Consider the following 57,671-nt stretch of genomic DNA (forward strand, 5'->3'; position numbering starts at 1 on the left):
TTTATCTCTTCTTTTGTTGCAACACTAGCAATCTTTACCTTTAGCTCTTTCACTTCATTGTTAAGCTTATTTAGCTCCTCTTTTTTTGCAGCACTAGCAATTAGCTTTTCAATCTCATTGTACTGACTACTAAGCCTCTTATTTAGCTCTTTGATTTGAGGCTCTAAGCTTTGTATTATATTTTCTTGCTCTTTAGCTAATCCATTTTTTTCATTAGGTTCTGCTTTTTGTGCATCAAGCTTTTTATTCTGGCTGATCATTTTACATGAAAGTACAAGCACCAGAACAGAAAGTATAGACAAACTCAAAGCAACAGGAAGAGCTACATTAAAGGCTGCAACTGAAGACAAGAACTCAACATAAGGGGCAACGGCAAGTGTCCCAGACGCAAGCAATACCAAAGTAGCAAGAGCACCAGCTATAAGATACGGTGCATTGGCTTTATTATATAAATCCCCCATTATTATTCCCTCATACTAATAATGATTACAATAGCATGGATATTAAAGGAAGTAAAGCTATAAAAATCAATATAAATCTATATTCACTATGTATTTCTCGTCTTCAGTTTCAAGCTCAGACTGCATCCACTCTATCGTTTCCGCATTGCAAACTGCCTGCAAATCATCCTGTGCGGATTGATCCAACTTATCCTCTCGTAGATCTGCTTTTATCATCAACTTTTTTATCAGATGCTTAACTGATACATTATTATCTGCCTTTATCTTTCTGATAATGTTTAATATCTGAATAACATTATCTCCCATTTCCTCTGAATATTTATCGTAGATAAGTTCTTCTTTGCTTGGCCAATTACTTTGATTGTGTACAGAATTATAACTATACAACTGGTGGTATATCTCTTCTGTAATGTATGGCAAGAAAGGTGCAAATAACCGCAAAATAACATTTAACACATACGCCAAGCTTTGTTTTGCACTTAAGGTTGCTTCACTGCTTCCGTACGCACGTTTTTTTACTAACTCCAAGTAACTATCACAAAAATCCTTCCAAAAAAATTCCTCTATTGCGCCCAAAGCTTCGCAGTATTCAAACTGTAATAGGTTATTTGTTGCTCTTTCTATAACTTTGTATAACTTAGACAATATCCACTTATCCATTGTCTCGTGAGCAGAATTTATGCTCATCACTTGATGCTTTTCCATGAACATGGAAACGAACTTGCTAGCGTTCCAAAGTTTTGTAACGAGGCGCTTGCCAATTTTGAATGTATTTTCAGAGTAGACTGTATCAACTCCAAGCCTTGAGTTCGCTGCCCAATAGCGCACTACATCAGCTCCATAAGTTTCAAGTATTACATGAGGAGTGATGATGTTACCCTTTGATTTACCCATCTTTTTCTTATCATCTGCTAAACACCAACCGCTGATCATAATGTTTTTCCAAGGTAAAGAATTTGCATGATAATGTGCCTTTAAAATAGTATAAAAAGCCCAAGTTCTTATTATCTCATGGCTCTGGCTGCGCAGATCTGCAGGAAATATCGTATCATAGCGATGATTTGGTAAGCTAAACTCACTGTTTACTGCCAGTGCACTTAGTTGAGGAGTAATTGAACTTGTGGCCCAAGTATCCATTACATCTTGATCTGGGATAATCTCTTCTTTGCTATACCCTTTTGGTAAATCTTTCGATGGATCTATAGGTAGGGCCTTTATTTCAGCTAGGATGATTTTGCCCTCTTCTCCTTTACGCTTGGAATACCACGCTGGAAATGGCACACCAAAATAGCGCTGCCTTGAGATGCACCAGTCCCAATTTAGCCCTTCTATCCACACTTCCATGCGTTTACGCATATTGCTTGGGTGCCAATTGCATTCTTTTACTTTATCTAATACTTGAGCTTTTTGCTCTAAGGTCTTGATAAACCATTGATAAGTAGGCAATATCTCAAGTGGTGCACCAGATCTTTCTGCACACTTAACAGAATGAGAAATGTTAGTGCTTTCTACCAAAAGTCCTTTTTCAGTTAGGATTTCGATTATCCGCTTTCTTGCTGCTGTAACTTTCAATCCATTTATTTCATTTAGTATATCGTCTGTCATCCGAGTAGCTGACACTGGGATCCATTCTTCTTTCTGATCACACCCACCTTCCTTTGTCATCTGAGTAGCCCTTTCTCCTGTCATCCCAGTAGCCCCTATGGTGTCATCCCAGTGCCCAGACACTGGGATCCATATTTCTTCCTTCTGACCATGTACTGAATGAAGGCTCATCCTCCCATCCTGATCGATGATAATTTTCATCGGTAGATTATGCTTTTGCTGCCAATATATGTCGAGTTCATCACCAAACGTACAGCACATAACAAGCCCAGTGCCTTTATCTATTTTAACCTTATCATCAGCTATTATTGGAACTTTTGTCTCTGTGATCGGCACCACGGCTGTTTTTCCGATCAGATGGGTGTAGCGCGCATCCTCTGGATGACAAAAAACTGCAACACATGCTGGAAGTAACTCAGGTCGCGTAGTTGCAATGTTGATCTGCTCATTTTCTTCAGTAGAGAAAACTATCGTATTTAAGGATGACTCAAAAACTTTATCTTCTATTTCTGCTTGCGCAATTGCTGTTTTATCAACCGGGTCCCAAAGGATGGGCTGCATTTTTCTATATGCATACCCTTTATTATATAGATCAATAAACGACATCTGTGAAAGCGTCACAGTTTCCTTGCTGATCGTGTGATATTCCAAATCCCAGTCATAACTAATGCCGACCGATTTAAATAGTTCCTTGAATTCTTGCTTTGATTTTTCAATAACCTCATGGCACATCTCTATAAATTTTTCCCTGCCAACTTCTTTTGCGCGGGTTTTATAGGTTTGCTCAACCAATCTTTCAGTGGGAAGCCCATTATCATCAAACCCAATTGGGTAAAACACATCTTTTCCCAGCATGCGCTGAAACCTTGCAATAAAGTCCGTGTGGCAATAGCTAAATATATGGCCAATATGCAATTTACCCGATATTGTCGGTGGAGGTGTGTCTATAGTGAAAGTGTTATCCTTTTCACCATTCCACCTGTAAACTTTACTGCCTTCCCACAATATGTTGCATTTGTCTTCAACTTCTTTAAAGCCGTATTTTTCTTTTAACATAAATATTTCTCAATTTTAAACTTTAAGCTAGCAACGTCATACCGCCGCGGTATCTCTAGATCCCGCTAACAAGCAGCGGAATGACGATGGTCGGTAAACCTAAATTACTTTAGCTATAGCACAATTACGGCAATTTTACGCCAAAATTTTTTGTTTACGAACATAAATTTTCTATGCTATGATAAAAATATTACTTGACCTTAGGTTCTAAGGGTGTTATGTAATGTTAAATTATAATTGAGGTTCGTTATGCTAAGTTTAAAGGGTGGTATAATAAGGGTTGCCGATGGTAAAATGGTGCTTGTTATAAAAAAATATGATTATGAAAAATTTAAAAAGTATAAAGACTTAGATAAAGGTGCTATAATTGATGGCAAGTTTTATGTGATCTGTATGCTAAATGATCAACAACTATGTATTACTGGTTCTTATCCTCAAGCAGAACAAGGAGATAATATAATCATGAATGTAAAATCCGTTGCGCAAAAGGGTGGCAAATATTTGAGTTGCCTAGACCAAATGAAAAGTCTGTTAGGCTTTAAAGATGAGAAAGAGGAGATTGTGGTAAAAGACCTATCTTGCCATCCCATAATACAATTGTTAGAAAGCAAAAATGTTAAAATAACAGAATTGGAAGCTGCAGAAGGGCAGTTAAAGGGGAAAAATGAAGAATTAGAAGCTGCAAAGAAGAAAGCTGAGGAGGAATTGAGAATTAAAACACAAGAATTACAAGATCAATTGGACACAGCTCAGCAGGAAAAACAAGACTTAGAAGCTGAAGTGGAAAAACTAAAGGCAATAGATTCTACAGCGTTGCAGCAGCAGTTAGAAGAGAAAAATGCTAAAATAATAGAATTGGAAGCATTAGATGCTGTGGCGTTACAGCAAAAGTTAACAGAGAAAGAGAATGCAATGACAGCATTAAAAGCTCAACCAGATGCTGCTGTTACGAAGTTAGAGGGTGAAAAAACAACACTAACAAATAAAATAAAAGATTTAGAAGCACAGTTAAACAACCAACCAAATGCTGCTCAGTTAAAAGCCAAAGAGGATGAAATAAATAAACTAAATGATGAAGTTGCGCAGTTAAAGGCAGCACCAAATGATACTGCTGCTCAGTTAAAAGCCAAAAAGGATGAAATAAAAGACTTACAAATATTGACTGAAGCTGAGGAGAAAAATAGAAAACTAGAAGATAAAAGCAAAACAACTGAGCAACCAAAACAAGGCAATGGAGCACGGTACACTGCTACTGTTGGTATGGGTCTTGCTGCTGGACTGATAGCATTTACTGCACTTGAACATACAGTTAAGTTAGAGATGTTAGTAATGATTGGTATAGCAGTAGCATCTGCACTCGTAGCCGGTGGTATTACATATGCAGTATTACCTAGTACTCAAGTAGATGGGGCAAAAGCACAAGAAGTAAATGAGAATGGGAAAAAGAAGTAACAAGGGTTAAGCCGAAATGTACGTGTCAAGTAAAACACTTGACGCGAGCTTCAGTTTTTATATTCCTTCATTAGCATAATATAATTTTGTGCTGATTGTGTAATATGTTTAATTTCTTCATTCGACATTTTTTTGAAGAATTTTGCTGGCCTGCCAGCCCATATTTCCCCACTTTTTATCACTTTTCCGTGTGTTACCAGTGAGCCAGCAGCTACCATAGCTTCAGGCTCCACAACTGCATGGTCCATCACGGTAGAGCCCATACCAATAAACGCCTTATCATGCACCGTGCATGCGTGCAACACACAAAAATGTCCCACTGTTACCATGCTGCCAATAATTGTGTCACCACCTGGGTTTCTATCCACATGAATTACCGTTCCATCTTGAATATTTGTTCCATTACCTATTTTGATTGATCCAACGTCCCCTCTGATTACACAATTAAACCAGATGCTTGCATCTCTTCCTATTTCAACCTTACCTATGATATGCGAACCACCTGCGATGAAAGCACTTTCGTCTATTTTTGGTTCATAATCTTTATATTTTAAAATGTGATACATATTAAGCCCAAAGTCTTATGCATATGTTAATCAAAATAAGGTAAGCAGTAAATACATACTTAGATTTCAAGTTATTTGGGTGACAGATGTTCTTGACTTACGTGCTTTGTACTGCTAAGATTTTTATTTTCAGCCCTATCTATAATGTCAGTAGCGGTATTAAGTATATTTCAAATAATATTGGTTGTTGTGTTAGTAATTTTAGTGCTCTTGCAGCTGCCTGGAAGTAGTTCGTTAAGTGGTTTTAGTAATACACAACAGGGGGGCAATTCGATGATTCCAGTGAAATCTTCTGAAAACCCGCTCAGCAGAATAACGGCTATTGTTGCTGGATTGTTTATTATAAACACATTGCTATTGTCAGGATTATATTCAAAAGACGTACATAAAAAATCGATTGCAGAGAAAATTATATTAGAAAAAAAGCAAGAAAGTGAACCTACTTCTGTTCCATTTGAAAATTAATGAAGGAAGCTAAATTTATCTTTGTTACAGGTGGAGTTGTGTCATCGCTTGGTAAAGGCTTAGTTGCTTCAAGCGTTGGTGCGCTTCTTCAAGCTCACGGTTTTAAGATCCGTATCAGAAAACTTGACCCGTATCTCAACATTGATCCTGGGACAATGAACCCAACTCAGCACGGAGAGGTATTTGTGACCGAGGATGGTGCTGAAACTGATTTGGATCTTGGGCATTATGAGCGTTTTACTGGAATTAAAGCAACAAAAGATGACAATATAACAACTGGTAAGATATATCATGAGTTATTGAAGAAAGAGAGGCATGGTGATTATCTGGGCAAAACTGTGCAAGTCATTCCTCATGTGACAGATTTGATCAAATCGTTCATTTTTAATGGTACGGAAGGTTTAGATTTTGTAATATGTGAAATAGGCGGAACTGTAGGTGACATTGAAAGCCAACCATTTTTGGAGGCTATACGTCAAGTTAACTACACATTAGGAAAACAAAGAGTTATCCTTATTCACTTAACTTTAATACCATATCTTACCGCAGCGCAAGAATTAAAGACAAAACCAACGCAGCATTCAGTTCGAGAGTTAAATTCCGCGGGGTTACAACCAGATATTATATTATGCCGCAGTGAGAAAGAAATTTTCGATAATCAAAGAGAGAAAATAGCTAAGCTTTGCAATGTTTCTTTATCCAATGTGATACCTGCCCCTGATGTGAGTCATATATATGAGTTACCGGTGTTGTATAGCCAATGTGGGCTTGATACGCAAATTTTGGAGCACTTTCATTTAAGTAAGCCAAAACCAAGCTTGACTGAATGGGATCAAATAGTGCATTCCATAAGGCACCCAACACAGGAAGTTACTGTATCTATAGTGGGAAAATACACCGAATTCCCTGATGCATACAAATCACTGGTTGAAGCATTAAATCATGGTGCGATTAGTAATAAAGTCAAAGTAAAGATAAATTGGGTTAACTCAAGAGAGAAGGAAGAAAAACCTATAAATGAAAAACTTATAGGAGAGAAATTACAGAATTCTCATGCAATCCTTGTTCCAGGGGGGTTTGGTGATGACGGAGTAGAGGGTAAAATATTAGCAATAAATTATGCCCGTACAAATAATATCCCATTTTTCGGAATTTGCCTTGGTATGCAGCTTGCAATTATTGAATTTGCTCGTAATGTTGTTAAGCTTGAAGATGCACACTCTGAAGAATTTCGTAACTGTAAACATCCAATCGTTAAGTTAGCTGGCGATCAAGATGACGATCTTGGTGGAACCATGAAACTTGGGGCATACAAATGTAATATAAATGCAAACTCTAAAATGATGGATGCATATAGTAACACTACTATTTCAGAAAGACACAGGCATAGATACATAATCAATTCAGATTATAAAGATGATTTGGAAAAAAATGGGCTGCTATGCAGTGGCATATCAGAAGATGGAACGTGCATAGAGGCAGTGGAGTTAGAGAGTCATCCGTGGTTTATTGGTGTGCAGTTTCATCCAGAATTTCAATCAAAGCCGTTTTCTCCTCATCCTCTTTTCGTGTCGTTCGTTAAAGCAGCAATTGATAAGAAATAAGTGCCTAGTGTTTAAGTATCAATATATGGAGCTTGCCATAGAGCAAGCCAAACTCGCTCAAAAAAATGATGAGGTGCCCATAGGTGCTGTAATAGTGAGTGGAGACAATATCATTTCTTCTGCACACAATATATCCAGCGATCCAACTGCACATGCAGAGATGTTAGCGATCAGACAAGCATTTTCAACTCCCACGCTTTGTGATGCTGATATGTACGTAACATTAGAACCATGTCCGATGTGTGCTCAAGCTATTTCCTTTGCCAGAATTAAACGATTGTACTTTGGAGCTTATAATCCAAAAGGTGGAGGAATTGAAAATGGTGCTAAGATATTTCAATTTTGCAGCCATATACCTGAAGTTTATGGTGGGATATTAGAAATAGAATGCTCTTTTTTGTTAAAGGATTTTTTTGAGAAACTAAGGACCTAATTTAGGTTACGGTATAAATCTAAGAGAAAACTGAGAACTTTCACAAATCAAAATTTTTATCTTGCGGTTTTATTTGCAATATTGCTACCACACTGATCAACAAGCAGAAGACTATATAAAGCCCAGCAGCAAGGTTTGTTTGAGGAAATGTTACAGTCAACCAAATACAAACCATAGGAGTAAATCCTCCATGTAACGCATAAGAGATATTGCGTGATAAGCTCACACCACTAAATCTAACATTGGTAGAAAAGAGTTCAGATGCAACTATTCCTATGGGAACTATACCCCTTTCTATTATAGAGAGAACCATTACGCTCAACGCAATCACAAGATAATTTTTATAGTAATATGCAATAGATAACGCAGGACAACACAGTGCCATTGTAATTGCTATAAATAAGATTGCAGTGCGCTCTTTTCCAACTTTATCAGCCAACATTCCAAACGCTATTGAAGATATCGGCATTAATACACTGGTTATAATCAATACAATTTCGTTGATATATGTTGTTACATAAACATCCACTGATGCTATTTCCTTTGCGAGAGTTCGAAGAAATATGGTAAATCCAACAGCAACATTAACAGGTACAGATATTAAAATAGCAAGTATAAGAGCTCTCTTGTGGCGTTTTATAAGCTCTATTATTGGCAAATCAGGTAAATTTCTTTGTTTTCGATTTTTTTCATATGCTGGAGTTTCTCCCAATGTGTATATGCTATACGCGCTAATTAATCCTAAAATAGCTGAGAAAATAAATGGCAATCTCCAACCCCAGGTACAAAAATCAGTAGTTTTTTTGCAGATAATCACTATCACCGCAGAAAGCAAGACGCCAATGGAGCGACCAAAACCCATCATTCCAAAATACATCCCTAAGTTCTCTTTCCTACTGGATAAATGCTCTATAAGATAAACAGAACTTCCTTGTTCACCACCAAGTGCAATTCCTTGTGTTATATGGATTGCAAGAAGCAATATAGTAGAAATTATACCTACTTGATTGTGACTTGGAATAAATGCAATGAGACTTGATGGTATCGATATTAGCAAGATAGTAATTATTAATGCTATCCTCCTTCCATATCTGTCACCAACGTGACCAAATATGAATGCACCAAGTGGCCTTACAATTGCACCTAGCCCTACAATTCCAAATAATTGCAGTATGTTACTGTAGACATCTTTTGCAAAACAAAACTCTCTGCTGATTATGTTAATCAAATCAATAAAAAGCATGTAGTCATACCATATTGCGATTCTGCAGAGTATGGTTGATATCAACACCCTTGTTTGCACTAAATTCAATTCGTAAATGTTTGCTTATTCTATTCTGGCTGCTTTTTGGGATTTTACAACCTAAACATATGGAGTTGACTTTTTTATTATGGTGTGTGATAATTGCAATGAATATAGCTTATTTAGCAGCACTTATAGCAGCAGCTATAATAAAAATAGCAGCAGTAATACTTTGTGCTATAATGTGTATAAGCATTTTCTTTATATTATTTAAGGGAATTAAAGAACACTTAGATTCAAAAGGATTTCTATCTCTTCTGAAAACAGTAGGTGTAATTTCTATAATACTATCAATTATATCTCTCCCACTTATTATATTAAGCCTTACTACTCCGTCACCTCTGGTAGTAGGTATAGTAGGTGGTATCGTTGGTGCTATTTCCATAATACCATTAATAGTAGCTTACATTTTGCTTGTGGCTATATCGAATATCTTTATTACCAAGTCTTTATAAATTTGAGCTAATGTTACTGTCTTCATTTCTTCTTGGTTGTAATATTGCTGAAAGTTATCTATTTCCATAGGTATAACATATAATCTGATTTTATAAGATATTCTACCGGGATTAAAATATCGTAAATCTTAGGCGTTATAAACAAAATTTACAGGAAAAATAAGATGATACTACTCAAAAAGGCAAACAAGACGGTATTTTTCTGGCATAAGTTAGCGTTCAGCTTTACCTTTCCTTGCAAGACATTTTAGAGCTATTATGTCTTACTTCTTGAAGATACAAGTTAGCGTTTTTAACCCGAATTCTGGATTGGAGATTAAAAAAAACAAGAATATCAATAGCTTATTGTTTTAGCATTTACGATAAAGCAGTAAGCATTTTAAGACTAGTTACTAATTTAGTAAAATTCAAGACTTTCAATAATTTACCTAAAATCTAATCCAGAATTCGGGTTAATAATAAAATCTTGTTTTTTGAAAATGAATTTGGTAAACTTTAAAGATGTATGTGACAATATGGTGATATATTATTTTTAGTATTTAATAAAGTACGTACTTGATAATTTTTCTGGACGCTCTAATCAAGCTAAAATAGGTAAGCTAGATAAAGTTATTCTTAGTTTAAAATTGGTATAAGGTATTAAGATGAAAAAAATTGAAATTTCAGAATTACTAAAAAGAATTTCAATCTGTTTACTATGCGTGGCAACTATTGTCTCTATCGCTTTTTTGTTTGCCTATATGCATACAATGTTGCTTAGTAAAGGGTATGAGTTAGCTGCACATTATGTTAGTGAAGCTATGCCTTCTGTGTTACTTGTCGTTGTCCTTTTTATTGTTTGGTTTGTATATGATCAAGTATTCAGCAAACTAAAGGAAGTAGAGCTGCCTATATCGATAGAATTAGCTAATTCAGATGATAAAAGAATAACATTTGCTGATGCTATAATTGATGACCCCTTAAAACAACGGTTGCAGATGATTTGCTGTGGCAAAATGACAGAAGAAACGCACAAGCTGCTTGGAAATAAAAGTATTAATTCACTAAGAGGTTACATATTATATGGCCCTCCTGGAAATGGTAAAACACTTATCGCTCGTGCAATTGCAGGTGGATCAAATATGAATTTCATAAGCATCTCAGGTCCTGAACTTATTGGAGTATATATTGGTCATGGTGCACATGCTGTACGCGAGCTTTTTAAAATAGCAAAAAAATATTCTCCTTGTATAGTCTTTATAGATGAAATAGATGCAGTTGCACAAAAAAGAAGTACCGCTAATGACTCAGCTTACCATTGTCGAGAGAGTTTAACACAGTTGTTAACTGAAATAGATGGATTTAAGAGCAGAAAAGATATAATAGTAATTGGTGCAACTAACCTTATCGGTGGTATAGATCCAGCACTTATTAGACCTGGACGTTTAGGTCAGAAGGTTTATATCCCTAATCCAAGCATAAGGACGAGAGAAAAGATATTGGCACTTTATATGCGAGGTATAAAAACTGATGAAAAGCTAAGCCTCCAAGGCATTGCAGGCAAGACTGAAGGCTATTCTGGGGCTGAGTTAGAGCAATTAGTGAATGAAGCAAAAATGCGCGCTGGTGAGCAAAGACGGCTTATAGTGAGTGAGCAAGATTTCAGTGACGCGCTTCACGGGTTAAGTCCAGAACAAGAAAGAGATAGAACAAAGTGAGTTTCAAACGCGAAGACACAGATAGCAGAAACTTCTTTTATACGGTAAACATAAAAATTGAAATTATAGAAGTGTAGCTGAGCCAACCTTCGTTATTCTTATTATTACCCACAAATAAAGACATGGTATTGCATTTACTCAAATAATTTAATTTTATTAACCTGAAAGCTTATTGGATTAAAATTATTAAATTAAGAGTTATAATTTTAGCAACTAAAAGCTGTAAATTGCACCATATAAACAGTTATTTCAAGCAAAAGTTATACTGACCTTAGCCAGAAAAAGTGGTGGAAAAGTTAGGAATGTTTTTTACAAAAAAAGACAGTATCAATAAAAAGGATTTTATTCTATTTGAAATATAAAATTATCATGTATTTTTCTGTTATTCCCAAGTGAATTATTATTAACTTAGCAGTATATATTATTAAAAACACAAGCAATACAATCATTTTTAGCAACCAAAACCAGCAAGCGTGAGAAGATTTTTTTTTGGAATGAGTTGGTCATGATGTTTGTAAAACTTAATTTGTACACTTTACTTACCCCCAGTAATTCTGATATAGTTACTTTAGTTAAAGTCTATAAAAGTTTATAAATGGCAACCTTAAGTGTAAGAGAAGCTTTATGCACAGCAATTAGAGAAGAAATGCAAAACGACTCTGATGTGCTTATCATGGGTGAAGAAGTTGCAGAGTATGATGGTGCTTATAAAGTAACGAAAGGATTACTGAAAGAGTTTGGAGAAAACAGAGTAGTTGATACGCCTATTACCGAACATGGATTTGCTGGCCTTGCTGTTGGAGCGGCATTTGCTGGATTAAAGCCAATAGTCGAGTTTATGACTTTTAATTTTTCTATGCAAGCTATTGACCAAATTGTGAATTCCGCAGCAAAAACAAATTATATGTCAGGCGGACAACTTGGATGCCCTATAGTATTTCGTGGACCAAATGGCGCTGCAGCAAGAGTTGCTGCACAACATTCTCAATGCTTTGCAGCTTGGTATTCGCATATACCGGGGTTAAAAGTAATAGCACCCTATTTTGCCTCAGATTGCAGAGGTCTGCTTAAAGCTGCAATTCGTGACCCTAATCCGGTAATATTTCTAGAAAACGAAATAGCTTATGGACATGAGCATGAAGTTTCTGACTCTGAGCTATCAAACAAAGATTATCTACTTGAGATAGGCAAAGCTGCTGTTATACGGGAAGGAAAGGATGTAACTATCACTGCTTTTTCATTAAAATTAATGGATGCCTTAAATGCAGCAGATTTACTTTCGAGTAAAGGTATAGAAGCTGAAGTTATTGACCTCAGAACCTTAAGACCACTTGACACTCAAACTGTTATTAACTCTATTCAGAAGACTAATAGGTTAGTTAGTGTAGAAGAAGGATGGCCATTTGCAGGAATAGGAGCAGAGCTGTCAGCCGTTGTTATGGAACAAGGATTTGACTACCTTGATGCTCCAGTTGTACGTGTAACTGGCAAGGACATCCCCTTACCTTACGCTGCAAATCTAGAAAAAAAAGCATTACCGCAAGTGGAAGATATAGTTGAAGCCGTGCATCAGGTCTGTTTTAGAAAAAAATAGTTCTTTTTTGTGTCTCCTGTTCCGCATTGGTCCATCAAAGAAGTATTTCCAGTGCCGCCTATACCACCCATTACTTTTATGACGATAGTTTTAGCACCGAAAAATACAGCACAAAATATACCGAGTGCAAAAAGAGCTGGCCATGGCATTCTACCAAATATCGCAAGCAAAGCTGCACCTATTATCACTACGGTCATAAGCGGTCCGCCTATTCCCCAAACGTAGCCAATAATGTTACATATTACTTGAGCAGTTGTATCAGTATTAGTGTCAGCGGCAGCACTCCCAACATGAGAAAAAGAAATAAATAATACTATAAAAAGAATATTAAAAACTTTCCTAGGGTTCATCTCTATACCTTAAATTTAGATATTGCAATTATACCTAAAATACTATAATTTTTAGTAAAACTAGCATAAAGATTGAATAACAAACGGTGCCACAAAAGTAGTTGACACACAACTGCACAAATATTGTAATATAGACATAGTAAACGATATTATTCCAGTGCTTGACGCTGGAATCCAGACTTTAATTGTTATATTTATAAATAAGTCTGGAACGTTCATCTCAAATGCAGTATTTTTGTTGAAATAGCTCAACTGGATCCCAGTGTCAAGCACTGGGATGACAGCAGTCCTACGTCATACCGCCGCGGTATCTCAGCCGCTAACAAGTAGCGGGATGACGGTTGTCGTTTAGCCATAAACATTAAGAAATTTACCAAATGAAAAAAAAGGCAAAAGAAGCCCCGTGGTTGGCTAATTACTTACATTATACTTTCAAGTATGGCGTTTTTTTATTCTAAATGCTTAATAACCGCGATTCAGTTGCTTTTAAACCGCAACTAATCTAAATTAGAAACATTAAGAAATTTACTAAACAGAAAAAAAGGCAAAAGAAACCCTAGGGTAGCTAGTTATTCACTATCCATTTTTTAAGTTGGCGTTTTTTTATGTTTTAAACGCTTTATAAGCGCGTTTCAGCTTATGTAGGTAGAAGTTTGATAAAGACATAAGGTGCACATAGTGCAAAAAATTAAACATGAGACGCCAGATACGTGAGTTTTTTTGTCATTTAATCTGTACAGAGAAGATAAATAAATAGCTTCAGTTTCATGATAAGGGGGCTGGCGGAGCTTGTCAAGTAAGTTTTTTCGTTTCTAACGGTTGTTGCCAAAAACTATACAAGAAGTCTTTTAAGATCAATCACTTATCTTCAAGGCTTGAATAAAAGCATTCTGTGGAATATTTACGTTCCCTATAGAATGTAACCTTTTTTTACCCTTCTTTTGCTTTTCAAGTAGTTTCATTCTTCGCGTTACATCTCCACCATAGAGTTTAGCTGTTACATCTTTTCTGTATGGGTTAATCGTTTCTCTGGCAATAATTTTTCCGCCCACTGCCGCTTGAATCGCGATTTTATATTGCTGACGTGGTATTAAATCCTTCAAGCGTGCACATATTTCACGCCCCCTTTTTTCTGCCCTACTTTTGTGAACGATACAAGCCAGTGCATCTACGGGCTCTCCATTAATTAAAAAGCTTAATTTATCTATTTGGCTTACCAGATAGCTGGAAATTTCCCAATCCAAACTTGCATATCCTTTGGAAATTGATTTTAATCGATCATAAAAGTCAAAAACAACTTCAGACAGTGGTAATTTATATCTTAACAATGCTGTTGTTGTGTTACCAATGTAAGATAAATCCTCCTGTTCTCCCCTCCTTTCTTCACATAGAGATAGAATATCACCTAAGTATTGATCAGGAACCATTATGGTTGCGGTAATCCACGGTTCTTCCACAATTTCAATTTTCGTTGGATCTGGCATATCACTTGGGTTATGAATATTCAAAACTTCACCACTTCGTGTTGTAACCCTATATATAACACTCGGTGCAGTTGCTGTTAGATCTAAATCAAACTCTCTCTCGAGTCTTTCTTGAATAACTTCAAGATGCAACATTCCCAAAAAACCACAACGAAATCCATAGCCTAGTGCATTTGAAGTTTCAGCTTCGAAGGTAAAACTTGCATCATTTAAATGTAACTTCTCTAAAGCTTCCCTTAGATATTTAAAATCATCCGTTTTGTGAGGGAAAATGCTACAAAATACCACAGGATGCACTTCTTTAAATCCAGGAAGTGCTTCACTACAAGGTCTCTTTTCCTCAGTGATAGTGTCTCCTACCTTGCAGTCTGCTACTTCCTTCATTGAAGCAGTTATAAAACCAACTTCACCCGCTGAAAGTTCACCCGTCATCACTTTTTTAGGGGTGAAAATACCGATATTATCTATCTGATATGTAGCATTATTAGACATCATAACAATTCTCATGCCTTTTTTTAGCACTCCATTTTTAACTCGCACTAAAATTACTACTCCTAAGTAAGTGTCATACCAACTATCAACCAAAATTGCTTGCAGTGGAGCATTTACATCACCTTGAGGAGCTGGAAGTTTTGCTACTATTGCTTCCAGTACATCTTTTATTCCAAGTCCAGTTTTTGCTGATATTAAAACTGACTCACTTGCGTCAATGCCAATTACTTCCTCAACCTGGAGTTTTACCTTTTCTGGATCTGCAGCAGGAAGATCAACTTTATTGAGCACAACTATTATTTCATGGTTGTTGTCAATAGCTTTATATACATTTGCAAGGGTTTGTGCTTCAACGCCCTGGCTACTATCTACCACTAAAAGTGAACCTTCACATGCGGCTAAGCTTCGGCTTACCTCGTAAGAAAAGTCAACGTGACCTGGGGTGTCCATGAGATTTAGGCAATATTGATTACCGTCGTTTGCCGTATAATTGAGTTTTACCGTCTGTGCCTTAATTGTAATCCCACGTTCGCGTTCTATATCCATTGAATCGAGTATTTGATTGATCATTTCTCTTGCTTCAAGGCCGTTACATTCCTCTATTAAACGGTCAGCAAGCGTTGACTTACCGTGGTCTATATGCGCTATTATTGCAAAATTTCTTATGTTGTTCATTTATGGCTATTTTACTTAAGTAGAACCATTTTACATTTTAAGTGTTGTGAGGGCAATCCTTTATTAAGAGACTATTTACTCCTTCAACATAGACGACACTTTTTTCGAGCAGGAAATCACTTTATTAACCATATAGTTTTCATGATTATTATCTATTTTAGGCAACTCATACAGATAATTTACCATCATTCCAGCCGATTGACTAATACCTTTTTCAGAAGTATCCGCCATCCAGTTTAATTGTTTTATCGATGCACCATTGCTTAAATGAAAATGCGCCACCGGATCATAAGCATTCCCATTACTATTATTCACTTTTAGTAAATAATATGCACATAGCTTAAGCATGCATTGTTTAGTTTCATTTATACATTCAATGTTAATTTTTAATTGCTCTGCACTTTCTAAAATTTCTGCACTAGATTGTTTTATATTTAGTTTGCCCAATAAAGTGACATCTTGGTTTAGATTGTTTTTTAGCCATTTCGTAAAGCCAGGTATTGGAGAAAGAGTTGCATATGTTTTTATACTTTTAAACTCCTGTGATAGCTTTTCTACAACCCTTTTGATCAAAAAATTACCAAGGCTGATTCCAGATAACCCTGCTTGAGTGTTTGATATTGAATAGAATATAGCAGTGCTTGCATTACTCGGATCATTTGAAGGTACTGACTCATCTAAAAGGTGTTGAATACTATCTGCAATCTTATCCACCAATGCAACCTCTACAAAAATTAGAGGTTCGTTTGGTATCTTGTAATGAAAAAAAGCAAAACAGAGACCCAGCCTGTTTTTTAAGTCATCCCAAGAGGAAATTTTATGCACAGCTTCATATTTTATAAGTTTTTCTAGCAATGATGCAGGTGAATCCCAGGTGATTTGACGAAGATCAAGTAGATCAACATCAACCCAAGTATAGAGTATATTTTTTAATTCGCTTTCTAGTGGATTCAAGCTTCTATATTGGTTCTTTAGCTTAAGCACGTCAGAACGCATATCAACAATAAACTTAAGGCCTTCTGGTAAAGAAATAAATTGCTTCAATATTTTAGAACGCGGTGATTCAAGAATTTTTATTAAATCCTGTTCAAATTTATAGTTTAACTCGGGATCTTGGTTTTTCTTATACTCTCTAATTTTCTCATCTATTTCCGCTTTATTCGGATTAAATTTTTCTGCCAGGGTTTGTAGAAATTTTATTTTACCTTTCTCTGATAAGCTTAAGTACAAGTTACCAAGAGATACAGCGTTTTTACGTGCTGAAACCTCCCCTCCCTTTGGATTTAAGCACTCGTTCATCTTCAAGACTAAACTATCGATATCGCGACTGTTGCTTAAATCAGGACTGATGTTACCAATCCACGATCTTACAGCATCTGCCACTCCACCTAGTATTTTAAAAAAGCTTCTTACCGCCTTTTTGTCTTCAACTTTCACTATATCAGTTTTTACCAATGATTCTTTTGTCATAGATTCCCTTTATTATACATAGCTAATGCAAGTCAGGGTCATACCGCTGCGATATCTCTAGATCCCGCTAACAAGTAGCGGGATGACGAATTTGTCGTTTGTCAAATCGTCGGTAAACCCAAGTTATTTTAGCTACATATAGCTTAAGTTAAAGGAAAATTTTAGCTACATAGCAGGCACTATTACTAGATTATTAATAATTCAGTAATACAATAGACTTCTTGCACTACCTCCCAAGCCACAACTGTCATTCAGTAGAAACGAAAAAACTTGCTTAACAAACTCCGCCAGCTCCCCTATCATGAAACTGAAGCTATTGTATTTGCTTTCGCCAATCTGCAGATTAAAAGGTAAGGATTACTTAATGTATCGGCGTCTTATGTTCAATTTTTTGCAGTATATAGATACTGTATGTCTTTACAAAACTTCATCTACATCTAGATTTTTATCTAAATAAGCTGAACGCGCTTATAAAGCGTTACAAGACATCAAAAAATGCCAATACTCGACAGAGATAGTAAAAGACTAGCTAACTCGGGGATTCTTTGTCTTTTTTTCTGCTTAGTAAATTTCTTAAACGTTTGCAGCGTAAGTTAGTTGCAATTAAAAGCGGCTGAATCTCGCTTGTCAAGCGTTTAAAACATAAAAAACGCCAATATTTTAAAGCGGATAATAACCTCAGGGCTTCTTTTGCCTTTTTTTTCGTTTGGTAAATTTCTTAATGTTTATAGCTAAACGACAATCGTCATCCCGCTACGTGTTAGCGGGATCTATGTTAAGGTATAGTAGGGGATCTATGTTAAGAGATACCGCGAATGAATCGCGGTATGACGGTGTAATGATGGTTAAGTAATTCGTCATCCCGCTGCTTGTTAGCGGGATCTCTTGTTAGCGCCGCGGCAGAATGACGGTTCGTAGCGGTATGACGGTTAAGCAATTTGTCATCCCACTACGTGTTAGCGGGATCTCTTGTTAGCGCCGCGGCGGTATGACGGTTCGTGGCGGTATGACGGTTAAGCAATTTGTCATCCCACTACGTGTTAGCAGCTAAGAGATACCGCGAATGAATCGCGGTATGACGGTCTGCGGCGGTATGACGGTTCGTGGCGGTATGACGGTTAAGCAATTCGTCATCCCGCTGCTTGTTAGCGGCTAAGAGATACCGCGGCGGTATGACGTAGGACTGCTGTCATTCAAGTAGCTGAAACTGGAATGACACGTCATAAAGGAACCAGTGTCAGCTACTTGGATGATACCTTTTTTCTACTTAGTTTGGGTTATGCAAGAAGTCTATTTACTTCTTAACTTGACGCACATGATGTCTTGCAGCATCATCTACTGTCTCTAAATAAATCATTGCTAGACATATACCACTGTGTACTTCTACGGATACCTTATTGCCTAAACTTCGATTAAAGCAAGATTTTTTTCCCGGAAAAGCAAGATTACTAAGGTGCAGTTCCCATTTTAATCCTTTAGTTGATATTTGAGCTCTCGGTATACCAAGTAAAGATATTTTAGTATTTTTTGGCAAAGAAAAAAAATGGGTAATACCTTTTTGTAAAGTGTAACCTACCATGGGAGGTGAAGGTGTGTAAAAGATACTGCCCGTACTTAGAAAAATGTTAATATTCTGTAGTATGTGATCAATTGCTCCTCCAGTAATACCCGTTACTATTGATGGCAATAACTTTACTGTTTTTAAGTGAGCCATTGCTTTAGAAAAGTCGCAATAATCTTGATCAGGTAGATATATCGTATTCAAATTAGCACGTAAATCCAGATTTACGCTATCCAAATCTCCTACTACAAGATCAGGTTTTACGCCAATTGATAGAAGCTTGTTTGCTCCTCCATCTACAGCAATAATAGGTATATCTCGTTTAAAAAACGATGAGCTCGGTATTTTTCCATTTAGCACTACAATAGAACGATATTGTTGTTGTGTACTGCAGTGCAGCACATGATCATGGTGCAGGTTTTGCATCGTAGTAACATTTTTGAATAATTGATATTATGCTAATCACTAATCCAGCAATATTGCTAAGCACCACAAAAATTGAGCTCTGGTAAAGACCATAGCCAATCCAAGACAATGAACAAATAAGATAGTTTACTAACATTAACATCGATACATCACGAGTAGCTTTAGTGATATATGCTTTATATACTTGAGGTGATAATCCAATTAGAGATGCAATTAACGCAATGAAGCCGAAGCATTCTTCAATATTTATATACATACATTTTCCTACGCTTGCTTTAACAATATCAGGTTCAAAGGGTTGTACTTTATGTACTCTCAGCTTTTCTAGAGCACCCCTAATGCGTGTAATTTATAACATCATTTAGTCTATTAATCAAGAAATTAATAGTGACTTGCATTTATGAAACCCAATCGGCTTCTATGCTAATTATTATCTAAACTAATCGTCGGTTGTGCATCTTGCACAGAGATTAGGGCAACCAACAAATTATTTATCAATTGAACCTTTTGCTTGCCATCTAATTGTAAGCTTTTGTTTTTTTCAAAATGAGCTATTACTTCCTCGACAATTCCTATTGCATTTTGCACTATATGCCTTCTTGCCGAAGTGATAGCATGTGCTTGTTGACGCCTTAACATTGCTTGTGCAATCTCGGACGAATACGCCAAATGCGATATTCTTGCTTCTGTAATCTCAATTCCTGCAATATCTAATCTTTGTTGTAACATTGACCGCAATTCATCTGAAATTTTATCAGAATTTTTACGTAAAGATTCCTCATTGCTCTCGCTGTCATACGGATAATTGCTCGCCAATTCTCTAATTACCGAGTCACTTTGTACAAAAACAAATTCGTGATAGTTGTTAACATTATAATACGCCTTTGCAGGACTGCTCACTCTCCAAACAATTACTGCAGAAATCTCTATTGGACTTCCATTTGCATCATTAACTTTTATTTTTTCTGTGTTAATATTCTGAAATTTTAGGGAAACTATATATTTGCTTGAAAAGGGAAGCGTTACACATATTCCAGACTTAAAATAAGTTCCAATATAATGACCAAAAAATTCTATCACTCTTGCTTCATTAGGGTCATTAATAAAAAATCCTTGAAGAAAAGTCAAAATTGAAACGGCAGCAACTCCAAGTGCAATTGTGCTGTCATATGCCAAAAAAAGCAGCGATAAAATTAATCCTAGCGCTATTAGTACAGGAAAAGCCCGAATTTGACTCAAATTTCTATCGTTTATCGTATTCTTATCCATATTGTCTTTAAACTTCTTTTTCACTTGAACTCTCTCTGTTGATCGTTTTATTTATCTTATTTACAAATAGTTTAAACTCTCTTAATTCATGATCAGGCAATTTTACTTCAGTTTTATGTGCTATCGTAAGCGGATCGATGTGTTTGCCGTTATATATAACTTCGTAATGTAAATGAGGGCCTGTTGCAACACCAGTGCTACCAACATAGGCGATGACCTGCCCCTGCTTTACTTTAGAGCCTAACTTTATATCGCCACTAAATCTACTTATATGCGCGTAACAGGTTGAATATTCATTTTTGTGTTTTATTTTGATGTAATTTCCATAGCCACCATTCTTTCCTATATATTCTATCACACCCTCTGCAGCAGCGTATATGGGAGTGCCAAGTTTAGCTGCATAATCCACTCCTTTGTGAAAAGCAATTTTACCGCGAACAGGATGCTTTCTATTGCCAAATTTTGAGGATATGCGATAATCTCCATTTAAAGGATTTGCAAAAATTTCGCCATTTTTTAAGCTTATTCCTTCTTTATTAAAATACCTTTCTTTGCCGTCTTGCGATTTATAATGATATAAACTAATAGCTTTCTTGTTTATTATCAGTGAAGCATATAAAATTTTTTCTTCAGTCTTCTGATTATTAGGCAATCTCTCAAAAAGAACCTCCAATTTACTCTTCGGCACAATGTCTTTTTTAAAATCAACACCGAAATCTTTATATATGTTGATCAATTTCACCACTGTATTTGGCGCCAACCCTTCCGTGGCAAAAAAGGAAGATTTTATGGTACTGGATATGAATAACAACTTTCTATCACTTTCTGTCGTCAAAGTAGCTTTTTTTTTTCTGATTCCATGCTGGAATGGCTGTGCAAGATCTGTTGATGTTTCAGCGGTATATAACGGTAAGATAAAGAGCAGCATAAATACAATCAGCTTCATCATTTAAACAGCATCAACAAAAGTAAAATTACCTTCCACATACTGTACATCATCATTATCTTCTAATTCTTCAACCAATGCAGATAATTTATCAATCAACTCTTTATCGCTAATTTCAATCAGATCTTTTGGCTGCCATGAAAGACGAGCAAGTTCTGGTTCTCCGAATTTTGCATAAAAGGCATCGCGTACTTTACCAAAATCTTTTATTTCACAAGTTATAACGTGTAATCCTTCTTTGTCATTTTCCTCAACATTCAATACTTCTAATTCGACTCCATGACTGAATAAATCATCAAAATTCACACCCTCTGCTTTATAGACGATTAAGCCTACATGATCGAAAAGGTAACTAACACTTCCTGTTTCTCCCAAGTTTCCACCCTTGCGAGAAAATATATAACGTACCTCAGAAGCAGTTCGGTTGCGATTATTAGTCAAAACATGGACAATGAGTGCAGTGCCAGAAGGCCCATGACCTTCATATTGGATTTCCTCGTAATTTTCTCCAGCAACGTTACCAGTTGCATTTTTTATTGCTGTTTCTATTTTATCTTTTGGTAGATTTTCCTTGCGTGCAGCAAATATAGCAGAGCGAAGGCGCGGGTTGAGTTCGGGATCGGGCAGCCCTTGCTTTGCAGCAACTGTTATTTCTCTGATCAGCTTCGTAAATTTTTGAGAGCGCTTTGCATCCTGAGCGCCTTTCCGATGTTTTATATTTGAAAATTGTGAATGACCAGCCATATTCAAATAGTTAAAAACCTAATTATATATCAAAGCATAGAAAAAGCTAAAGCAAATTTTCAAGCCTCTGGCTTGGCATCTTGCAGGTTTTCTGCTAATAACATACTTTCATACTGCTCAGCTTCTAAGTCAAGGCCAAGAGCTGAATGGGCTGCTATTAAATGGTTAATAGACTTAGAAAAATATTTAGAATCCTTATAGCTTGCCATATTCTGGAAACGCTTAATTGCTGCTAAATATTCACCACGCCTCAGGTAAAATTTACCGATAGAATACTCTTTTGTTGATATATGTTCTGTGATTAATTTTGCTCTTTCCTTTATCTCGTCTACATATTCGCTGCCTGGAAAGAGATTAATGTACTCAGTGGCTAGCTCTAAAGTTTTATATGCAGTTTGCTGTCCAAGTTGCACTTTATTAATTTGCATGTAATAAGATAATACTCTTAAGTAGTATACATATGGTAAATCTTCACCATTTGAATAAACATATATATAATCAGCCATATCACTTGCAGCACTGCTATAGTTACCCATATTATAGTGAGAGACCCCAGATAATAATTTTGCTTTCATTGCCCAATAAGAAAAAGGATACAAATCCTCTATCTTATGAAATGCCCTAATAGCTTGTTTATATTTTTTCTGGTCAAAAAGTTCAACTGCTTCTTCATATAGTTCAGTTTCAGTTTTTTCAAGATCATCCGCATACGATTGTGTAAAGGAGCAAATTAGGAAAATAAAGCACGTGATTAAAGTCTTATACATAAGATTTTTTTCGATCAAAATAAAGTATAGACCTAAATATTACTTAAATAAATAAATTTCTTAGGCAATAGCCGGTCCTTCTTCTTTATAACTACGGTCAGAACTACCTGCATTTCTTGATTCACCTCGTCCTTCCACTTTTGGATCTTTCAGCGTCTTACTGTAGGAATGTATAGTTAAGACCTGTACAGCCATAAAAATTGCAATACCTACCAAGCTTAAAGTAGGTCCAACAGCAGGATTTAAGGACGATGCTAATGCTATTAACATTATCCTTCTTATTAAAAATACAGAAGAACCAGCAAGCGCCAATCCGGCTACAGATATATTGCTAGTTTTCTTGCTAGATTTCTCATCAAGATCAGACTTTTCTGTTTCCTTTTTCTTATTTTTTTCATGCTTATCAATATAAGAAACAAGAGTTGCAAGAAAAGCAATTGCATTGGCAAGAAATAAAATTGCATCCTCTGCTGCTTCAAGTGAAGATGTTTCACCCATTATCATACCTACAATAACCAGTGCAGTTGTTATAGCCTCAATATAGATCAAACACTGACCTATATCAGAAATATTGTGCTCTTTTTCCTTTACTTCCTCTCCATTTTCAATAATCTCCAACTCTCGTTCTTTTTGTGCTATCTTCCTATTATTGTAAATTAAATATAGCGTACAAATAAGAGATAAGACTGTAAAAGGTAATATAGTGTGGCTTAGCGCGCCACTTATCACGCCAAGTAATACCTGATCGCTATATGTTTTTTCCAGTTCAATCGCCATCAGCAATGTAAATGGGACCATTGTTGCCAATGATGCACATTTTCTATATAGCTCTCTTTTTTTTAGTGCTAATAGTTCTTGTTCTAGCCTTTCTCTTTTGACTTCTTTATCAACTGTTGGCCAAAAATCCCAAAAAAACTCTTCTAATGGTTCAAAATCTCTTTTTTTCTTATTCTTTCCTGGAACCTTTTTAGTAGAAGAAAATTTGCCACTAGGTATTTTCATAATATTAACCTAATTAGTAGTAAGTTAATACAATTATACACCTTTTTGCTTTCTGAGTCAATATCACTAAGATATTAACTACTCTTGTCTATTAACTATTTCCTAGGAGATTTAATCAATCTATTTGATGCCGGCTAGGATATAATTATAGCCTGACCACATAGTTATAATAGCTGCAACCCATAAACAAATCGCACCTGTATATTGAATCATATAATAATCGTTCATTATTAGCGCTACTACAGCAACCATCTGCAAAAATGTTTTAATTTTTCCAGCTTTGCTTACAGGTAGACTAACATTTGTAGCTATCAGAAACTCCCGTAAACCCGAGACTAATATCTCCCGACAGATGATGATAATCGATGGTACTATTGTAAAATCATTTATCTTATGCTTATAAACTAGCATAATTATCGTTGAAACCACTATTAATTTGTCAGCAATTGGATCAAATAGCTTGCCAAACTTTGATTGGACTTTCCACGCACGCGCCAGGTAACCATCAAAAAAATCCGTAATGCACGCAAACACAAAGATTGATATTGTTATCAGGCCTGCATATTTATTTTCTATATAAAAACTTAATATTATTGCTGGTATTGCAAGTGCACGAGAAATTGTAAGCAAATTAGGCACGTTTTTTTTAAGCATGTAATATCATCTTACGTAATAGGTAAACTTATACAGAAGTACAACAGAGTTCACAAGTTAATAGTTTACAATTGAACATTTATAAAAACTCCATATACTTAAAAAATACAAGCTTAAAATATAAGGATGTAATGATGAACGATGATTTAGATAGTACCACAAAACAAGAAGCGCTTAAGTATCACAGCAGAGGTGGTAACCCTGGTAAAATTTCAATCATGCCAACAAAACCTTTATCTACCCAGTATGATTTGTCACTTGCTTATTCCCCTGGTGTTGCAGCTCCGTGCCTTGAAATAGCTAAAAATCCTGAGGTTGTTTATGATTATACAGCAAAAAGCAACTGTGTTGCTGTCATTTCAAATGGCACTGCAGTGCTTGGACTTGGTAATATCGGTCCTCTTGCTGCAAAACCTGTCATGGAAGGCAAAGCTGTTTTATTTAAGCGTTTTGCTGATATTGATGCAGTTGATATAGAAGTTGGTACAGAAAATATAGAAGATTTCATCAATGCAGTAAGGTATCTTGGGCCAAGTTGGGGGGGGATAAATTTAGAAGATATAAGATCTCCCGATTGTTTTATAATAGAGAAACGCCTGAATGAACTGATGGATATTCCAGTGTTCCATGATGACCAGCATGGAACTGCGGTGGTTGTTGCAGCTGGCATAGAAAATGCTCTTGATATTGTTGAAAAGAAATTAGAGGACGTTAAGATCATTATGAATGGTGCTGGAGCAGCCGGTATTGCATGTTTAGAAATACTAAAGTCCATGGGCGCTAAAAATATAGTGCTGTGTGATAAGCAAGGAGTAATATACAAAGGTAGAAACGAGGATATGAATGAGTGGAAGGAAAAGTATGCAATTGATACTTCCGAACGTTCTCTACTTGATACAATAAAAGGCGCTGATGTATTCATCGGACTATCTGCAAAAGATGTGTTAAATGAAGAGATGTTAAAGAGTATGGGCAAAGACCCGATTATTTTTGCTCTTGCCAATCCCGATCCAGAAGTAAGGCCTGAGTTTGCAAAATCTGTGAGGCCAGATGCAATAATTGCAACTGGTAGGTCAGATTACAACAACCAAGTCAACAACGTAATGGGTTTTCCTTATATATTTAGAGGGGCACTTGATGTACATGCAACAACAATAAATGATGAAATGAAAATTGCAGCTGCAGATGCAATAGCAAAGCTTGCCCGTGAGCCAGTACCAGGTGAGATATCTGCAGTCTATGGCGGTCGTAAAATGGGCTATGGACGTGAATATATAATACCTACTCCATTTGACCCAAGATTAATTTCTATAGTAGCTCCTGCTGTTGCAAAAGCCGCAGTTGATTCAGGTGTTGCAAGAAAGGCAATACAAGATTGGGGTAAATATGAAAATCAATTAAAATCTCGTCTTTCTAATGTTCTCAGCACGCTGAATTTACTATCTTCACATATGTAATTTATTGGATAAAGTTAAAAGTGATAAACCAACCCAAACTCTAAGCCATATATGCCAAACCTATTGGTAATGGTTGCAGTTGTTGATTCAACACGTGCAGTTTCATCAACTTTACTTCCTCCACCGGCAGGAATATATCCTTCACCAGCTAGTATCTTTATTCCTGGTACAATATCTTTAAATTGGTTATCAAGGATACCAAAATAGCGTAAACCAGCAAATGCTTGAGTTTGTGCTGTAAGTTGGTGATTGATACCAAGTTTTGCTTGGTAAGCCAAGGCATATCTGGTTTTTCCTAGAAATTTAACCCTAGTTACACCTGCACCAATACCAACATATGGGGTGAATGGCATTTTTGCTATATTAAAATCACGATATACATTGACCATTCCAGCTAAGTTATTAAAACCTTCATTTTTTATCTTAAATGCAGCTCTGAACTCTGCTTCAACACTACAATTTTCTTGAATGTGAATATCAACCTTTCCACTTCTCCAAGGTGAATTGCATTCCGCTCCAGTAGACGCATCATTGTGACGACGAAGTTCAATATATCTTGCTTTTTTCTTATCTGAATAATCTTCATCATATAAGTTAGTCTGAGAATATAAGCCTTCAAACTCAACTCTCATATTTTTGAATAAATACCCTATTGCAGCACTACCGGCAAACCCTGGAACATATTTAGGACTGTATCCAGCTTCAATTCGCTCCTTCTTATTAAAACTAAAAACCCCCTCTGTTATATTGTCACCTGCATCTTCTTTTCCTTCTAGAGAACCTATTGCATTGAAGAATGCTCCAAAATAGTTAGCTTTGATGTAAACATTCTCTAAGTTATTTATTTTATCATCGTAAGATAAGCACCTAAATGAAAAAGTTAGCAAAACCAATAGATATGTGAATTTAAATCTTTCGCCCACCACAAAGCCTCCCTGCATAATTTGTCATTCCATTATTATAGTATGCTTCTATTTTTTATGATAGCAACTTTTTATTGCGCTCAATCGTTTTAGATTTATAATGAAAGTATTGTAATTTAAAGCAAATCAATGACTATTGCAATTCACGAATTAGAGAGGATCATCACACAATCGTTCCCCGACGCTGATATAAAGATTCATGATCTTGCTGGAGATGATGACCATTATCATTTAAAAATAAACTCCAAGTGTTTTCTTGGAAAGACAAAAATAGAACAGCATAAAATGGTATATAAAGCTCTGGAAGGTCAGTCTATACACGCCTTGCAACTGGAAACTAATACTTAAAAATAAGGTGAATTTATGAGCAATTTTGAACAAATAAAAAAAGATATAACAGAAAATGATGTGGTATTGTATATGAAAGGCACTTCTGATTTTCCTCAATGCGGATTCTCTGGACTCGTCGTGTCAATCCTAAAAAAATTGAACGTGAAGTTTAAGTATATTAACGTGTTGGAGAATGATGAAATACGTGAATCTATAAAAAAGTTTTCTGATTGGCCAACAATTCCACAATTATATATAAAGGAAGAGTTTATTGGTGGTTGCGACATCACTCGCGAGATGTACGAAAAAGGCGAACTGCAAAGTTTATTGAAGGAAAAAAAAATTATTGCGGAATAAGTACCAAGAAACCAGTGCCCAGACGCTGGATAACGTAGTATAGCTATGAAAAAGGATCTTATGTCTTAAACCGTATCCGTTCAGGGGAGCGGCAAAATAAGGTAGACAAAGCAAGATAATAATGTTGATGTTAACACTATTGTCAAGTTTACTGGCCTTTCTATTAGTGAGATTGAAGAATTAAGTGTGAGCGGTTACAAATAATTTACCATTTCTTCTGGTTTCACTATCCTTTCAAACTCTTCCTCAGTGAGCAGTTGAAGTTTTGCTGCTGCTTCTTTTAGAGTGATATTTTCTTTATAAGCAAGCTTCGCTATTTTTGCTGCATTGTCGTACCCTATATGCGTATTTAATATAGTGACCAACATCAACGACTGATTCAGTAAATCTTTTATCCTCTCTTCATTTGCTTTAATACCAACTACACATTTTTCTGTAAAATTTAAACTTGCGTCAGCTAAAAGTCTTATAGACTGCAAAACATTGTAAATTATCACTGGCTTAAACACATTCAATTCAAAATGACCGTTTGAACCACTAATGGTTACAGCAACATGATTTCCCATAACTTGAGTGCATACCATAGTCACCGCTTCACACTGAGTTGGATTCACTTTACCTGGCATAATTGAAGAACCAGGCTCATTTTTCGGTAACATTATTTCCCCAATTCCGCATCTTGGACCAGAACCAAGCAACCTTATATCATTTGCAATTTTCATTAAACTGACTGCTACTGTATTGAGTGTTCCACTGAGCTCAACTAAAGCATCATTTGCTGCTAGCGCTTCAAATTTATTGCCTGCTGAAGTAAATGGAAGGTTAGTAATTCCTGCAACTTGCTTTGCAAAATCTTCAGCAAAACCCTTTTTAGTATTGAGTCCCGTGCCAACCGCAGTGCCACCTTGTGCAAGCTCGTATATACCACTTAAAGTTGATTTTACTCTCTCTATCCCCTTTTTAATCTGGGCTGCATAGCCAGAAAACTCCTGTCCTAGTGTTAGGGGCGTTGCATCTTGCAGATGAGTACGTCCTACTTTTATTATATCTTTAAATTCCTGAACCTTATTATCCAGCACCTTATGCAATTTTTCAAGATTTGGAATAAGCAAGCAGTTTATTTGCTCTGCTGCTGCTATATGCATTGCTGTTGGAAAGGTGTCATTTGACGACTGACCATAATTCACATGATCATTTGGATGTATTGGAGATTTACTACCCAAATTACCACCTAAAATCTCTATTGCACGATTGCTGATCACTTCATTCATATTCATATTAGTCTGCGTTCCGGATCCGGTTTGCCAAACAACAAGCGGAAATTCATTATTAAATTTGCCATCTATTACTTCCCTCGCGGCTGTGCAAATTGCGTCCCCTACCCTATCATCTATAACACCATGTTTCATATTAACACGCGCTGCTGCAAGTTTTACTATTGCTAATGCTTTAATCAGAGGCTCTGGCATTTTTTCTGTGCCAATCTTAAAATTTTCTAAAGAACGCTGAGTCTGTGCTCCCCAGTAATGTTCACTTGGTACTTTTACTTCCCCTAAGCTGTCTGATTCTATTCTCGTCTTTCTATCCATATTTTCCTCCTGGTGTTATGCAAACTGGTTCACTACATAATTTTTTCATGCCTACTTCTTTGTTAATTAAATCATACTAGATCCAAGTAGTCAAGTGTACGAACATTGCAATTTTCAGTTAACTTGCATGGTAGATGCAAGTAGCTGACACTGATTCACTTTATGATGGTGTCATTCCAGTCTGGAATCCAGCCTTTTCATAATCATCAAAACGTTGTATTTTAACATAAAACGGCTACTTTTATGCTTACCAACTTAATAAAATTCCTGGATCCCAGTGTCTGGGCACTGGGATGACACCCTTCTGGTGGACTCAAATCACGATGTTTGCACAGCTGTACGCTTAGTTCTGGTTGCACGCTACCATTCTTGTACATCCATAAATAGAAAATTTACGCTTTAAAAGGATCATATACATCGATTTCCTTAGAATTACTCTTTTTCAATTTTTCACTTAATAATCTTAAAATAGGCTGTAAATCACCATTAATTGATAAGCACAGCACTTCTTTATTGAGATAATTAGCTAGGTGATTCTTCTTTTCCAGAATTTCTGCTTCCCTCAATAAGTCGCATTTGTTTAATACTACAATCTCTTCTTTTTCAACAAGATCACTATTGTAAAGTTCCAATTCATTATGGATACAACTATAAGCCGAAACAACGTCATCGTGAGTTACATCGATTAAATGAAGTAAAATTTGACACCTTTCTATGTGCTTTAAAAATTTATGCCCGAGCCCAACTCCAAGGTGAGCATCAGTAATTATTCCAGGAATATCTGCTATTACAACTTCGCTATCATCCACTTTTACCATGCCTAAATGAGGTCTTACGGTGGTAAATGGATAATCGCCTACTTTTGTATCGGAATTTGAGCAGCGAGTCAAAAATTTTGATTTACCTGCGTTTGGCATGCCAATAATTCCAACATCTGATAAAACTTTTAGTTTTAATAATACATGTTTTTCTTCGCCAGGCTGACCGTAAGTAAAATGTCTTGGTGCCTTATTAGTAGAAGATTTAAAATTAGTATTTCCAAGTCCACCTTTTCCACCCTGTGCTACTTGAAATTCCATACCAGGCTTGTCAAGGTCTACTATTATCTCTTCACTTTCTTCATCAATTATTTGTGCACCGACTGGAACTTTAAGTATAACGTCTTTCCCTGCTGTGCCAGATCTATCCCTGCCTGCACCATTTTTTCCACTATCTGCTTTAATGTGTCTTCTATAACGAAAATGAAGCAAAGTGTTGAGATTAGCGTCGCTGATGAAAACTATGTTTCCACCCTTTCCTCCATTACCACCATTTGGACCACCAAATTCAACGAACTTTTCTCGACGAAAACTTGCACAGCCATCACCACCGTCACCAGCTTTTAAACACAATTTTACTTCGTCTATAAAACCCATGCTAACCCACGATAATATTTAGCATCCTTTCCTAATGCGCTTTCTATTCTGATTAGCTCGTTATACTTCGCGAGTCTATCAGAACGCGATAGCGACCCGGTTTTTATTTGCCCGCAATTTGACGCAACTGCTATATGAGATATTGTTGTGTCTTCTGTTTCACCTGAGCGATGAGAAACAACAGCTTTATAGCCATTTGATTTTGCCATTTCAATAGCAGCAAAAGTTTCTGTTAACGTCCCTATTTGATTTGGCTTGATCAGTACAGCATTTGCCATTTTTTCCTCTATTCCTTTGCATATCAGTTCACAATTTGTAACAAACAAATCATCCCCAACCAATTGAATTTTACTCCCCAATTTTGCAGTAAGTAATTTCCAACCTTCATAGTCGTCTTCACTCATTGCATCTTCTATAGAAATTATTGGATATCTTTCCACAAGATTACAATAATATTCAGTCAACTCTTCTGAAGTAAGATCTCTGTGTTCAAATTTGTAAATTCCATCTTCATAAAAAGTAGATGAAGCAACATCAAGGCCTAGTGCAAAATCACTTTGCGCTGAATAACCTGCTGATTCTATAGCGTATATGATCAAATCAAGTGCTTCTTCAGTACTTTCAATATTTGGTGCAAAACCACCTTCATCCCCTACATTTGTGCTATAACCTTTTTTCTTAAGAATGCTACGTAAGTTGTGGAATACCTCCGCAGATATTCTAATCGCTTCGCTGAAAGTCTCAGCACCGACCGGAAGAATCATGAATTCTTGGAAATCGAGCTTATTGTCTGCATGTACTCCACCATTAATTATGTTAATGAGTGGAACCGGCATAACACTCGTCTGCTTTCCTCCCAAATATCTATATAGCGGCATTTTGAAACTGTTTGCTGCTGCTTTTGCAACTGCAAGAGACACACCCAAAGTTGCATTTGCTCCAAGTTTTGATTTGTTTTTTGTTCCATCCAGTTCAATTAATGCTTTATCAATTGCATTTTGGTCCGCTGCATTCATTCCAATGATTTCATCTGCTATTATCCCATTTACAGCTTGAACAGCTTTCAGCACTCCCTTACCACAATACCTTTTCTCATCTTGGTCCCTGAGTTCCAAGGCTTCTAATTTACCGGTTGAAGCTCCAGAAGGTACAGATGCCCTGCCTATTGCACCATCACAGAGCTCAATTTCTACCTCAATAGTGGGGTAACCCCTGCTATCTAAAATTTCTCTTGCAAATACGTTATTGATTATCTTATTCATTACATTAAACCTTAACTTCCGCAATAAGTGCTGCAGTTTCCTTTGCCAATTTAGCTATATTACTACCAGCACCAATAAATAATACTATATCACTTGGACTTGTCGAATCACTAATAAAATGTGAAATGAGCAAAGCATCATTCATAATTTTTGTGTTATTAAATCCATTACTGATTAAAGCTTTTTGTATATCATCAATCCCACAACCAGGAATAGGCTTGTCTTCTGGGGGATGAACAGGAGTGAGGATGACATAATCAAACATCATGAAAATGCGTATGAATTCATCAAAAAAATTACGAATGCGGGCAAAACGAAGTGGTTCGATAATTCCTATTACTTTTCCTTTAGTAATCGAACGTGCAGCCGTTAAAGTTGCATATATTTCATTTGGATGATGGGCATAATCCTCAATTAACTTAACACCTTTAATATCGGCAATCAAAGAGAATCTTCTTGCTACTCCTTGAAATTCCAAAAGGCCTTTTTTAATATCTGCATCGCTAATTCCGAGCTTTATCGCAACTGATATTGCAGCTAGGGCGTTGCTTACTTTGTGAATTCCAATTGCATTTGATAGTACTATGTTTTTTAAAGGGCTGGATCCCAGTGTCACGCACTGGGATGACATCTCTGTACACTTTCCTTTTGTCATTCCAGCACGTAATGCTGGAATCCAGTTGTTCAACACATCAAATTCTATGCTGTTAGCATGCTGTTTAATGTTGCTGGCTCTTATGCTACCATTCTCAAACCCAAACGTTATAGAATTACCCGCATCATAATCGATGTCTACAGAATCAGGTAAAACTGCAGAACCTGCATTATTCACGAATTGGGAAAATGCATTTTTGATATTATCAAATGTGCCGTAATAATCTATGTGGTCATTGTTGATACTTGTTATGACAGCAATCTTTGCAGGGATTTTTAGCATAGTTCCATCAGACTCATCAGCCTCGATCAGAAAAGTGTCACTCCCTCCAAGTTTGAAGTTGCTCTTATAGGAATTTAATATCCCTCCTACAGTTACAGTCGCATCAATGCCAGAATGATCAAAAATGGAAGCAATCATAGCGGTTGTTGTTGTCTTTCCGCTTGAACCTGAAACCGCTATCACATATTTACCTTTCATAATTTCAGCAAGTATGTCTGATCTATGCAAAACGGTTTTATTGTTATTTTTTGCCGCAATTAACTCCACATTATCAGATTCTATTGCAGAAGAATGTACAACTATTTGAGCTTGGCTTATATTATTAGCATTGTGACCAATAAAAACCTCTATACCTAGCTTTTGTAACTTATTTATATTGTCGTTTGATTGTGCATCACTGCCTTGAACTTTGCAATTGGAATTGTGAAGAATTTCAGCAATGGCACTCATTCCGATTCCACCTATACCAATAATATGTATTATTCCTTTTTGAGTTTTGTTAATATTTAGCAGTAGATGTTTACTCATTACTAAATTTATTATAGTATAATTTAAAATCCTCATAGTATCGAACCCTCTTACCGAATACAATGATAAAAAACCTAACCTTTCTATGTCTAATATTTGTTTTGATAAGTAGCTGCAGTTTTAGCAACAGGTTTAACTGCACTGCAGGTCATTATAAAATTGGCAGCAGCTACACAATAAATGGTATAACTTATTATCCAAAAAACTGTAAACACTATGAAGAGATAGGGATAGCATCGTGGTATGGAATAGAAGATCATGGCACACTTACAGCAAATGGTGAAGCGTTTAACCGTCACTTGATCTCTGCAGCGCATAAGACTTTGCCCTTACCCTGCTTTGTTCTTGTCACTAATTTAGAAAACGGAAGAAAGCTTGTTACAAGGGTTAACGATAGAGGGCCTTTTATTGAAGGCAGAATAATAGACTTATCAGAAAAAGCAGCTCAAGTCTTAGGATTTCATAAATCTGGGCTTGCAAAAGTAAAAGTTCAATACCTAAGAAAGATGTCAGAACAATTGATACAAAATACTCCTCATTACAGAAAGCAATATGAAAAAGAAATGCAGAAACGTCATCCGAAACAAGACAGTGCAGAAAGTAAGGGATATGTTGCATTTTTTAAAAGTGCTCAGGCTGCTAAATCAGCTGCATCAAAGCTTCGCAATCAAGGAATAAAAAATGTTAGATTGCTTTTTAAGAACGATCAATATTGCGTGAAAGTGAGTTATAGGTAGTGGTGAGTGCAGAATTTGAAAGATTTGGTTAATGTAAGGAACGCTGGCTAACTATTGTAAGTTAAAAATGTGATATAAAAAAGATATCAACAATTTATAGCTATACCACCGCGATATCTCTTAGCCGCTAACACGTAGCGGAATGACGAGCTTATCGTCACGCCACCGCTAACCGTCATACCGCGATTCATTCGCGGTATCTCAGCCGCTAACAAGTAGCGGAATGACGAGCTTATCGTCATGCCACCGCGAACCGTCATACCGCGATTCATTCGCGGTATCTCAGCCGCTAACAAGTAGCAGAATGACAGCAATCCTACGTCATACCGTCACGGTATCTCTAGATCCCGCTAACAAGTAGCGGGATACTTGACCTTTACAGGAATGACAGTTGTCGTTTAGCTATAAATGTTAAGAAATTTACCAAATAAAAAAAAGGCAAAGAAACCCTAGGGTAGCTAGTATTCAAATTCTCCCTTGTCTATTTGACGTCTTTTACTGTCTTAAACACTTTATAAGCGCGTTTCGGCTTGTATAGGTAGAAACCTAAAAGTTTTATAAAGACATGAGGTGCACATAGTGCAAAAAATTAAGCATGATTTACGCCAAATACATTAAGTTTTTTGTCATTAATCCACTGCAGAGATTGCGAAGATAAATAAATAGCTTCAGTTTCATGATAAGAGGGCTGGCGGAGTTTGTCAAGTAAGTTTTTCGTTTCATCCAATGCGCTGCCAAAAGTTTGTTATGCAAGAATGCACTAGCCATTTCTCACAGATTCATTTAAACTTAATCAAGTAGGAGTATTATTAACGCGAAAAGAGTTTAATTAGAGATTTAAGTGATATGGCGCGTGAGGAAGATATAAACCAATTAGTAGAAAATGGATTTGATATTAACTCAAAAGATGCAAGTGGAATCACTCTCTTGCATAAGTTCACAAAAGAAGGCGATTTAGTTGGAGTAAAGTCATTACTAGAGCACGAAGCTGATTTCAATGTCGTAGACAACGAAAATAGAAACCCTCTGCATTACGCCATTATGCATGGACACAAGAAAGTTGCTAAACTTTTTGTTAACCAACTGACAATTAATTCCAAGGATAAAAATGGATTCACTCCACTGCACCTTGCTGCACTACAAGATGACACGGAATTAATAGATTTTTTGATAACAAAAGGCGCAAAAATTAATGAAAAAGATGCCAAAGAGGGCTATACTCCTCTTCATATAGCTTCACTATACGGTTCTAAAAAAAGCGTCCAAATTTTAATTGATAGCGGAGCAAATCTCGAATGTGAAGATAACAATTTTCGTACTCCTTTGTTTTTAACCATTTATCAATGCACCGCACATTATGACAGCAGAGCAGAAATTATAGAATATCTGATAAAGAAAGGTGCAAATATAGAAGCCAAAGATGCAGAAAATAACACTACGCTTTTCCTAGCAGCGTATAACAACAAAATGCAAATAGTAAAACTTATTGCAAAAAAACAGCAAGCAAGTAACGATAAAATTAAACTTAAAGAGTTTTTTTGCACAAAAAACAACCATGGTTTTGATGCGTTAGATTGCGCTATTGAGCATAATAATAGAAAAATGGTAACATTTCTTGTTTCAAAGGGAATAGAAGCAAACGATCAAGATTTTAATGGTAACGCTAGGCTGCATAAAGCTAGCCATAATGGTAACACTAAAACAGTTAAGCTCTTATTGAAGCTTAAGGTAAACGTTAATGCTGTTACTAAATGTAACAGAACTCCCTTGCTACTCGCAGTTAAAAAAGGCCATACACAAATTGTGAAAATGTTATTGGAAGTTAGAGCCAATATGAACATTTGTGAGCAACAAGGTTTTGCACCTCTACATCTTGCTGTTCAAAAGGATTATTTTGATATAGCTCAGTTGTTAACAGAAAAAGGTGCAGACCTTAACATTAAGTGCAATAACGGTCATACCGCAATAGATATGTTCATTAGCAAGGCTCATAGCAAAAAAAACATCGAAGAAAATTACAAAAAATTTTGTAGATTTTTGATGCTTTATCTGAAAGAGCTACGTAGTAAACACAAAGCCTGTTGTATACTTTCAACCCTAGCTCTAAGCTTAACAATTATAGGCTTACCATTTATTTTCAAGCCTATTATTAAATACAGAGAAAGAAGTACAATATATAAAAAAATTAGGGCTATGCTGGTCTACATTTAAGTACAAGAAGAGTATACAAAAAATACATAGCCAAAGCTAATACACGACAATTATCTGCTCAATGAAAATGAGATTAAATACATTTTTAATATTTTTATAGAAAGCTATTAGTATAGATTTTGTATGCTGTTCTAATGGCTATTTTTAAATGCTTAATACTCCTCTTCATTATTTCTTGCACACATCTACCTACCAAGCAATATCCTATTAACATAGACAATTATAAGCACGATTATCCGTTGCAACAATATAACACCTCTTTGGAGATTAATGAACCGGCAATACCAGAAATTATGCCTTTACCAATAGAGTGTCCCGATCTCACAATCAGTAATCAGCTTATTTCTATTAATGTTAGTGAAGAAGTATCAGTAAAGGATTTGCTGATTGAGATAGGAAAACTTTCTGACGTTAACTTGGATATGGACCCAAAAATATCAGGTAATATTATTTTAAAGCTAAAAGATAAGGATATAAACGAAGTAATTCAGAGTATAGCAAATAGCGCCAAACTGCGTTACTCAACAAGTAATGGTGTAATTAGAATTGAGCAGGACTTGCCATACACACAAAATTATTACGTAGACTTCATCAATATTCAACATTCTGCTCAAAGCAGTTTCGTCATTAATAACAATATTACTAACAGTGATGGAAGTAACGTTGATAGGGACTATAACAATGTTATGAAGTCTCAATACAGTAGTGACTTATGGAATTCATTAGAAAAAGGCTTGAATGCAATAATGGATGTTAACGGGGTGGATGATGGCGAATTCCTTTCATCCAACAGAGAAGCTGGTGTTATTATTTTGAATGCTAGAAAAGATATCCACAAAGCTGTTGAAGAATATATTAATAAGGTTAAGAAGTTAGCGTCTTCTCAAGTAATGATAGAGGCAAAAATAGTTGAAGTTGTGCTAGATGACAAATACCTTTCTGGTATGAACTTAAATGACTTACAAGATGGAACTAAGTCTATAATAAATCAAGATAACTCCATTATTAACCTAGCAATGAACTTTGGTGCAAATGATCTAGGAGATTTAGTAAAAAATTTAGACAAATTTGGCACTTCAACTGTAATTTCAAGCCCCAGAGTACATGCTATAAATAATCAGCAAGCGATGATTTCATTTACTAAAAACCATATTTATTTTACCTCCGATATACAAAAAGATACTAGAAACTCTAATCAGACCTTAATTACCAAGATGAATAGCGTCCCAATAGGTGTTGTGCTAATAATCCACCCAAGCATTAACATTGATACTAGTGAAATATTCATGGATATACATCCAACTTTATCAAGAATTAACGGCTACACTAAAGATCCAGATATAGAGTACGTCGCACAGCAGAGTAAAATGAAATTAAATAGCGACATTCCAATTGTTGAAATCAGAGAAATGAACTCTATGTTAAAAATTAAGAGCGGTGAAATTATGGTAATCGGCGGGCTTATAGAACATAGAGAAGATAAGCAAAGCTTATTGCATCAGAAATCAAAAAGGCTAGCGAATAATATTAGAACAGTAGAAACTGTCATTTTTTTAAAAGCAACAATCGTACCAACATTTGGTTTGTTAGATAGAAAAGATAAGAATTTATATATATATTAAATTATCACTAAAAATTAAATATCAAACCAACTTCAATATTGTGAGTAGATATGTCACCTGCAACAGGTATCGGAACGCTAAAGTAACGATAGCCGAGAAAGGTTTTGATTTCTGGGATTATTGAATAATCAACACCAAGTTTTATTTGATAAGCAAACCAAGGAACATTCAGTGGCATTGAATTTTGGGGTGACCCATTAATCCTTTTTAATCTAAAAATTGTTGGTCCTATACCAAGACCGATGTACGGAGCAAATTGTGTATCCTGAACGCTGGGATTATAATAGAAGTTTAACAAAAACGCAAATATACTTGCTGATTTATCAAATACCGGAGGAGAATTACTATCTTCAATATTGGCTATAGAATACGCGGCTTCAAAATCAATTTTACCATTTTCTCCAGCATAGTAACCTAAAGACATGCTGCTAAACCACTGGAAATCAATTTTACCATCAAATTGCTGTATACTTTTAATTTCATCTGCCACTATATTTTTTATTATAAAACCATAATGACTTTCAACTAAAGTTAGGACTCTTTTTCCTATTTCTTGTATACCCTTTACAAATATTTCTGAATTATCATGGTATACCTTACCACCGTTAGCGCTAACATAAAAATCAAGTTTTTTTGATTTTTCTTTTGTAGGCTCAGCTTGATCTGCAATACGTGACCACATATTTTTCTGATCAGCTACTTGGAAAACAGAAGGTGGACTACTTTCAAGTTCTTGATATTTTATTGGTATTTCTTTTGCAGTAACCTCCTCAGAACGTATCACACTTTTATTATTGTCTGTTTCTAATTTTAAGGGTTGTACTTGCTCAATGTGTGTATCATTACTAATATAAGTAATAAAAAAATAGACACATGAAATGAAAATCAAAAATAAAGTAATAGATATTCTAGTTATCATAAATGAATTCACAATTATCATTTACAGTATAATTACTATATCGTATATTTCTTCAATGTACAAAAATTAAGAAAAAATATTTCCAATTAGATAATTATTTTCCACTCCTTTAACATTAACTTTCACAATACTCTTGGCTTGAGCTTTTGATTCAAGCTTTATTAATGCAAAATTTTCTGCTCTACCGACATTATTTTGCTCAACCAGAACACTTTGCTTAGTGTTGATCAAGGATTGACAAAAACTGCTCATAATTTCTTTATTTACTTCTCTTAAATTTTTTACTCGTTCTTTACGCACATTCTCTGGTACTTGTGGCATTCGTGCAGCAGGTGTATTTTTCCGCTCTGAATATGGAAAAGCATGTAGGTAAACTATATTTGTTTTTTTCAGTAAATCAACTGTATCCTGAAACATTTCATCAGTTTCTGTTGGAAATCCAGCAATAATATCAGCGCCAAATGCTATATTAGGCCTCAAGCTCTTCATTTTATGACAAAATTCTATCACTTGTTCTCTGTTGTGACGACGCTTCATTCTCTTTAGTATTAAATTATTACCAGATTGTAGACTCAAATGTAAATGAGGCATAAGTCTTGACTCATTAGCTATTAAATCCATTAATTCGTCGTCAACTTCAGCAACATCGATAGAGGAAAGTCTTAGCCTCTTCAACTCTGGTATATCCTTTAAAACTCTCCTAATCATTGAACCAAGTGATGGCTTACCCAACAAATCTGTACCAAAGTCAGTAATATCAACCCCTGTCAACACTACTTCTTGATATCCATTTTCTACAAAGATCCTGATTTGCTCTATAATACTGTTTATTGGCACAGATCGATTATTCCCTCTTGCCTCAGTAATTGAACAAAATGTGCAGCTATGATTACAACCATTTTGAATTTCAATAAATGCCCTTGACTTATCTTCAAATCCATTAATTAGAACAGGTTCTACTTGGTTATCACTGACCAAGATTTTATCGTCATTTAGTAAGTAATTTTCAGCTTTTAGCTTATCTTGATTACCGAGCACTTTACTTACACCAGGAATGCTACTGTAAACTTCTGGATCCAACTGAACAGCACAACCAACTACGATAATTTCTTTATTTGGATCATTTTTGTAAATCTTACGTATCTTTTGCTTTACCTGACGTTCTGCTTCGTTTGTCACTGCACAGCTATGCACCACAACAACATTTTCTCTCTTTGCTTTTTTTAATGCTTCTTTGATTAACTCGCTCTCGTAAAAATTTAGACGACAACCAAATGTTATCACTTCATTCATGTTAGTATTTTTTGCTTTAATAGACCTAAATTATATCAAATATCCAAGCAAAGTCTCTTGCATGACTATTTTTTTGTAAATAAATGCTATGCAAGCAGCAGACACTGGGATCTCAACGATTTTCACTCAGACACAGTATCACTCCTTTGCTTATTATAGTCTTTTGACCTTTTTAAGATACAATCCGGATTGGATACTGAGTTGGTGAGTATAAAAGTATAGCTTCTACGTCATACCGCTGCGGTATCTCTTAGCCGCTAACAAGTAGCGGGATGACGATTGTCGGTGAATCTAAGTTACCTTAGCTACATTTCTAGCTGTAACTATAAATGTATGGATTTTTTATCGTGCCATGTTATAATTAATGTCTTGCTAAAAATTAAATATTGATGAATGAACTAAGAAAGTTAAGTATTACACAAATGCATGACGGGCTCAAAAAAAAGAGTTTTTCTGCCGTTGAACTCGTAGAGGCGCACATCAGTGCGGTTGAAAATGAGAAATTAAATGCATTTATAACAAAAACCCCAGAGATAGCAATGAAAGCTGCTAAAGCTGCAGATGAACATTTCTCTAGGCAAAAGGATGATTTAATCTCGCCGCTCATGGGTGTACCAGTTGGCATCAAAGATCTATTCTGTACAAAAGGAATAAAAACAACAGCATGCTCAAAAATGCTGGAAAATTTCGTTCCGACTTACGAATCTACGGTGTCTGACTTGCTTTTAAAAAGTGGAGCAGCCATGCTCGGTAAGCTTAATATGGATGAATTTGCTATGGGTTCTGCGAACACAAATAGCTATTTTGGCCCTGTTGAAAATGTGTGGATTAGAAAAAGCGATGGGGAAAAAGTTGTTCCTGGTGGATCATCTGGTGGATCTGCAGCATCGGTGGCTGGATTTTTATGCGCTGGAGCACTAGGGAGTGACACCGGTGGATCTGTGCGCCAACCAGCAGCTTATTGTGGAGTGGTTGGAATAAAACCAACTTATGGAAGATGCTCGCGTTTTGGTATGATTGCATTTGCGAGTTCTCTAGATCAAGCAGGAGTCATTACTCGTTCTGTCTCTGATTCAGCATTAATGCTGGAAGCAATCTGTGGCTATGATACAAAAGATTCAATATCAAGCGAAAAGCCAGTGCCTAAATTTTCTAGCTTTATAAATGGTGATGTCAAGGGTAAGCGTATTGGTATACCAAAAGAATATAGGATGGATGGAATTTCAGAGGAAATAGTCCATAATTGGGAGAAAGTTGCTTCCTATTTAAAAGAAAATGGCGCTGAAGTTGTTGACGTTACTCTGCCACATACTAAATATGCAATACCAGTCTATTATTTAATTTGTTCTGCTGAAACTTCATCCAATCTTGCTCGTTATGACGGTGTGCGTTATGGGTTCAGGGTTGATGCTGATACCCTTGAAGAAATGTATTCACTAACAAGAGCAGAAGGTTTCGGTAAAGAGGTGAAAAGAAGAATTTTAATTGGCGCTTATGCGCTTTCCTCAGGTCATTACAATGAATATTACGAAAAAGCACAGTGTATCAGGGCATTAATCAGAAATGATTTTATAAAAGCGTTTGAAAAAATAGATTACATACTTGTGCCATCTGCTCCAACAGAAGCTTTTGGCTTAAATGAAAAGCCAGATCCGCTAATTATGTGCATCAATGATGTGTTTACTGTGCCGGCAAGTCTGGCAGGATTGCCTGCTATTTCTGTTCCTGTTGGGCTCTCCAATGAGGGTTTACCACTTGCCTTGCAAGTGATTGGAAATTATTATGATGAAGCTGGAATATTAAATGTGGCAAGTGTGATAGAGCAAAATTGCGGCAGAATAATTAGACCTCTTGCATAATCTATTTTTTGATAGTAATTTTTGCATTAAAATTTGCTTACGCTCCTCAACGTACTCTATGGTTCCATTTTTAGATGAATAGCAAAAACAGGGTATATTAATCTGTTTACAAAATTTTCGTGTAACAGTTCACACTTAATTAAACAGACTGAATTCTGTAATTTTGGGATGTTGAAAAATTTACCTCACGTTGTCATTCCAGCGCATAACGCTGAAATCCAGATTTATAGAAACGAAAAAACTTGCTTGACGTCTGGTAGAGACTCATGACCTTGAAACCAGCGATTTGGTCTCATAACCATAGTCTCCCCAAAAGAACCGTGCTTGCGGATTTCCCGCACACGGCTCCACAATACAGCGTTCACACTAGTGCTCCTGTGTATAAAGAAACATATACCTTTGGTTTTGGTAATGGATTTACTTTTAAATAGTGTATAAATTGTTCCCAATCCATACTTTTCTTTTGACTACGTCGGTTTATCCACTTAAATGCTAACTTTGTTACCGGTCGATAGAATTGAATCAAACACCGATAATTTCCGCTAACTCCGAAGTAGCTATAGTGTCCTGTTAGTTTGGCTTTAAGTTTCTGCCACCAATCTTTGAGACAGATACGACTTCGTACCATCTTCAACCATTCTTTGATTTCTTTAATCTTTCTGGCTAGGCTTATTTTTGAAGTTTTCTGCTTCATCATAAGTTTACCATTACGACTTTTTCCACAATAATGTGTAAATCCTAGAAAGTTGAAGCTAGCCGTCCTACGTTTCTCTCTTTCTGCTTGATACCATTCTTTCTTACCAAACTTTACTATTTTTGTTTTATTTTCAGCTATTTCCAACCCAAATTTACTTAGTCTTTGTTTCAGTAATTCTAGAAATTCTTTTGCGTCTTCTTCCCTCTCGCAGCCAACTACAAAATCGTCGCAAAACCTTATTAGCTGTAAATATCCTCTGGCTTTTGGCTTAAATTTCTTTTCAAACCATAAGTCCAGCACATAGTGTAAGTATATATTAGCTAATACAGGGCTTACTATACCACCTTGTGGTGTGCCTTGATCGGTTGCTTTATAACATCCAACTTCGACTATTCCTGCCTTTAGAAATCGTTTTATTAACCACAATAAATTTGGGTCAGCTATTCGTTCCCTTAGACAATTCATTAGCCATTTATGTTGAACATTATCAAAGAACTTCTTGATATCCACTTCTACAATATAGTTAATTGGTTTGTGCATAACTGCTTTATCTAGAGCGTTTATCGCCTGATGACAATTTCTTCCTGGTCGAAATCCATACGAGCTGTCCATAAAGTTTGCTTCATAAATATTTTCTAATATCTTCTTTAGCATTACCTGTACCAACTTATCTTCCGTTGATGGTATTCCGAGACCGCGCTTCTCTTTGCTCCCGGCTTTGGGTATGTATACCCTTTTCACTGGTAGCGGTTGATATTGTTTTCTCTTCATACTATCCACTAGTGTTTTAAGTTTCTCTTCTAGATTTTCTCCATAAGCTTCCACTGTCACACGATCTATACCACAAGCCTTGTTGCGTTTTAGTTCCTTATAACACTCTGCAAGATTCTCTTCATTAATCAAATGAACTAATGATGTAAATTTTACTCGCTTATCTTGCTTAGCCCTTACTGCTATCTGGTTTAGTTTTCCTTGCATACTCCTCTAATCTCTGTTGTATTGGTATAGCAATCCCTATACCAGTCACTATATTGCTAACCGCTTCCCCTTGTATGTGGCTTTCCCACACTCCGAGTACTATCAGTTAGTCCGACTTCCTTTGCATCTTCCTCCAGTCCTCGCCTTTATTGACTTGTTCCAGAGTACCCTTACAGGAATACAAAGGATCTCCCAAGTTCACGTAAGGTCCATCTCAACACATGACGCGGCCTTCGATCCCGATGAGGTGAGTAATATCTTGCCTTAGCGTTATTACCCATGTTGCCTTCCACCAAATGTAAAGTGTCAGCCCCCATGACGCGTGAATTACGGGACTCAATACCTTCACTTTCGTTGCACCCTATGTTGTCCATTCCATTAGCTTTACTACGCTCGTTACCTTACGCAGCATAATGGTTTGTTCCAGGTTGCCGGCTAAGCTTTACCCGTGTTGGATTTTCACCAACTGTTCCTTACGCACTTCTTGGCGCACACATTTTGCCAACCCCCTTATTATGATGTGTAGTACAATGATACAAATTAAGAATTCCCCCATCCTGTGCTGGTTCTTCGATCTGAAATCCTACTTCTACCTGATCACAACCAATGTTAATTTGTCCTATTAATGCTTTAATAATGCCGCGCTTAGTTTGCCAATCTAGCTGTTCCAGGTTCGATTTTACACTAGAATAAAAATTCTTTATGCTATTTATAATAAGACTTATTCCTTTTTCTACTGCCTTCTGATCAACTACCTTTTTTTTCTCTTCTTCTATCCCTTGTAAGCGTTCTTTCATTTTTCTCATTGTCTGTTTAAATTCTTCCTCGCTTATATATCCTTTCTCTCCTGCATTTTCTTGACTATAATAATCTTCCATTAATTTTTCGATACCTTCTTTTATTTGATTTTCTCTTCTTGCAAACTTTTTCTCTGATGATTCATCATTTTTATTTTCTAATACTCTACGTTGGTATTCCTTTTTTATCATCTCTGGGTTTTTTAGTACATCTTTCACCTTTTCCCATACTGACCTTACCCAGAAAAAGTGGAGAGAAAGAAAGGAGTTTTTTCGGGTAAAATAAAATTTTGGAGGATTAGAAATGGCAAGAGAATATACGGCAGAATTCAAATTGGAAGCTGTTAAGCTGGCAAATGAACAAAGAAAGGTAGGTCAACCAGTTGCAAAAGTAGCAAGAGATCTAGGAATAAGGGATAGTGTATTAGGAAAATGGATGAAGAAATATAACGAAAAAAAGTCAGCGGCAAATGCATTTCCAGATGTAGCACCTTATGACAAAGAGAGATTTGATTTACAGAAAGAGTTAGCAAAAGTAACAAGAGAAAGAGACATTTTAAAAAAGCCCTGGCCAGTCAAAAAGAGTAAAATATTTTTTCATAAAAGAGCATAGTAAACACTATAAAGTGCAGGAATTATGTAGGGTTTTCTGCTAGTGGCTACTATAAGTGGACTACAAGGAAAATAAGCAGTAGAGAATCAGCAAATAAAGAGTTATTAGCAGATATTCAAAAAATATATCAAGCTTCTAAATGTAGATATGGAGCTCCTAAAATTCATGCTGAATTAAAGGCTTTGGGTAAAAGTTGCAACTTAAAAACAGTGCAAAGTATTATGCAGAAAAATGGTATTCAGGCTATATTGAGAAGAAAATTTAAAATTAAGAAACAACAAACGGACAGTAGCTCCCAATATATTAGACCAAAACTTTATTGTCGATCAACCAAATAAAGTATGGGATTACTTATATAAAAACCAAAGAAGGATGGCTATATTTGGCAACAATAATCGATCTATATTCACGCATGGTAGTTAATGAGCAGTTCAATAAATAAACAATTGGTTATGGACTCTTTATTAATGGCCGTTAACAAGCGTAAACCTGCCAAAAATCTACTATTACATAGTGATCAAGGTTCACAATATACTTCGCAAGGTTATCAATATCTCTTATCCATAAAAAACATAGATGAGTCATAAAGGTTGTTGTTACGACAATTCTGTTGTGGAAAGCTTCTTTAGCTCATTGAAAAGAGAAATACTTATTGATACTTCACAACACTCTGCTCAACAAACTAGAACTGCAATATTTGAATACATAGAAATTTTTTATAACAAACAACGTCACTATTAACTATTGCATTCCTGAGCATTTTGATTCATCATTCTCTTTGTGAAAAACATTCCAAACTTTCTCTCCACTTTTTCTGGGTAAGGTCAGTTTCCATTTGGTTCAAACTCGGATACAATTTCCCCAGAGCTGGGTAATCTCATACCAGAACCATCTGCTGCAATAAGTCTATAGCCTCTCCAACTCAGGTTCATCCTGATAGGCTGTTTGGATGCTTAAATTCTTGAAAGCCTGTATGGCAAATCTTATACCTTGCTTTAGAAAAAGCTTGCTTTGAGGGTACATGTCAATGGCTCCATAAGTTCACATTCTATTCCCAAACTTTTTTTAACTAACTTTAAAATCATAGAAAATACTGTCGAAAAAGGAAGTTTTCTTGTTCGTGTAAAACTCAACACAATGGATTTTCTGAAAAGTTTTCGAGTATATTGCATTTTTAATTTGTAAGATAAGATCTTTTCCTTTTTGCATGCCTCACCTAAAAAAGACACATTTTAAACTTTTTTGTTGCAATAAAATAGAAACAAAAGTGCTGTCCCTTGCACTCTTTGGATAATTTAATGATAAAAAATTTGGAGAGAAATTTTATACACTATCGCTGATATTTTTCCTTAAGTTGACGCCATTGCCTGAACGGATACATGACAAATCTATCGTTTATCAAATCGTCGGTAAGCCTAAAGCTATAGCCATTAAGCACGATAAAGAAAATCATTCATAATCGCTATAGCAACTAGTGTAGACACTTGACGTTCCTTGTGATTTGATAAATAGAGGTTTTTATCTGACTTCACAACAAGGGCTTCTGGATGACTTTGAAAGTGAACATTACCATGCTTATCTTCAATAGCCTCTATTACCCCCTCACTGGAAAATGCTGCAACTTTATATCCAAGTGACTCCAATTTTCTTCTATTTTCTGGTGTATTACTTACTGCTCCTGAATGAGCATCTGGAAAATATGTTGAAAACCAGCCATTTTCATTAGGTATTAGGAATTTGGCTACTACTTCTGCTAAACGACTATTTGGAACGATCTTTATCTGCTGGAGAGGTAGATCCTCTTTCTGTGGATTAGGTGCTGATTTTAAATGAGATCTTCGTTTCTCTTCATCACTCACAACACTCACTACTTCAATTCCCTTTGCATTCATTATGCCTTCACATATGCCAAGTAAATGAATTGCAGGGTTATCATCCACTATTTTTACAATTGCTTCAGTAACAAGCTGGCGACAAGGAGTGGGTGCTGAGTGTAAATTATCCGGAATAAATATTCTATTTATTTTGTGCTCTTTAACAAACTTTGCAACTTCAACTTTTATTCGGTCTAATGTTAGCTTCTTTGCCAATGTTTCATCTTGTTTTGCAAAGATAAGCGACTTTTCTTGGATTTCTTTTAAGTTAATTATTTTATTGTAGTCAATGAGTACGGTTTTAACTCCAAAGTTATTAAACATCTCGTAGATATTTTGAGATAGCCCAAGCTCATGTGCTTCTTCCGTTTTCAACAAACCAACAACTATGTCATTATTTACTGTATTTTCTGCCGTCAAGACAGTTGACGCTGGTTCTTCTTTTCTGGTTACATGTTGAGATGCCGGTTTTTCACTAACGCCAGCATAAGTAATATTGCTTAATAATAGAACTATAATTAATGAGATATTAAATAGTTTATTATAATATTTATATACTATGACTTGCCTCCCTAATATTTATATTACGATATAGAGTATTTTATAACAAAAAGGCAAGTTTGCCAAGAAAGAGAAGGTGGCCTGAGCAGGAATCGAACCAGCGACACAAGGATTTTCAGTCCTTTGCTCTACCAACTGAGCTATCAGGCCAACTGTATACTTTTATTTTTAGATAAAAAATGTTATTATGTCTATCAAAAGTTTTTAAAGTAGTTTATAAAAATAAAGGATGAACATTAATGACAAAATAGGAATCTACCCTGGCACATTTGACCCTATAACTTTTGGGCATCTTGACATAATCAAAAGAGCGTGTAAACTAGTCGATAAATTAATAATAGGAGTTGCAGAAAACGTTAATAAGCATACTGCCTTTGACACAAAGCTACGCACAAGCATGGCTGAAAATGAAATCAAAGGGCTAGGAATTGATGCAGATGTTATATCTTTTAATGGGTTGCTAGTGAAGTTTGCCAAAGAGCAGAATGCTTCTGTTATTATTAGGGGATTAAGAGCAGTATCGGATTTTGATTACGAGTTTCAAATGAGCTGGGTAAATTATAAACTTCTTCCTGAAATCGAAACCATATTTCTTCCTGCTTCTGAAGATACTCAATTTATCTCATCAAGCTTTGTAAAGGAAATAGCAAGATTAGGAGAAGATGTTAGCAAATTTGTATCAAAAGGTGTTCAAAACGAATTGAGAGGTTGTCCGGAAACAAGTAAAAGGCTATAATATCTGAAATTTTAGTACGGGGTAAAGATGAGAAAAAAGTATCCAACAGATCTAAGCGAAAGGGAATGGGCAAGAATAGAAAAACACTTCAGAGTATCATACAAGAAAGGAGGAAGGCCGCCAAAGTATAGCAAAAGAGAAATATTAGAAGCAATTTTCTATGTATTGCGTACAGGGTGTCAATGGCGGTATTTACCAAATGATTTTCCGCTATGGAAGACTGTGTATGAGCAGTTCAGGCAATGGAAGAAGCAGGGAATTTTTGAGAAAATGAATTATGAAATTACAAAATATAGTAGAAGAAAAATAGGAAGGAATGAGCAGCCGAGTGCCTGTATAGTAGATAGTCAATCTGTAAAGACTACAGAAAAGGGGGGATCAAAGGCTATGATGGAAGTAAAAAAAGTAAAGGGTAGAAAAAGGCATATAATTACAGACACTCAGGGTTTTATACTAGGTTGTTACGTAGGCGCTGCTAACGAAAATGATAGAGATGGTATGAAAATAGCATTAAACAATATGAGAACAAAATATACTAAAGTTAAAAAAATGTGGGCTGACATGGGATACCAAGGAAGAAATTTAAAGAATCACATAAAGGAAGAATATGACATAGATATTGAAATTGTTAAAAGGCCTCCATGTAGATTTTGGGTGCACAAAGATACGCCACCTGAGCTACTACCAACAAGAGAACAAGGGTTTAAAGTACAGCCAAGAAGATGGGTTGTAGAAAGGACTTTTGCTTGGGTTAATAGGAATAGAAGGCTATCGAAGGAGTATGATTTACTCACAACATCCACTGAGAATTTCATATACCTAGCTATGAGTAGGGTTATGTTAAAGAGGGAATATGCTTGAATTTACTAGTTTCCGGACAACCTCTGATTAACCTGAATAGGATAAAAAATGGAGAATAGTGCTTGTTGTTTTTTATTTCTGAATGGGTATATTCAATATATAAAATGTTATAAGCTAAAGGAGCAGCATGTCAAAAGTGAGGGTTAATAATAGAAAAGTTTGTTGTCATGGTGATGAGAATGATGAGGGTTCCGGCCATCCATTAATATATTTAGATATGGGAGAAGAAGAGGAAATAGCCTGCCCTTATTGTGAAAAGACGTTTGTCCATGACTGCACTGTAGAAGCGGTTGGGGAGCTGACTAGGGATGAGCTCTAATGGCACTTCTGCAGACTTAGCTTATGTAAATAGCAATAAGAGGGGCAGTAAAAATGAAACTGTCCATACGGTCGAGCACTCCCCCATGGCCAGGTATCATATTTCCACTATCTTTAACACCGTAAGCTCTTTTAACAAGCGACTCAGTGAAATCGCCAAGTTGCGCTAGAATAGCAATTGCAAGGCCAATGATTGGAGAATAAAAAATTGAAAATAGACCAAAAAATATTGATCCAAAAATTGTGCACACTACTCCAGCTAAAATCGCACCAAGAAGTCCTGCCCAAGTTTTTCCAGGGCTAATAATTGGGCAAATTTTAGCTCCACCAAAATTCTTGCCAAACAGGTAGGCAGTAACGTCAATTCCCCAAATGGTTAAGACGAACCATACTAATGCGTATTTTCCCTGTGGTAGATTATATAAATATATTAATGAGGCGCTTGGTAGTGCAATCAATAATAATGCAAAAACGTATAAAATTTTGTTTCCCTGGGTTAGATTATACCATTCAAAAGAAGATAAAACTGCTATCGAAAAAATCAATAGGTAAAACGATAAATCACTGAAATATGTAGCAAAGGAAAATATGAATAATATTACTATTGAGGACAACATTCTAATTATAAAATTATTATCTACCATATTTTTTCTCTCTTTTTGTATAATCTTCTAATGCTTTACTCAAATCTTGACAAGAAAAATCAGGCCATAAAGTATCACAAAAATACAATTCAGCATAAGCTGCTTGCCATAATAAAAAGTTGCTTAACCTTTTTTCGCCGCCAGTGCGAATTAATAAATCCAATTTTGGCAAATCTTTAGTATACAGAAATTTTTCAAATTCCTCTTCTGATACATAAGCAATATTTTCTTTTATAATATTGCTTATAGCTTGTGTAATTTCTTGCTTTGCTCCGTAACTGACTGCCACAGTGAGTAATAAACCATCGTTCTTATGTGTCATTTCTTCTGCTTTTTTAATTTGATCCAATATTTTACTGGGTAACAGACTTAAATTGCCAATAAAATTCAACTTAATGTTACAATTGTAAATGAAATTGACTTTATCTTCATTAGTTAAAACGGAGTAAAATAAATCAAATAGACAGTCAGTTTCGTTTTTAGGTCTAAGCCAATTCTCCATAGAGAATGCATACAAAGTTAAGTAGGGTATAGTTAAGTCCGTACAATACTTGGCAATATCGTATGCAACTTCACTGCCCTTTTTATAACCATCAATTTTTACCCTTCCTTGATTGTTCGCCCATCTACCATTACCATCCATAATAATTGCTAAATGTTTCGGTAAAGATTCTTGATTCAACATTTAAATTTAACCTAATTTTGACTTGAGTGAAATTTTTTGGATTTCAATGGACACCTGGAAGGTGTCAGCTACTTGCATGACAGGAAGAGAGTTACTGTAGTGACACCAATAGTTGATACTTGAATGCAAAATTGGTGTCATCCCAGTGCTCCGACACTGGGATCCAGGAAATTTGATTTCAAACAAGTGCATCAGATAGTTGTATAGTAAAGACTGGATTCCAGTGTCAAACACTGGAATGACATCATTTGCTATGTAAGCTTTCTCCATATCATTTAGTGATTCAGTATATCCTTTTCTTTGATGGACAATTCACCATCAATCTTTTTTATATTATCATCAGTAATATTTTGTATTTCCTTCTTAGCACCATGAAAATCATCTTCTGAGATTTCTTTATTTTCCTTCATTTTTTCTGTTTCTTCCATAATATCTCTACGTATATTTCTAATGGCAACCCGTGCATTTTCAGCAAACTGATGCAATAATTTCACTAATTTTTCACGGGTTTCTTGTGTCAAGTCCGGAAGAGCTATACGTATGGTGCTACCCTCGACAACAGGATTTAAATTCAGGTTAGCATTTAATATAGCGTTTTTCACTTCACCTACAACACTAATGTCCCAAACTTTAATTGATAGGGTTTTGTTATCTATAACCGAAACGCCTGCAACTTGATTTAACTTTTGATGCCCACCATAGATGTTTACAACTATACCATCAAGCAAAGATGCACTAGCTCTACCAGTGCGTACGCCTTTAATATCATCATGAAAGGACTGAATAGTTTTTAGCATTCTTTCTTTTGTTTTAGCTTTTATTTCATTTAACATAAATTACCTACTGTTTACAATCTGAAACTATAGTATAAGTACCTTGACCCTTAATAATATTGACTATTTTTTCTCCCTTCAAAGAAAAAACTATAATTGGAATAGAATTCTCACGAGCAAGTGAAATTGCTGATGCATCCATAACTTTTAAATCACGAGTCAATAAATCCGTGTAAGAAAGCCTATCATACATTACAGCATCCTCATTTTTTTTCGGATCAGCGGAGTATACACCATTTACTTGCGTACCCTTTAGAATAACATCACAATTCATTTCAACAGCACGTAAGGCTGCAGCTGTATCTGTAGTAAAAAATGGGTTGCCTGTGCCTGCTGCAAAAATTACCACTCTACCTTTTTCTAAATGACGAATAGCTTTCCTTCTGATGTAAGGTTCGCATACAGTGGCCATGGGTATTGCAGATAATACCCTAGAAGCTACTAAATTTTTTTCTAAAAAGTTTTGTAAAATTAAAGCATTGATTATAGTTGCAAGCATTCCAATATAATCACTGCTTGCTCTTTCACAACCACTTAAAGACGCAGATGTGCCACGAAAGATATTACCACCACCAACAACAATACATACCTGAACTCCAAGATTACAAACTTCAACTATGCCTTTAGATAACTCACCTATAGTCTCCATATCGTGACCAAATTGCTTTGATCCCATCAAAGCCTCACCAGAGATTTTAAATAACACCCTGGAATATTTTATTTCGCTTTTTTGATTTGTTGAAATAAACATTTTTTGCTATTTAATCTGCATCACCCAAAACAAGTAACTTGTAATTAGAGAGTTTAACAGCACTCAACTCGCTTGATTTTATAAAATCAGAAATCTTCATCTTATCATCCTTTATAAATTTTTGCTCCAGTAAAACAACTTCTTCATAGTACTTAGCCATTCGTCCATCTACTATTTTTTTTGCTACTTCTTCAGGTTTATTTAAGCTCCTCACTTGCTCTTCAATTATAGAACGTTCGTTGTTCAACTTCATTTGATCTAAATCATCTATAGACAAAGCTTCAGGCTTCATAGCAACTACATGCATAGCTATTTGTTTCCCAATCTCTTGTAGCTTCGCCTTATCACCAGATGATTGCAATGCAATTAAAGCACCAATCTTACCTAAGCCACACACATCACCATGTACGTAGCCAGCAATAACTCCATCCTTAGCTTCTAAGTAACAAAGCTTGCTTAACTCTAGCTTCTCACCAAGAACTGACGTACCATTCATAATAGCTTCCTGCACTGTGCCAATGCTTTCATACTTGGCATTTTTTAACTCATCAACGCTAGTACAGCGTTCTTGATGAGCAATTGATGCTAAATTTAAAACTAACTCTATAAATTTCTCATTCCTTGCGACAAAATCGGTTTCGCAATTGAGTTCAATCAATACACCACAATTTTCAGTCAAACACATAGCAACGAGCCCATCTGAAGCTACTCTATCAGATTTTTTGTCAGCTTTAGCAAGACCTATTGTACGTAACTTATCAACGGCTTTCTTAATGTCACCATCACATTCTTCTAATGCTTTTTTACAGTCACTTAAGCCAAGCCCTGTTCTATCACGTAATTCTCTTATATCATCTGGATTCATCTTCATTTGTTACTACCTCCCTTTCTTCTTCTTTGTAAACTTTACTACGTCTCCTTTTAGTTTGCACAATACCATCTTCTTTTTCTTGAATAAACTCATCACCCCTTATATCATCAATCTTAACTCCAGATTTTGCTAGACTAGACTCTATTCCAGCTAATATAGAGTCGGTAGCTAATTTACAATAGAGCTCTATTGATTTTCTTGAGTCATCATTTCCAGGTATTAGATAAGTAATACCATCTGGATCAGAATTAGTATCAAGTATTGCAACTATTGGAATTCCTAACTTCTTAGCCTCCTTAACCGCTATATGCTCTTTATTAGTATCAATGATGAATAAGATATCAGGAATTGCTCCCATTTCTCTAATACCGCCAAGCGCCTTATCAAGCTTTTGCTTTTTCTTTTCAATGTTTCCCAATTCTTTCTTTGTTAAAATGCTATCCTCGTCATTTAATATTTTCTCATATTGCATCAAGGTTTTTATCGAAGAAGAAACAGTGCCCCAATTAGTAAGCATACCACCAAGCCAACGATGATTCACATAATATTGACCACAACGAATCGCTTCACTTGCAATAATATCAAAAGCTTGAAACTTTGTACCAACAAATAGAATGCGACCACCTTGAAATGCAACGTCATATAAAGCCTTCATGGCCACCTGTAGCAATGGTAGTGTTTTTCGCAAATCAATTATATGTATACGATTTTCTTGATGCACTCCATATATGTATGGAGCCATTTTTGCGTTCCAGCGACTAATTTTGTGACCAAAATGTACACCAGATTCAGCTAAATCACGCACAGTGACTTTAGGCAAATTTGTCATATATCATTCCTCCAAATAGTTTATCTTCCATGGCATAACCCTAATGGGACTACTTGTACAAGCCATGTGTGAAATTAAATTATTTACATAGTAATAGAAAAGACAGCAAAGCGCAAACAAAAAATATTGACAAAGGGCAACATGTTTATTAGCTTTAAAGTTGAAGCCCGAAAATGCTAAAAAGAAATTAGGGGGGTGTAGCTCAGTTGGTTAGAGCGCATGCCTGTCACGCATGAGGTCGTGAGTTCAAGTCTCATCACTCCCGCCATATTAGTTTTAGCATAACTTAGAATTCGCAGTATTATTGCCGGTATTAAGAAACGCCTTCACCAAACTTGACATGGCATGGTATTGTAATTAATACTTAAATAGGTTTGTTTTTATCATTAACAATTAGGATTAAATATGCTCATTTCTGAAGTTTTTGCAGCAGATGCAACTAGCAATACATCAAGTATCGGCGCATCTTTTGCTAGTTTTATTCCACTGATTTTAATATTTGTGGTATTTTATTTTCTCATTATTCGCCCGCAACAAAAAAAACTAAAAGAACATAGAAAGATGATAGATCAAATAAAACGTGGTGATACAGTCATTACTTCTGGTGGAATAATAGGTGAAGTTAATAAAGTTGATGAGGCAAATGCACAATTTATAATAGAAATAGCACCAAAAGTTGAGATAAAAGTTCTAAAGTCCGCTATATCTGAGGTTTTAAGCAAAGAAACTCAAAAAGTAGCAGCTAAACCAATTAAAAAGGTAAAATCGAAAGAATGATAAAAAGAATATAAATCAACCAGTAATAAAGGCAAAAATGCTTAACATGTTTAGAAAAAAGTTTGTTTGGTGATCCATTTGTGTGCGGAATATTTGGTGTAGTAAGTAGCGGTGATTCAGTAATACCAACCTTACTAACTGGGTTACAAAAATTGGAATATAGGGGATATGATTCCTCAGGTATAGCAATCATAAATAACGAAGGTAAGATAGAAGTCAAAAAATCAGAAGGTAAAGTCGAAAGGTTATGTGAAGTTGTTGATGACAGCAAGATGTCTCACAGTACAGTTGGTATAGCACATACTCGCTGGGCTACACATGGAGTCCCAGGCCTTAAAAATGCTCACCCCATTCGTACAGATAATGTTGTTGTTGCTCATAACGGCATAATTGAGAATTACAATCTGCTAAAAAAGGGTCTAGAAGAAAGGGGCATGTCATTCCATACTGACACTGACACAGAGATCATACCAAACATGCTAACCTTATATCTTGATGAAGGATTGTCGCCAATTGATTCTCTATTTAAGTGTTTAAACAACTTACATGGCTCATTTGCCTTGGTCTTATTATTTGCAGAATATCCAGACGCCTTATTTGTTGCGAAGAGAAATTTGCCTTTAGCAATAGGCTATAACTGTAACACAGTGTTTGCTGCATCTGACTCTAATGCTTTAAGTGCATTTGTGGAAAGAATATCGCATTTGGAAGATGATGACATTGCAGTGATAAAATCTAGTGGAGTTAGTATATACAACAATGGTACACAAGTTAAACGCAGTATAGAAAATAGTAGTCCAAGTGATTTTCTAATTAGCAAAAATGGTTACCCTAGCTTCATGTTAAAAGAGATTTTTGAGCAACCGCGTGCATTAAACAAAACAATAAATCAATTTTACAAGCAATATAAAGAGGTAATATTTGCTAACAAAAAATTGTTTTCTGAGCTGAGTTACATTACTATAGTTGGATGCGGGTCATCTTATTTTGCTGGGCTAATAGCAAAGTATTGGCTGGAAAATGTCGCTCAAGTTCGAGTATATCTAGAAATCTCATCAGAATTTAGGTATAGCAACGTCAAGCTGGAAGAAGGCAGCATTGGGTTATTTATCTCTCAATCTGGTGAAACTGCAGATACCATAGAAGCGCTGCGTTATGCAAAATCACAGAAGCAAACAATCATTAGTATAACTAATACATTTAGCAGCAGCATTGAAAAGATCTCAGATATTGTGTTACATACTCTTGCTGGGCCAGAAATTGGTGTTGCTTCAACAAAAACCTTTTCTGCGCAACTTGCAACTTTAGCATGCTTTGCCGTGGAGCTTGGAAAAATAAAAGGTGTACTGGGTGGAGAGAGAATAAAACAGCTAAGCAACGCTATTAACTCTATTCCCGAGTATGTTGAGCACGTTTTGAATGTGATGAAAATACAACATATATCGGACAGTATATTAGAACACAATAACGTTATTTTAATCGGCAGAGGAAGTTCATACGGAGTTGCAATGGAAGGCGCATTGAAAATAAAAGAGCTTTCATATATCAATACAACTGGTATTGCAGCGGGAGAAATGAAGCATGGTTCTATTGCTTTAATAGACTCTACTGTGCTTGTTATAGCAATTATCCCTTATGATGATTTATTCTTTAAAACGCTATCTAATATACAAGAGATTATTGCAAGAAAAGGCAAAGTAATTGCCTTCAGTGATAAACAAGGAGCGCCATTCCTAAGGGGAGTTTGCGCAGATGTGGTGCAACTTCCAGACACTGATAATTTTATCTCTCCAATCATCTACAGTGTTGCTATGCAATTCCTTGCTTACTTTACTGCAGCAAAAAAAGGGTTAGATGCAGATTGTCCAAGAAATTTAGCTAAGTCTGTCACGGTTGAGTAGTCCATTTAAAGTTAAAGCTAAACTTCTAATTAAGGTGACCAGACTGCATTCTGTGATTTTTAGCAAAACACGATACACAATCGTCATTCCGCTACTTGTTAGCGGAATCTATGCCGAGATACCGCGGCGGTATGACGGTTCGCGGTGGTATGACGGTTAAGTAATTCGTCATCCCGCTGCTTGTTAGCGGGATCTAGAGATACCGCGGCGGTATGACGGTTCGCGGCGGCATAGCTATCTTCAAAAATATGGTTGAATAATTGTTAATAATAGTGTATAATTATTAATATTTTTAAGCACTTTGGCTATGGCTTTATCTAAGTTTCTCGACCCTAAGCTGGATTTAACCTTCAAAAAAATATTTGGCACTGAAAAAATAAGAATATTCTCATACATTTTTTGAATGATATTTTAGGGTTTACCGAGATAAATACTATACAAGAAGTGGAATTCCTCAGTACTATAATGGATCCTGAAATTGCCTCTGATAAGCAAAGTATAGTTGATGTTCTTTGCAGGGACTCTAGTGGGGCTAGGTATGTGATTGAAATGGTGCGACCTGAAAGCCTTCGGTCATATTGTTTAAAAGGAGAGGAATTCATTCAGAAAGAAACTGAAAGGATTCTAAAGCTTATTGAACCAGATGTTTTGCCATCTGAGTCTACGCATCAGTGCGAATTGGGTAACCAGTTGGTGCCGAGCGACGCGGACAATGAACCTCCTCTTGATAAAGAAGATGCTCAATCGTGAGAGAAAGCATAAACTACAAGCATCATGTGGTTGGAGGGCTAGGCTTAGTGGTATGGTGAACGTAAGTGAAGCTTCATAAGTATCGTAACGATTAAAGAGCTAAAGATGCTGATAAGCTCCGACCAAAAGGTAATGTGGATGAGTTACATTTTTCATTTCTGGAGGTACGCAAATAATAATTCCACCGGTATAGAGAAGCCACCTAACCCACTATTGTATGACAAA

53 protein-coding genes, 2 tRNA genes, 3 pseudogenes and 1 riboswitch (1 of these 59 cut by a window edge) are annotated in these 57,671 nt (G+C 35.9%); of the genes and pseudogenes, 21 read left to right on the forward strand and 37 right to left on the reverse strand.

Features of this window, described 5'->3' with window-relative positions; all coding sequences use genetic code 11:
• Together R0F62_RS05480 and R0F62_RS05485 are read right to left on the reverse strand one after the other, a co-directional pair.
• A protein-coding gene (locus R0F62_RS05480) for an ATP-binding protein (RefSeq protein WP_274979089.1) crosses the window boundary here: on the reverse strand, nucleotides 1–461 show its start. 709 nt of this gene lie to the left of the window's left edge; the window shows 461 of its 1,170 coding nt (coding positions 1–461); it begins with the start codon at nucleotides 459–461; its stop codon lies off the left edge, out of view.
• Between the two features lie 66 nt (nucleotides 462–527).
• Nucleotides 528–3,122, reverse strand: a complete 2,595-nt coding sequence (locus tag R0F62_RS05485; protein WP_317051355.1) for a valine--tRNA ligase — start codon at nucleotides 3,120–3,122, stop codon at nucleotides 528–530.
• A gap of 249 nt (nucleotides 3,123–3,371) precedes the next feature.
• On the opposite strand from R0F62_RS05485, the gene R0F62_RS05490 reads away from it, so the two are divergent.
• The gene (locus R0F62_RS05490; protein WP_317051356.1) at nucleotides 3,372–4,574 is read left to right on the forward strand and encodes a hypothetical protein; all 1,203 of its coding nucleotides are present in this window, start codon (nucleotides 3,372–3,374) and stop codon (nucleotides 4,572–4,574) included.
• Nucleotides 4,575–4,624: 50 nt separating this feature from the next.
• Here the strand turns inward: R0F62_RS05490 and R0F62_RS05495 are convergent, their stop codons facing one another.
• Complete coding sequence (locus R0F62_RS05495; protein ID WP_010962614.1) at nucleotides 4,625–5,140, reverse strand: gamma carbonic anhydrase family protein; 516 nt, start codon at nucleotides 5,138–5,140, stop codon at nucleotides 4,625–4,627.
• A 144-nt stretch (nucleotides 5,141–5,284) separates the two neighbouring features.
• Here R0F62_RS05495 and secG point away from each other — a divergent pair, with 144 nt between their 5' ends.
• Genes secG through R0F62_RS05510 form a run of 3 tightly spaced genes read left to right on the forward strand, consistent with a single transcriptional unit; the run spans nucleotide 5,285 to nucleotide 7,642 of the window.
• A complete protein-coding gene (gene secG / locus R0F62_RS05500) occupies nucleotides 5,285–5,605 on the forward strand; it encodes a preprotein translocase subunit SecG (protein WP_274979092.1) in 321 nt (106 codons plus the stop codon).
• On the forward strand, nucleotides 5,605–7,209 hold the full coding sequence (locus R0F62_RS05505; RefSeq protein ID WP_317051357.1) for a CTP synthase: 1,605 nt from the start codon (nucleotides 5,605–5,607) through the stop codon (nucleotides 7,207–7,209). Before secG ends, R0F62_RS05505 begins: the two co-directional genes overlap by 1 nt.
• A gap of 25 nt (nucleotides 7,210–7,234) precedes the next feature.
• Entirely contained in the window at nucleotides 7,235–7,642 is a 408-nt protein-coding gene (locus R0F62_RS05510; RefSeq protein WP_010962617.1) for a nucleoside deaminase, read from the forward strand.
• 40 nt (nucleotides 7,643–7,682) lie between these two features.
• Here R0F62_RS05510 and R0F62_RS05515 read toward each other — a convergent pair whose 3' ends face one another.
• Both R0F62_RS05515 and R0F62_RS05520 read right to left on the reverse strand, forming a co-directional pair.
• Nucleotides 7,683–8,885 (reverse strand): MFS transporter, encoded by a 1,203-nt coding sequence (locus tag R0F62_RS05515; RefSeq protein WP_394356549.1) that lies wholly within the window; start codon nucleotides 8,883–8,885, stop codon nucleotides 7,683–7,685.
• A 178-nt stretch (nucleotides 8,886–9,063) separates the two neighbouring features.
• Entirely contained in the window at nucleotides 9,064–9,330 is a 267-nt protein-coding gene (locus tag R0F62_RS05520) for a hypothetical protein (RefSeq protein ID WP_038198831.1), read from the reverse strand.
• Nucleotides 9,331–10,044: 714 nt separating this feature from the next.
• Between R0F62_RS05520 and R0F62_RS05525 the strand changes: the two genes are divergently transcribed.
• Nucleotides 10,045–11,097 (forward strand): ATP-binding protein, encoded by a 1,053-nt coding sequence (locus R0F62_RS05525; RefSeq protein WP_274979094.1) that lies wholly within the window; start codon nucleotides 10,045–10,047, stop codon nucleotides 11,095–11,097.
• Between the two features lie 595 nt (nucleotides 11,098–11,692).
• A complete protein-coding gene (locus tag R0F62_RS05530; protein WP_010082654.1) occupies nucleotides 11,693–12,691 on the forward strand; it encodes a pyruvate dehydrogenase complex E1 component subunit beta in 999 nt (332 codons plus the stop codon).
• Here R0F62_RS05530 and R0F62_RS05535 read toward each other — a convergent pair.
• The 11 genes from R0F62_RS05535 to pgsA all read right to left on the reverse strand — a co-directional run bounded on the left by R0F62_RS05535 (nucleotide 12,667) and on the right by pgsA (nucleotide 24,531).
• On the reverse strand, nucleotides 12,667–13,041 hold the full coding sequence (locus R0F62_RS05535; protein WP_006279664.1) for a TrbC/VirB2 family protein: 375 nt from the start codon (nucleotides 13,039–13,041) through the stop codon (nucleotides 12,667–12,669). The genes R0F62_RS05530 and R0F62_RS05535 overlap by 25 nt on opposite strands.
• A gap of 854 nt (nucleotides 13,042–13,895) precedes the next feature.
• Nucleotides 13,896–15,692 carry a translation elongation factor 4 gene (gene lepA / locus R0F62_RS05540; protein WP_010082651.1) on the reverse strand — a complete coding sequence of 599 codons (1,797 nt, stop codon included), beginning with the start codon at nucleotides 15,690–15,692 and terminating at the stop codon, nucleotides 13,896–13,898.
• A 75-nt stretch (nucleotides 15,693–15,767) separates the two neighbouring features.
• Nucleotides 15,768–17,162 carry a malonyl-CoA decarboxylase gene (locus R0F62_RS05545; protein ID WP_317051359.1) on the reverse strand — a complete coding sequence of 465 codons (1,395 nt, stop codon included), beginning with the start codon at nucleotides 17,160–17,162 and terminating at the stop codon, nucleotides 15,768–15,770.
• A 1,294-nt stretch (nucleotides 17,163–18,456) separates the two neighbouring features.
• Nucleotides 18,457–19,149, reverse strand: coding sequence for a thiamine diphosphokinase (locus R0F62_RS05550; protein ID WP_274979167.1), 693 nt, complete (start codon nucleotides 19,147–19,149; stop codon nucleotides 18,457–18,459).
• Nucleotides 19,130–19,405, reverse strand: a complete 276-nt coding sequence (locus R0F62_RS05555) for a SemiSWEET family sugar transporter (protein ID WP_274979166.1) — start codon at nucleotides 19,403–19,405, stop codon at nucleotides 19,130–19,132. Before R0F62_RS05555 ends, R0F62_RS05550 begins: the two co-directional genes overlap by 20 nt.
• A riboswitch (TPP riboswitch) is annotated at nucleotides 19,394–19,496 on the reverse strand. (Overlaps the previous gene by 12 nt.)
• A gap of 76 nt (nucleotides 19,497–19,572) precedes the next feature.
• On the reverse strand, nucleotides 19,573–20,418 hold the full coding sequence (locus R0F62_RS05560; RefSeq protein ID WP_274979169.1) for an SPFH domain-containing protein: 846 nt from the start codon (nucleotides 20,416–20,418) through the stop codon (nucleotides 19,573–19,575).
• A gap of 7 nt (nucleotides 20,419–20,425) precedes the next feature.
• Nucleotides 20,426–21,364 (reverse strand): M23 family metallopeptidase, encoded by a 939-nt coding sequence (locus R0F62_RS05565; RefSeq protein ID WP_038198862.1) that lies wholly within the window; start codon nucleotides 21,362–21,364, stop codon nucleotides 20,426–20,428.
• 3 nt (nucleotides 21,365–21,367) lie between these two features.
• Entirely contained in the window at nucleotides 21,368–22,108 is a 741-nt protein-coding gene (locus R0F62_RS05570; RefSeq protein WP_274979165.1) for a YebC/PmpR family DNA-binding transcriptional regulator, read from the reverse strand.
• A 59-nt stretch (nucleotides 22,109–22,167) separates the two neighbouring features.
• Nucleotides 22,168–22,875 (reverse strand): outer membrane protein assembly factor BamD, encoded by a 708-nt coding sequence (locus R0F62_RS05575; RefSeq protein WP_010962627.1) that lies wholly within the window; start codon nucleotides 22,873–22,875, stop codon nucleotides 22,168–22,170.
• A gap of 60 nt (nucleotides 22,876–22,935) precedes the next feature.
• Nucleotides 22,936–23,877 carry a hypothetical protein gene (locus tag R0F62_RS05580; protein WP_274979164.1) on the reverse strand — a complete coding sequence of 314 codons (942 nt, stop codon included), beginning with the start codon at nucleotides 23,875–23,877 and terminating at the stop codon, nucleotides 22,936–22,938.
• 120 nt (nucleotides 23,878–23,997) lie between these two features.
• On the reverse strand, nucleotides 23,998–24,531 hold the full coding sequence (gene pgsA / locus R0F62_RS05585; RefSeq protein ID WP_010962629.1) for a CDP-diacylglycerol--glycerol-3-phosphate 3-phosphatidyltransferase: 534 nt from the start codon (nucleotides 24,529–24,531) through the stop codon (nucleotides 23,998–24,000).
• Between the two features lie 134 nt (nucleotides 24,532–24,665).
• On the opposite strand from pgsA, the gene R0F62_RS05590 reads away from it, so the two are divergent.
• The gene (locus R0F62_RS05590; protein ID WP_274979168.1) at nucleotides 24,666–25,988 is read left to right on the forward strand and encodes a malic enzyme-like NAD(P)-binding protein; all 1,323 of its coding nucleotides are present in this window, start codon (nucleotides 24,666–24,668) and stop codon (nucleotides 25,986–25,988) included.
• 14 nt (nucleotides 25,989–26,002) lie between these two features.
• On the opposite strand, the gene R0F62_RS05595 is transcribed toward R0F62_RS05590, so the two are convergent.
• Nucleotides 26,003–26,911 (reverse strand): P44/Msp2 family outer membrane protein, encoded by a 909-nt coding sequence (locus R0F62_RS05595; RefSeq protein WP_274979163.1) that lies wholly within the window; start codon nucleotides 26,909–26,911, stop codon nucleotides 26,003–26,005.
• Nucleotides 26,912–27,040: 129 nt separating this feature from the next.
• Between R0F62_RS05595 and R0F62_RS05600 the strand changes: the two genes are divergently transcribed.
• Both R0F62_RS05600 and grxD read left to right on the forward strand, forming a co-directional pair.
• Nucleotides 27,041–27,259: a BolA/IbaG family iron-sulfur metabolism protein gene (locus R0F62_RS05600; RefSeq protein ID WP_274979162.1), complete on the forward strand. Its 219-nt coding sequence runs from the start codon at nucleotides 27,041–27,043 to the stop codon at nucleotides 27,257–27,259.
• 15 nt (nucleotides 27,260–27,274) lie between these two features.
• A complete protein-coding gene (grxD, locus tag R0F62_RS05605) occupies nucleotides 27,275–27,598 on the forward strand; it encodes a Grx4 family monothiol glutaredoxin (protein WP_006280013.1) in 324 nt (107 codons plus the stop codon).
• A 194-nt stretch (nucleotides 27,599–27,792) separates the two neighbouring features.
• Here grxD and fumC read toward each other — a convergent pair whose 3' ends face one another.
• The 5 genes from fumC to murC form a co-directional block, all read right to left on the reverse strand.
• On the reverse strand, nucleotides 27,793–29,187 hold the full coding sequence (fumC, locus tag R0F62_RS05610; protein WP_274979161.1) for a class II fumarate hydratase: 1,395 nt from the start codon (nucleotides 29,185–29,187) through the stop codon (nucleotides 27,793–27,795).
• Nucleotides 29,188–29,408: 221 nt separating this feature from the next.
• On the reverse strand, nucleotides 29,409–29,564 hold the full coding sequence (locus R0F62_RS05615; protein WP_179943761.1) for a hypothetical protein: 156 nt from the start codon (nucleotides 29,562–29,564) through the stop codon (nucleotides 29,409–29,411).
• A gap of 15 nt (nucleotides 29,565–29,579) precedes the next feature.
• Complete coding sequence (gene cgtA / locus R0F62_RS05620) at nucleotides 29,580–30,602, reverse strand: Obg family GTPase CgtA (RefSeq protein ID WP_006280016.1); 1,023 nt, start codon at nucleotides 30,600–30,602, stop codon at nucleotides 29,580–29,582.
• The gene (gene eno / locus R0F62_RS05625; RefSeq protein WP_010082238.1) at nucleotides 30,590–31,864 is read right to left on the reverse strand and encodes a phosphopyruvate hydratase; all 1,275 of its coding nucleotides are present in this window, start codon (nucleotides 31,862–31,864) and stop codon (nucleotides 30,590–30,592) included. Before eno ends, cgtA begins: the two co-directional genes overlap by 13 nt.
• 4 nt (nucleotides 31,865–31,868) lie before the next feature.
• Nucleotides 31,869–33,365: a UDP-N-acetylmuramate--L-alanine ligase gene (murC, locus tag R0F62_RS05630; RefSeq protein ID WP_038250394.1), complete on the reverse strand. Its 1,497-nt coding sequence runs from the start codon at nucleotides 33,363–33,365 to the stop codon at nucleotides 31,869–31,871.
• A 26-nt stretch (nucleotides 33,366–33,391) separates the two neighbouring features.
• Here murC and R0F62_RS05635 point away from each other — a divergent pair, with 26 nt between their 5' ends.
• From R0F62_RS05635 to R0F62_RS05645, 3 genes are all read left to right on the forward strand, one after another.
• Entirely contained in the window at nucleotides 33,392–34,066 is a 675-nt protein-coding gene (locus tag R0F62_RS05635; protein ID WP_010082236.1) for a septal ring lytic transglycosylase RlpA family protein, read from the forward strand.
• Between the two features lie 846 nt (nucleotides 34,067–34,912).
• Nucleotides 34,913–36,277, forward strand: a complete 1,365-nt coding sequence (locus R0F62_RS05640) for an ankyrin repeat domain-containing protein (RefSeq protein WP_274979160.1) — start codon at nucleotides 34,913–34,915, stop codon at nucleotides 36,275–36,277.
• A gap of 134 nt (nucleotides 36,278–36,411) precedes the next feature.
• On the forward strand, nucleotides 36,412–37,899 hold the full coding sequence (locus R0F62_RS05645; protein WP_274979159.1) for a type II secretion system protein GspD: 1,488 nt from the start codon (nucleotides 36,412–36,414) through the stop codon (nucleotides 37,897–37,899).
• A gap of 7 nt (nucleotides 37,900–37,906) precedes the next feature.
• On the opposite strand, the gene R0F62_RS05650 is transcribed toward R0F62_RS05645, so the two are convergent.
• Together R0F62_RS05650 and mtaB are read right to left on the reverse strand one after the other, a co-directional pair.
• The gene (locus R0F62_RS05650) at nucleotides 37,907–38,818 is read right to left on the reverse strand and encodes an outer membrane protein (RefSeq protein WP_274979158.1); all 912 of its coding nucleotides are present in this window, start codon (nucleotides 38,816–38,818) and stop codon (nucleotides 37,907–37,909) included.
• 66 nt (nucleotides 38,819–38,884) lie between these two features.
• On the reverse strand, nucleotides 38,885–40,111 hold the full coding sequence (mtaB, locus tag R0F62_RS05655) for a tRNA (N(6)-L-threonylcarbamoyladenosine(37)-C(2))-methylthiotransferase MtaB (protein WP_274979157.1): 1,227 nt from the start codon (nucleotides 40,109–40,111) through the stop codon (nucleotides 38,885–38,887).
• 389 nt (nucleotides 40,112–40,500) lie between these two features.
• On the opposite strand from mtaB, the gene gatA reads away from it, so the two are divergent.
• A complete protein-coding gene (gene gatA / locus R0F62_RS05660) occupies nucleotides 40,501–41,970 on the forward strand; it encodes an Asp-tRNA(Asn)/Glu-tRNA(Gln) amidotransferase subunit GatA (RefSeq protein ID WP_010962643.1) in 1,470 nt (489 codons plus the stop codon).
• A gap of 361 nt (nucleotides 41,971–42,331) precedes the next feature.
• Here the strand turns inward: gatA and ltrA are convergent, their stop codons facing one another.
• From ltrA to R0F62_RS05675, 3 genes are all read right to left on the reverse strand, one after another.
• Nucleotides 42,332–43,645, reverse strand: a complete 1,314-nt coding sequence (ltrA, locus tag R0F62_RS05665) for a group II intron reverse transcriptase/maturase (protein WP_006280268.1) — start codon at nucleotides 43,643–43,645, stop codon at nucleotides 42,332–42,334.
• Nucleotides 43,608–43,736 (reverse strand): hypothetical protein, encoded by a 129-nt coding sequence (locus R0F62_RS05670; protein ID WP_255324786.1) that lies wholly within the window; start codon nucleotides 43,734–43,736, stop codon nucleotides 43,608–43,610. Before R0F62_RS05670 ends, ltrA begins: the two co-directional genes overlap by 38 nt.
• A gap of 382 nt (nucleotides 43,737–44,118) precedes the next feature.
• On the reverse strand, nucleotides 44,119–44,661 hold the full coding sequence (locus R0F62_RS05675) for a hypothetical protein (protein WP_245994758.1): 543 nt from the start codon (nucleotides 44,659–44,661) through the stop codon (nucleotides 44,119–44,121).
• An 85-nt stretch (nucleotides 44,662–44,746) separates the two neighbouring features.
• On the opposite strand from R0F62_RS05675, the pseudogene R0F62_RS06835 reads away from it, so the two are divergent.
• Nucleotides 44,747–45,839 (forward strand): annotated as a pseudogene (locus R0F62_RS06835) (IS3 family transposase).
• Nucleotides 45,840–45,885: 46 nt separating this feature from the next.
• Here the strand turns inward: R0F62_RS06835 and R0F62_RS05690 are convergent.
• From R0F62_RS05690 to R0F62_RS05700, 3 genes and pseudogenes are all read right to left on the reverse strand, one after another.
• Nucleotides 45,886–46,264: pseudogene (locus tag R0F62_RS05690) on the reverse strand (IS4-like element ISWosp8 family transposase); the annotation flags it as partial.
• Nucleotides 46,265–46,485: 221 nt separating this feature from the next.
• A complete protein-coding gene (locus tag R0F62_RS05695) occupies nucleotides 46,486–47,349 on the reverse strand; it encodes a gamma-glutamyl-gamma-aminobutyrate hydrolase family protein (protein WP_022626263.1) in 864 nt (287 codons plus the stop codon).
• A gap of 218 nt (nucleotides 47,350–47,567) precedes the next feature.
• Nucleotides 47,568–47,640: transfer RNA gene (locus tag R0F62_RS05700), tRNA-Phe, on the reverse strand.
• A 79-nt stretch (nucleotides 47,641–47,719) separates the two neighbouring features.
• Here R0F62_RS05700 and coaD point away from each other — a divergent pair.
• From coaD to R0F62_RS05715, 3 genes are all read left to right on the forward strand, one after another.
• A complete protein-coding gene (gene coaD / locus R0F62_RS05705; protein WP_274979059.1) occupies nucleotides 47,720–48,226 on the forward strand; it encodes a pantetheine-phosphate adenylyltransferase in 507 nt (168 codons plus the stop codon).
• A gap of 27 nt (nucleotides 48,227–48,253) precedes the next feature.
• On the forward strand, nucleotides 48,254–49,087 hold the full coding sequence (locus R0F62_RS05710) for an IS5-like element ISWpi1 family transposase (protein ID WP_317051361.1): 834 nt from the start codon (nucleotides 48,254–48,256) through the stop codon (nucleotides 49,085–49,087).
• Nucleotides 49,088–49,214: 127 nt separating this feature from the next.
• Nucleotides 49,215–49,406: a zinc-finger domain-containing protein gene (locus R0F62_RS05715; protein WP_006279326.1), complete on the forward strand. Its 192-nt coding sequence runs from the start codon at nucleotides 49,215–49,217 to the stop codon at nucleotides 49,404–49,406.
• A 16-nt stretch (nucleotides 49,407–49,422) separates the two neighbouring features.
• Here R0F62_RS05715 and R0F62_RS05720 read toward each other — a convergent pair whose 3' ends face one another.
• Genes R0F62_RS05720 through rpsB form a run of 7 tightly spaced genes read right to left on the reverse strand, consistent with a single transcriptional unit; the run spans nucleotide 49,423 to nucleotide 54,018 of the window.
• A complete protein-coding gene (locus R0F62_RS05720) occupies nucleotides 49,423–50,049 on the reverse strand; it encodes a phosphatidate cytidylyltransferase (protein ID WP_010082212.1) in 627 nt (208 codons plus the stop codon).
• Nucleotides 50,039–50,734, reverse strand: a complete 696-nt coding sequence (gene uppS / locus R0F62_RS05725) for a polyprenyl diphosphate synthase (protein WP_006279327.1) — start codon at nucleotides 50,732–50,734, stop codon at nucleotides 50,039–50,041. Before uppS ends, R0F62_RS05720 begins: the two co-directional genes overlap by 11 nt.
• A gap of 6 nt (nucleotides 50,735–50,740) precedes the next feature.
• Entirely contained in the window at nucleotides 50,741–51,004 is a 264-nt protein-coding gene (locus tag R0F62_RS06695; RefSeq protein WP_010962657.1) for a hypothetical protein, read from the reverse strand.
• Between the two features lie 5 nt (nucleotides 51,005–51,009).
• Nucleotides 51,010–51,567 (reverse strand): ribosome recycling factor, encoded by a 558-nt coding sequence (gene frr, locus R0F62_RS05735; protein WP_274978993.1) that lies wholly within the window; start codon nucleotides 51,565–51,567, stop codon nucleotides 51,010–51,012.
• 7 nt (nucleotides 51,568–51,574) lie between these two features.
• On the reverse strand, nucleotides 51,575–52,312 hold the full coding sequence (gene pyrH, locus R0F62_RS05740) for a UMP kinase (RefSeq protein ID WP_394356189.1): 738 nt from the start codon (nucleotides 52,310–52,312) through the stop codon (nucleotides 51,575–51,577).
• 16 nt (nucleotides 52,313–52,328) lie between these two features.
• On the reverse strand, nucleotides 52,329–53,189 hold the full coding sequence (tsf, locus tag R0F62_RS05745) for a translation elongation factor Ts (RefSeq protein ID WP_070356839.1): 861 nt from the start codon (nucleotides 53,187–53,189) through the stop codon (nucleotides 52,329–52,331).
• A complete protein-coding gene (gene rpsB / locus R0F62_RS05750) occupies nucleotides 53,170–54,018 on the reverse strand; it encodes a 30S ribosomal protein S2 (protein WP_010962661.1) in 849 nt (282 codons plus the stop codon). Before rpsB ends, tsf begins: the two co-directional genes overlap by 20 nt.
• A gap of 191 nt (nucleotides 54,019–54,209) precedes the next feature.
• On the opposite strand from rpsB, the gene R0F62_RS05755 reads away from it, so the two are divergent.
• From R0F62_RS05755 to R0F62_RS05770, 4 genes and pseudogenes are all read left to right on the forward strand, one after another.
• Nucleotides 54,210–54,286: transfer RNA gene (locus R0F62_RS05755), tRNA-Asp, on the forward strand.
• Between the two features lie 137 nt (nucleotides 54,287–54,423).
• Nucleotides 54,424–54,795, forward strand: a complete 372-nt coding sequence (gene yajC / locus R0F62_RS05760; protein ID WP_010081840.1) for a preprotein translocase subunit YajC — start codon at nucleotides 54,424–54,426, stop codon at nucleotides 54,793–54,795.
• A gap of 80 nt (nucleotides 54,796–54,875) precedes the next feature.
• Nucleotides 54,876–56,696 carry a glutamine--fructose-6-phosphate transaminase (isomerizing) gene (glmS, locus tag R0F62_RS05765; RefSeq protein WP_274978996.1) on the forward strand — a complete coding sequence of 607 codons (1,821 nt, stop codon included), beginning with the start codon at nucleotides 54,876–54,878 and terminating at the stop codon, nucleotides 56,694–56,696.
• Between the two features lie 307 nt (nucleotides 56,697–57,003).
• Nucleotides 57,004–57,248: pseudogene (locus tag R0F62_RS05770) on the forward strand (PD-(D/E)XK nuclease family transposase); the annotation flags it as partial.
• Between the last annotated feature and the right edge of the window lie 423 nt (nucleotides 57,249–57,671).

Source organism: Wolbachia endosymbiont of Drosophila aff. chauvacae BK-2020 (assembly GCF_032848195.1).
Lineage (GTDB): Bacteria > Pseudomonadota > Alphaproteobacteria > Rickettsiales > Anaplasmataceae > Wolbachia > Wolbachia pipientis.

Coding starts and splice junctions, on each gene's coding strand:
- R0F62_RS05485 (WP_317051355.1), bottom strand. CDS start 3,122: ATGTTAAAAGAAAAATACGGCTTTAAAGAAGTTGAAGACAAATGCAAC.
- R0F62_RS05490 (WP_317051356.1), top strand. CDS start 3,372: ATGCTAAGTTTAAAGGGTGGTATAATAAGGGTTGCCGATGGTAAAATG.
- R0F62_RS05495 (WP_010962614.1), bottom strand. CDS start 5,140: ATGTATCACATTTTAAAATATAAAGATTATGAACCAAAAATAGACGAA.
- secG (WP_274979092.1), top strand. CDS start 5,285: ATGTCAGTAGCGGTATTAAGTATATTTCAAATAATATTGGTTGTTGTG.
- R0F62_RS05505 (WP_317051357.1), top strand. CDS start 5,605: ATGAAGGAAGCTAAATTTATCTTTGTTACAGGTGGAGTTGTGTCATCG.
- R0F62_RS05510 (WP_010962617.1), top strand. CDS start 7,235: ATGGAGCTTGCCATAGAGCAAGCCAAACTCGCTCAAAAAAATGATGAG.
- R0F62_RS05515 (WP_394356549.1), bottom strand. CDS start 8,885: ATGCTTTTTATTGATTTGATTAACATAATCAGCAGAGAGTTTTGTTTT.
- R0F62_RS05520 (WP_038198831.1), bottom strand. CDS start 9,330: ATGGAAATAGCACCAACGATACCACCTACTATACCTACTACCAGAGGT.
- R0F62_RS05525 (WP_274979094.1), top strand. CDS start 10,045: ATGAAAAAAATTGAAATTTCAGAATTACTAAAAAGAATTTCAATCTGT.
- R0F62_RS05530 (WP_010082654.1), top strand. CDS start 11,693: ATGGCAACCTTAAGTGTAAGAGAAGCTTTATGCACAGCAATTAGAGAA.
- R0F62_RS05535 (WP_006279664.1), bottom strand. CDS start 13,041: ATGAACCCTAGGAAAGTTTTTAATATTCTTTTTATAGTATTATTTATT.
- lepA (WP_010082651.1), bottom strand. CDS start 15,692: ATGAACAACATAAGAAATTTTGCAATAATAGCGCATATAGACCACGGT.
- R0F62_RS05545 (WP_317051359.1), bottom strand. CDS start 17,162: ATGACAAAAGAATCATTGGTAAAAACTGATATAGTGAAAGTTGAAGAC.
- R0F62_RS05550 (WP_274979167.1), bottom strand. CDS start 19,149: ATGCAAAACCTGCACCATGATCATGTGCTGCACTGCAGTACACAACAA.
- R0F62_RS05555 (WP_274979166.1), bottom strand. CDS start 19,405: ATGTATATAAATATTGAAGAATGCTTCGGCTTCATTGCGTTAATTGCA.
- R0F62_RS05560 (WP_274979169.1), bottom strand. CDS start 20,418: ATGGATAAGAATACGATAAACGATAGAAATTTGAGTCAAATTCGGGCT.
- R0F62_RS05565 (WP_038198862.1), bottom strand. CDS start 21,364: ATGAAGCTGATTGTATTTATGCTGCTCTTTATCTTACCGTTATATACC.
- R0F62_RS05570 (WP_274979165.1), bottom strand. CDS start 22,108: ATGGCTGGTCATTCACAATTTTCAAATATAAAACATCGGAAAGGCGCT.
- R0F62_RS05575 (WP_010962627.1), bottom strand. CDS start 22,875: ATGTATAAGACTTTAATCACGTGCTTTATTTTCCTAATTTGCTCCTTT.
- R0F62_RS05580 (WP_274979164.1), bottom strand. CDS start 23,877: ATGAAAATACCTAGTGGCAAATTTTCTTCTACTAAAAAGGTTCCAGGA.
- pgsA (WP_010962629.1), bottom strand. CDS start 24,531: ATGCTTAAAAAAAACGTGCCTAATTTGCTTACAATTTCTCGTGCACTT.
- R0F62_RS05590 (WP_274979168.1), top strand. CDS start 24,666: ATGAACGATGATTTAGATAGTACCACAAAACAAGAAGCGCTTAAGTAT.
- R0F62_RS05600 (WP_274979162.1), top strand. CDS start 27,041: ATGACTATTGCAATTCACGAATTAGAGAGGATCATCACACAATCGTTC.
- grxD (WP_006280013.1), top strand. CDS start 27,275: ATGAGCAATTTTGAACAAATAAAAAAAGATATAACAGAAAATGATGTG.
- fumC (WP_274979161.1), bottom strand. CDS start 29,187: ATGGATAGAAAGACGAGAATAGAATCAGACAGCTTAGGGGAAGTAAAA.
- R0F62_RS05615 (WP_179943761.1), bottom strand. CDS start 29,564: ATGTACAAGAATGGTAGCGTGCAACCAGAACTAAGCGTACAGCTGTGC.
- cgtA (WP_006280016.1), bottom strand. CDS start 30,602: ATGGGTTTTATAGACGAAGTAAAATTGTGTTTAAAAGCTGGTGACGGT.
- eno (WP_010082238.1), bottom strand. CDS start 31,864: ATGAATAAGATAATCAATAACGTATTTGCAAGAGAAATTTTAGATAGC.
- murC (WP_038250394.1), bottom strand. CDS start 33,365: ATGAGGATTTTAAATTATACTATAATAAATTTAGTAATGAGTAAACAT.
- R0F62_RS05635 (WP_010082236.1), top strand. CDS start 33,392: ATGATAAAAAACCTAACCTTTCTATGTCTAATATTTGTTTTGATAAGT.
- R0F62_RS05640 (WP_274979160.1), top strand. CDS start 34,913: ATGGCGCGTGAGGAAGATATAAACCAATTAGTAGAAAATGGATTTGAT.
- R0F62_RS05645 (WP_274979159.1), top strand. CDS start 36,412: ATGGCTATTTTTAAATGCTTAATACTCCTCTTCATTATTTCTTGCACA.
- R0F62_RS05650 (WP_274979158.1), bottom strand. CDS start 38,818: ATGATAACTAGAATATCTATTACTTTATTTTTGATTTTCATTTCATGT.
- mtaB (WP_274979157.1), bottom strand. CDS start 40,111: ATGAATGAAGTGATAACATTTGGTTGTCGTCTAAATTTTTACGAGAGC.
- gatA (WP_010962643.1), top strand. CDS start 40,501: ATGAATGAACTAAGAAAGTTAAGTATTACACAAATGCATGACGGGCTC.
- ltrA (WP_006280268.1), bottom strand. CDS start 43,645: ATGCAAGGAAAACTAAACCAGATAGCAGTAAGGGCTAAGCAAGATAAG.
- coaD (WP_274979059.1), top strand. CDS start 47,720: ATGAACATTAATGACAAAATAGGAATCTACCCTGGCACATTTGACCCT.
- R0F62_RS05710 (WP_317051361.1), top strand. CDS start 48,254: ATGAGAAAAAAGTATCCAACAGATCTAAGCGAAAGGGAATGGGCAAGA.
- R0F62_RS05715 (WP_006279326.1), top strand. CDS start 49,215: ATGTCAAAAGTGAGGGTTAATAATAGAAAAGTTTGTTGTCATGGTGAT.
- R0F62_RS05720 (WP_010082212.1), bottom strand. CDS start 50,049: ATGGTAGATAATAATTTTATAATTAGAATGTTGTCCTCAATAGTAATA.
- uppS (WP_006279327.1), bottom strand. CDS start 50,734: ATGTTGAATCAAGAATCTTTACCGAAACATTTAGCAATTATTATGGAT.
- R0F62_RS06695 (WP_010962657.1), bottom strand. CDS start 51,004: ATGGAGAAAGCTTACATAGCAAATGATGTCATTCCAGTGTTTGACACT.
- frr (WP_274978993.1), bottom strand. CDS start 51,567: ATGTTAAATGAAATAAAAGCTAAAACAAAAGAAAGAATGCTAAAAACT.
- tsf (WP_070356839.1), bottom strand. CDS start 53,189: ATGAAGATGAATCCAGATGATATAAGAGAATTACGTGATAGAACAGGG.
- rpsB (WP_010962661.1), bottom strand. CDS start 54,018: ATGACAAATTTGCCTAAAGTCACTGTGCGTGATTTAGCTGAATCTGGT.
- yajC (WP_010081840.1), top strand. CDS start 54,424: ATGCTCATTTCTGAAGTTTTTGCAGCAGATGCAACTAGCAATACATCA.